Origin of the sequence: Aeromonas sp. 61P, assembly GCF_051919545.1 — a bacterium.
GTDB classification, from domain to species: domain Bacteria; phylum Pseudomonadota; class Gammaproteobacteria; order Enterobacterales; family Aeromonadaceae; genus Aeromonas; species Aeromonas veronii.
This window is the reverse complement of record NZ_JBQBEL010000001.1, coordinates 1,517,605-1,574,963: the sequence shown is the minus strand read 5'-3', so window position 1 is coordinate 1,574,963 and position 57,359 is coordinate 1,517,605. Positions and strand designations below refer to the sequence as shown.

Genomic DNA, 57,359 nt, shown 5'->3' with positions numbered 1-57,359 from the left:
GGTTTCACCTACATGGAGTTCATCGTGCCCGGCCTCATCATGATGTCGGTGATCACCAACTCCTACTCCAACGTCGCCTCCTCCTTCTTCAGCGCCAAGTTCCAGCGCAATATCGAGGAGATGCTGGTCGCGCCGGTACCCAACTACGTCATCATCGCCGGTTACGTGGGCGGTGGCGTGGCGCGCGGCCTCTGCGTCGGCCTTATCGTCACCCTGGTGTCGCTGTTCTTCGTGCCGCTGCAGATCCACCATCTGTTCAGCGTCTGCTTCACCGTGCTGCTCACCGCCATCCTCTTCTCGCTGGGTGGCCTCATCAACGCGGTGTTTGCCAAGACCTTCGACGACATCAGCATCATCCCTACCTTCGTGCTGACACCCCTCACCTATCTGGGCGGCGTGTTCTACTCCATCAGCCTGCTGCCCCCGTTCTGGCAGAGTGTCTCCCAGGTGAACCCCATCATCTACATGGTGAACGCGTTCCGTTACGGCTTCCTCGGTATCTCCGACGTGCCACTCGGCACCGCCTACCTCATCATCATCGGCTTTATCGTGGCCCTCTACGGTATCGCCTGGTGGCTCATCTCCCGCGGCACCGGCCTGCGCCACTGATTGCCAAAACGGGCACCTCGCGGTGCCCGTTTTCATTGTCCGGCCCACCTCGGGATGACCTAGACCCGGATGGCGTGATCCTTTAGCAGCCGGGCGGTGAGCTCAAGCTTCTCGTTGCGCTCGGCGGCCCGTTCGGGAACCGTGACGCCCCCCAGCTCATCGACCCGCACCTGACCGAAGGCATCGTCGATAGCCTGCGCCATGGCGGTTCGACCAGCAGCGAGCTCGGGATCGATCAGGCTCTCCTGCATCCGGATCCGGTTCTCGCTGGCCGCCAGCTGCAGTTCCTCCAACTGGGTGGCGAGAGTGACAATCCGGTTATCGACCCGCTGGGCCAGTTCGAAGAGACGGTTTTCATTCCCTGCCACCATCGCCAGTCCATCTAGCTGCTCCCCTTTGCGCTGATCAAAGTTGCTTACCGCACGAGCGGCCAGCTCCAGTGCATAAGCCTTGGTGGCCATGGCGTTGACTCCGCCCTCCCAACCGACATCTGACCCCACCCCCAGTGTCACGCCAAGGGTAGTATGAAACTTGGCTCCCTGTGGCCCGAAAGCCGCAGTGGCACCGGCCGATGCACCGATACCCAGATTGGCGGAGGCGCGTACTTTGGCCGAAAGGCTATAGGCATCCGCATACTGACTCTTGAGCAGATTGAGCTGGGCACTCCCCTCTGCTTTCATACCAGCAAAGGCCGAGGCGTTGGCCGTCACGCTGACCACTGGCCCATTGGGCGTCATGATAGCCGCTGCACCGGCCTCCAGCTTGGCATTGGCTACCACCTCGGCCGAGCCTGCCAGCTTGGCGTTAAGCAGGTTGCCGATAGTCCAGCTCCCCTCAACCGACAGCCCCAGCCTGCTCACCAGCTCGGCACTGGCCCCGATGCGCAGCAGACTAAGGTCATGGGGCCCCGGTGTGTAACGCGATCCGTCGGTATCATTGACGATCTTGTTCACCGGATTGAACACCAATGAGCCCTCCGCCTTGCCAATCACCAGCTCGGCCTTGGCACTCGCCTTGTTCTCCTGGGTCAGAGCCACCTTGCCGGCAAACTCTCCTACCGGTGTGTCGCGACGCCCCTCCCACTTGCCAATCTCGATCTTGGCGAAAGCCTCCACCAGCGCACTGGCACTGACCAGCCCGAGCCCGCCAAAAGCCTTCTGGCTCACGGGCTCACCCGGTTTCAGCTCCTTGCTGGCAGCAGAGAGAGGGCTCTTGAGCTCGGCCCGGACACCACTCTGATAGTGCTTGCCTGATGCGCCCTCTCCCTGCCAGAGCGCCTTCTCCTGCGCCTCGCGCTCAAGCCAGGGCTCATTCAGTCCATCCACCAGCGCGGTCAGCAGCTCGGTCCTGAGCAGGCCAATCTCCCCCTGCTTGCTCACCTGCTGCTGAATGCTGAGATCCAGAACCTCCTTGAGGTGGCCCAGCTCCAGCAACTGACTGTGGGTAAGCAGGATATCGCGACCATTCTCCTCGGCAGTGGCTTGGGGCTTGAGCTCACCCAGTGCGGGCAGAGCCTGACGCAAGGTCCCGCAAAACAGCTGCCACTCGTGACTTGTAGCGACCTCTTCACGGGTCGGCGCCCGCTCCAGCCGCCGCGCCATCATCCCCTCACTCACCCCGAACATCAGATCGAGCCCTCCTTGCAGCTCCCGCTTGAACAAGTCGTTGGCCCCCTCCTGTTGCAGGCGAGCCAACTCGCTGCACCACTGGCGGATCTGCTGGTTACTCTCGATAGGCTGATTGACCCTCCCCTGCTCGTTGCAGACCCACGCCAGCTGAAATGAGGGAGGCTTGCCACCCTGCGCCAACGCCTGACGGCGGACAGCGATGTCATCAACCAGTTTTTGCAACACGGGATCCTGCTGACGGGAGCGGTTCTTGCCCGAGTCGATCCAGAACTGCAGCGCCTGTTCGATCTTCGCCAACCCGGCCAGTGAAGGCGTTAGCTGGGCCTGGTAGTGCCGCACGGCCTGCTTGACCGCCTTGAGTTCCGGGCTCTGCCGATGGCCAATACCACGGCGGATCCCCCTATCGAACTCCCGGCTACCGGCATCCAGCAGCCGTAGTCTGGCGTTGCCAAGGCGAGCAGTAGCAGGAGGTGTAGCATCAGGAGTTGTCTGCTGATGACGACTTACATCGATATCCGGGGAGGTAATTTTCATGGCAAGAAACCTGCGTTGATGAGAGAGAAGATCCTCAGCGTACGCCGCCCCCCCTTGTCACCCTGTCAGCGATGGTCCCGCTTTTTTAGGATTCGGACTGACCCGTAAAAGATGTCTGTCAGCTCACAATTTCGGCACAACCACTCGCCCCTCCGACCGAAAACAATAAAAAAATGACGACAAGTGATAAGCAGCCACCGATCAGCCGCATAGGGTGTCACTCTTCCCCTGCCAGAGGTTTGGCCATGTATCACGCTCTCATCACAGCCCTGTACACACAACTTGGACTTCCGCTTCCGGTGGCCGGACAGACAGCCACCACCCTGACCATCAACGACGAGCTGGTACTGACGCTGGCAGAGGATGAGGGCCATCTGGTGATCTATCTGCTGCTACCGGGCCACGCTATGCCCAACACGCCCCTGCTCAACCACCTTGGCGACGAGCCGGTGTTTCTGCTGGATCAGACCGAGCGGGGAGAGACCCTGATCTGGGCCCGCGAGTGGCTCGATCATCTGACGGTCGACAGCCTGCTGCTACTGCTCGAGCGGGCCATCGAGCTGGCTGCCGAACTGCTGACCCACCAGCACGACAGGGAGCAATCGACACAGCCACAACATCCCGCCTCCACAACCACCACCATCAGGGTCTAGCGCCCCCATTCTGGTCACTGCCCCGCAAAATCGAGATTTATCTTGTCCGGCATGGGTTTAGTCATTGCGGCTCAATCGGGAATTGTTAGAATTCACTCCTCTCTATAAAGAGGTATAACATGCCTGCGTTGTTGCGCATGCTGGCCAATCTGGCGCTGGGGGGATTCTTTCTCGCCTCCGCCGGGTTCAAGCTGGTATCCCCCGACCTGTTCATCGAGCAGATCGGCGCCTTTGGCCTGATCTGGCCGCCGCTGATCCCGTTCGTGGCCTGGGGGCTGATTGCCCTTGAGCTCTGCGCAGGGCTTGCGGTCATCGCCAACCGGCGCTGGGGACTCTGGCTGGTGATCGGGCTGCTCACCCTGTTTATTCCGGTGTTGGGCTATGGCGTTGCCATCGGGCTCGACATCTCTTGCGGCTGTCTGGGCAGGGCTGATCTCGGCTCGTTGCCGGAGGCCATTGTGCGGGATCTGCTGCTACTGACGCTTGCGGGCGCCCTGCTGCGAACTTCCCGCCCCGTTTTTCCCGTTCTAAAGGAGTAGTGACATGATGACATTGCGATCCCGCACTCTGCTGGCCTCGCTGATCGCCGCCAGCTTTGCCCTCGCGGGCTGTGGCGACAACCAGTTCGAGCAGGAGGTGAAGCTTGAGCAATCGGCGGTGCAGTTGGCACAGGAGGCGCAGCAGGGAGGCTATCAGCTGCTGACCGTGGCCGAGCTGAAGACCCGGATGGACAAGGGCGAGGAGCTGGTGATCATCGACACCATGCCCTATGAGGACTCCTACAAGAAGGAGCACATTCCGGGCGCCAAGAACTTTGTCTTCGTGAAAGAGGCCAAGGCCGGTGACAACTGGAGCGAGATCGTCGAGGGAAGCGGCACGGCGGAGCAGTTCCAGGCGCTGCTGGGTGAAGACAAGTCCCGCCCGGTGGTGATCTACTGCGGCTTCGTCAAGTGCGGCCGCAGCCACAACGCAGCCGCCTGGGCGGTGACTCAGGGCTATCAGCAAGTCTATCGGGTACCGGGCGGCATCTTCGCCTGGAAAGGAGCCGGTTACCCCGTATCTGCCGAGTAACCGCGTCTGCCCGCAAGGCAACACAGCCGATATGAAAGAAGCCCGCAACTGCGGGCTTCTTTCATATTGGACAACTCTCGGAGTTAACTGGCGGCCTGCGTCTGCACCGTCTCCACGTTGGCCAGTTGCTGCTTGCCCAGCAAACGCTTGGTGATCATCGCCGCCATAATGGAGCCGTTGACGTTGAGAGCTGTGCGGCCCATATCCACCAGCGGCTCGATGGCGATCATCACTCCCACCAGCGCGATGGGGAAATTGAGGGTGGAGAGCACGATAAGCGCAGCGAAGGTGCCGCCACCGCCGACGCCAGCCACCCCGATGGAGCCCAGCGCAATCACTGGCAGCAGAGTCAGCAGAAACAGGGGATCAAACGGGTTGATGCCGAGCATGGGGGCAATCATCGCCACCATCATGGCCGGATAGATACCGGCGCAGCCGTTCTGGCCGAGGTTGGCACCGAACGAGGCGGCAAAGTTGGCGATGCTGGCGGGCACACCAAGACGTTGCTGGGTCTCGATACTGAGCGGAATGGAGGCGGCGCTGCTGCGGGAGATAAAGGCGAAGGTGAGCACGCCCCACACTTCCCGCAGATAGTGCAGCGGGTTCTGGCCGATCAGCAGCAGGATCACCATGTGCACCGCAAACATCGCCAGAATGGCGACGTAGCAGACCAGAATAAAGCCGAGCAGGCTGAGGATCTCGCTCAGGGGATAGTGGGCCACCACCCGGGCGATCAGCGCCATCACGCCATAGGGGGTGAGCGCAATCACCACCCGCACCACCTTCATCACCCACAGTTGCAGGGTGTCGATGGCGACGGCGGCGCGGGCACCGGCCTCTGGATGCTCCGCCTTCAACTGCAGCAGAGCAACCCCGGCCAGCACGGTGAAGATCACCACGCCGATCACCGAGAGACCGCGGCTACCCGCCATATCGGCGGCAAAGTTGGTGGGCACCAGCGAGAGCAGCAGGGCAGGCAGGGTCTGGGCACTGTCGATGGTGCTCATGCTCTGTTGCAGCGCAGCCGTGTCGCTGCCGTGGCTCAGCAACCCTTCTGCGGTGAGGCCACTCAGATGGGTCACCGTCATCCCCACCACACCGGCGATCATCACCAGGGTCAGCATGGAGCCGATCAACACTGCGCTGATCTTGCCGAGGGACTGGGCCTGCTCCAGCTTGTTGATGGCGGAGAGGATGGAGGTGAACACCAGCGGCATCATCACCACCTTGAGCAGGCTGACATAGCCACCGCCGATGATATTGACCCACTCCAGGGTCTGCTGGACACCGGCATCATCGGCACCCCAGCCCAGTTGCAGCGCCAGCCCGAACAGGGCGCCAAACAGCAGACCCGCAAGCACCTTGCGCGAGAGCGGCACCGAAGCGGGTAGCCGGGTCAGGGCAAAACAGAGCAGACAAAAGAGCAACGAAGCAAACAAGGTAAACATAAATAAACACCTGTTGCGGCCATCAGGGCCGATTGTGGAGAGAGAAAACAGCGTGTGCGAGCAGAGTCGCGAGGGAAAACGCCAAATGGCAGGCGTGAAAAAGCAGCGGACGCCCGGGAAGGCGTCCGCTGACAATCGGGGGAATTACTTCTTTACGGTGACGACGCGGTTGTCGATAAGACGGGCCTTGCCAAGATAAGCGGCCATCAGGATCACCAGCTGCGCGCTCTCGTCAGTGGCGGATTCGAGGGTGGCGGCATCGACAATGTCGATGGCATCGGTACGAAAACCGGCATTGTCGAGACGCTGGCTGGCCTGCGCCACCAAGGAGGGCAGGTGGTGGTCACCCGCTTCAATCTGCTCGGCGATCCAGTTCATGGTGCGCGCCAGCTCGGGGGCAATGGCCCGCTCGGCCGCAGTCAGGTAGCCGTTGCGGGAAGAGAGTGCCAGCCCGTCTTCGGCCCGCACGGTGGGCACGCCGACGATCTCTATGGGCATCGCCATGTCGGCCACCATCTTGCGAATGAGCGCCAGCTGCTGGTAATCCTTCTGGCCAAAACAGGCCACATCCGGCTGTACCAGATTGAACAGCTTGGTAACGACAGTGCTGACCCCGCGGAAGTGACCCGGGCGCAGTGCCCCCTCCAGCAGATTGGAGAGACCCGGCACCTCGACGAAGGTCTGGCTGGCCAGCCCCTGCGGATACATGATCTCCGGAGTCGGGGTGAACACCATGTCGACGCCGGCCGCTTCCAGCGCAGCGCAATCCTGCTCAAGGGTGCGCGGGTAGTTGGCGAGATCCTCGGCCTTGTCGAACTGCATCGGGTTGACGAAGATGCTGACCACCACCTTCTCGGCGTGGCTGTGCGCCTCTTTCACCAGCGTCAGGTGGCCCTGATGCAGATTACCCATGGTGGGCACGAATGCGATGGCACGCCCTTCACGGCGCCATTGGCTTATCTGCTCACGCAGAACGACGGGATTATTTACGACCAACATCAGCAGTTCACCTTCCGATAAATCAAAAAGAGAGACGGGTTGCATCTACCGGTAGCGCTCGGGCGGGATGGGGCACGAACATGGCTATCAGCAGTTCACCTTTAGATGAATCAATAAGATACGGATTAGCTATACGGATTAACTGTGCAAGGCTGACAAGCAGAGACGGGGGCCGCAGCCCCCATCATGCAACTGCCAGGATCAGTTGAAGCAGTGCTCCGGGCCGGGGAAGCTCCCCTCGCTCACCTGCTGGACATAGAGGCGGATGGCGGCACGCACATCGCCGGTCTCGGCCAGGAAGTTCTTGGTGAACTTGGGCACATAGCCGGAGGTGACGCCAAAGGCATCGTGCATCACCAAAATCTGACCGTCGGTCGCGGGGCCGGCACCAATGCCGATCACCGGGATGCGAAGCGCCTTGGTGATGCGCTCGGCCAGCGCAGTGGGCACACACTCGAGCACCAGCAGCTGGATACCGGCCGCTTGCAGTTCGAGGGCCTGACGGTAGATCTCCTGGGCTTGAAACTCATCGCGCCCCTGCACCTTGAAGCCGCCAAAGACATGAACGGATTGCGGAGTGAGGCCGAGGTGACCGCACACCGGCACCCCGTTGCGGGTGAGGTGGCGGATGGAGTCACACAGCCAGTCGCCCCCTTCCATCTTCACCATGCGGGCACCGGCCGCCATCAGGCGGGCAGCGTTCTGGTAAGTCTGCTCGGGAGTGGCGTAGCTCATGAACGGCATGTCGGCGACCACCAGTGCCTTGCTGGCACCGCGCGCCACACAGCGGGTGTGATAGACCATCTCATCCATGTTGACCGCCAAGGTATCCTGACCCCCTTGCAGCACCATGCCCAGCGAATCGCCGATGAGCAGCACGTGGGCCCCCTCGTCGTCGAACAGCTTGGCAAAGGTGGCATCATAGGCGGTGATGGCGGTGAACTTTTGACCTTCCTGCTTCATCTTCAGCAGGCTGGCGGTGGTGATCTTGCTCATAGAGGCTCCTGTACGTCTGCACGCGGGGCAATGATGGCCAAATCATTGTGCGGGCAGCGGGCAACCAGTCGGGCGAGCGGGGTGCCGCAGGGCAGCACCAGAGCAGGCGCAATTTCGGCAAGGGGCAGCAGCACGAACTCCCGCTCCTTCATGCCGTAGTGGGGTACGATCAGGCGCTCATGGTTGATCACCTGATCCCCATAGAGCAGCAGATCGAGATCCAGAGTTCTCGGCCCCCACCGCTCATCTTTGCGCACACGTCCCTGTTCCAGCTCGATTTTTTGTAATTGATCCAGCAGCGCAAGGGGCGCGAGCCGGGTATTGAGCCGGGCCACGGCATTGACGTAGTCCGGTTGGTCAGCAGGCCCCATGGGGCGGCTGCTGTAAAACGACGAGGCCTCCACCAGCACAGATTCCGGCAACCTTGCCAACGCGGCAACGGCGCGACGAGCCTGACCCAGCGGATCAGACAGGTTGGAACCAATGGCGATGAAGACCTCGGTCATCACGTCTGTTGTCACTCGGCCACTTTCGGTTTGCGGCGACGGGGGCGACGGCGGTTGCGGCTGTTGCTGCTGCGTTTCTCGCCATCGTGGCTGCGAGCCTCGCCGCGCTCACCGCTGGCCGGGCGACGGGTCGCTTCACGCTGCAGTTGCGGACGCACATCCGGATTGGAGGCAACATACCGCTCCCACCAGCTGGCCAGCTCGCCGAGACCGCGCTCGACCCGGTTGCGCAGCAACAGGAAGTCGAACGCCGCGCGGAACTTGGGATGCTCCATGGCGCGCTCGGGGTGTTTGCCCTGACGACGGGTCAGCCGCTGTTGCAGTGCCCAGATGTCGCGGACATCTGTGGTGAAACGGCGGGGAACGGCGATGATCCGCACCTGATTGTCCAGCACCTCGTTGATCGCCAGCATGAAGGCGTCATACCAGGGCAGGCCGCTCTCGTTCTCCAGCACCCGACCACGGGCCTCGACGCAGCCCCACAGCAGGGTGGCGTAGAGGAAGGCGGGAGTGACGCGCTTGTCTTCGCGGACGCGGGTGTCGGTATCGATCAGCGCCTGCTCGATAAACTGCTCGTAGGGCGAGTTGCCGTGCGGGGTAAACAGCGCAGCCACTTGCGGGAACAGCTGCTGGAACAGGCCATACTCGCGCAGCAGTTTGTAGGTCGCCAGACCGTCGCCAGCCAGGAACAGCTTGAGGGTCTCCTCAAACAGGCGGGCAGCAGGGATGTCTTGCAGCAGTGGCGCCAGCTCCTTGATGGGGGCGGCGGTACGCGGGCTGATGGTCATATCCAGCTTGGCGGCAAAGCGCACGGCGCGCAGCATCCGCACCGGATCTTCACGATAACGGGTCTCGGGATCGCCGATCAGCTCAAGCTTGCGCTCGGCCAGATCTTCCAGACCCCCCTCGAAATCGTGCAGGGTGAAATCTTTGGCGCTGTAGTAGAGGGCGTTGACGGTAAAGTCGCGGCGCTCGGCATCCTCTTCGATGGTGCCGTAGACGTTGTCGCGCAGCAGCATGCCTTCATCAGACTGGGCCGACACATGTTTGCTGGTATTGACCTGATGGTGGTGACCCCGGAAGGTGGCCACTTCGATCACGTCACGACCAAAGACAATGTGGGCCAGGCGGAAACGACGGCCAATCAGGCGGCAGTTGCTGAACAGCGCCTTGATCTGCTCCGGCGTCGCATCGGTTGCGATGTCGAAATCCTTGGGCGTCTTCCCGAGCAGCAGATCCCGGACTCCGCCGCCGACCAGGTAGGCTTCGTAGCCGCCCTTGTTCAGGCGATAGAGCACCTTGAGTGCATTATCGCTGATCTCTTTGCGCGAAATAGGGTGCTGATCACGGCTTAAGGTACGACGTTGACCGGCGACACGGGCTGGAATGGGGGATTCCACCGACTGCTCGCCGTCTTCCTTGCCGAGCACCTTGCGGCAAAAGTTTGCGATCTGGGAAAAAATGGTACACCTCTTCATGACTTCTAAATTGACGGGAGGCCAAAAAATAGCGGCCTATCATAGCTCACGCCTAACCAAATGAAAAACCGTGCAGACAATTGATCCCGCATGAAACCGTCTGCCAGCGAAAATAGCGGTCAATCTGCACATAGCTCACACCTGACCAAATGAAAAACCGTGCTGACAATTGATCCCGCATGAAACCGTCTGTCAGCGAAAATAGCGGTCTATCAGCGCCCAGCTCACGCCTTATTACACGAAAACCGGCTCTTTTTACTCAAGGTCCAGCGGGATTTTCTCGCTGGCGGGCACCCGTTCTAGCTGCCAGTTGGCGATGCCCCAGCCGATGATCTCGTCGATCCGGCTTGCCATCAGCTCGGGCGGCGGGCACTGGCCGAGGAAGTGCAGCGCCTGCCACAGGGCCGGTCGCACTTCATCGAGCGCCAGGGCCGGCGCATGGTTCTGCTTGGAGAGCTTGTTGCCATCTGCCAGCACCGCCAGCGGTAGATGCACCCAGTCGGGCACCGGTGCCCCCAGGGTCTGGTAGAGGGCAATCTGGCGCACCGTGGGCTCCAGAAGATCGGCGCCGCGCACTATCTCGGTGATGCCGCTGTCCATGTCATCCACCACCACCGCCAGGTTGTAGGCATAGAGCCCGTCGCGGCGACGGATAATGAAATCCTCCTCGGCGAGCGCCGCCGGTACCGCGATATGGCCCTGCAACCGATCGTCGAAGTGGTAGATCGGATGGTGCTGGCGCAGCCGGGCAGCGCAACCTTCGGCCGCAAGCCCGAGGGTGCGGCAGTGGCCGCTGTAGAGACCGCCCGCGGCCATGATTTCGCGCCGGGTGCAACGGCACCAGTAGAGGTCCCCCGCCCGATAGAGCTGGTCGATGATCTCGTCATAACGGCCGTGGCGCGCGCTCTGGAACATCACCTCCCCATCCCACTCGAGGCCATATGCCTCAAGGGTCTTGAGGATCAGGGCCGCAGCCCCCGCCATCTCCCGCGGCGGATCGATATCTTCGATGCGTACCAACCAACGTCCCTGCTGCGCTCTGGCCTGCAAAAAGCTGCCGAGGGCGGCGATCAGCGAACCGAAATGAAGCGGGCCTGAGGGTGAGGGGGCAAAGCGGCCGACATAGGGGCGCACAAGGGGTGAGGATGGGGAATTCACTGGCATGACTGTTCGGGTAAGCGATTCATTGAGGCTGCATTCTGGGGCGCGACCGCCAAAAGCTCAATAAAAAAGGGAGCCCGCGAGCTCCCTTTTTCATATACCAGAGGGTCGGGATCAACCGGCCATCTGTTTTTCCTTGATCTCGGCCAGCGTCTTGCAATCGACACAGAGGTCGGCAGTCGGACGGGCTTCCAGACGACGGATACCGATCTCGATACCGCAGTGTTCGCAGTAACCGAAATCATCGTCTTCAAGCAGCTGCAAGGTCTTCTCGATCTTCTTGATCAGCTTGCGTTCACGGTCGCGGGTACGCAGTTCAAGAGCGAACTCTTCTTCTTGCGCGGCACGATCCACGGGATCCGGGAAGTTGGCAGCTTCGTCTTTCATATGGTCGACGGTACGATCAACTTCCTGCATCAGTTGGTTGCGCCAGGCACCCAGGATCTTGCGAAAATGCGCCTTTTGTTGGTCATTCATGTACTCCTCACCCGGCTTTTCCTGGTAAGGCGCGACACCCGCAATGGCCAGGGGGCCCAGAGATTTCCTGTTTTCGCCTGTTGGCATGCCCTGTCTCCTAATTCAGCACGCTACCCGTGCCATCCATAAATTGAGGGCGACATCTATAGCAGAAGGGTAACGGGTAAGCAAACGAGCCGTACCAATAATGTTACCCACTCCAATATTTATGCACTCCCCTCGGGTAACAGGTGACCAGATTCAAACGGGATAAACCCTTGAGCCACCATGCCTTGCACCCCAACATGGGGCCGATAGCATAAAATTTCAACCCCCGCCGCGATTGCCTGCTCAATTAGCAGACTATAGTGCGGATCTATATGGGTTGCAGGGCGCATCCGGCTTATTCCGGAGTGCAACACCATAAAGAGCAGCACGGCCCTGTGGCCCGCCGCTTTCATCGCCATCAACTCGCGCAAGTGCTTGGCACCACGGGCGGTGACCGCATCGGGGAAGTAACCCATCCCCGGATGTTCACGTTCGTCGAGCAGGGTGACCGATTTTACCTCGATGTAACAATTGCCCTTCTCGTCATCTTCCAGCAACAGATCGATGCGACTGTTCTCTTCGCCATACTTCACCTCGGTGCGCAACCGGCTGTATCCCGCCAGCGGAGCAATGGCCTCCTGCTCGATCAGCTCCCGGGCAATCTGGTTGGCGCGCGCCGTGTTGACGCAGATAAAGTGGCCCGCCGGGCTCTCGGCGATCTCCCAGCTGTAGGGCAGCTTGCGCTTGGGGTTATCGGAGGTGGAGTACCAGACCCGGGTGCCCGGATCGGCACAACCGGTCATGGCACCGGTATTGGCGCAGTGGATAGTGATGACCTCGCCGTTATCGAGTTGCACATCGGTCAGAAAGCGCTTGTAGCGGGCCACCAGCCGGCCCGATTGCAGGGGGGATCAAAGATCACGGGTTAGCCCTCCGCGCATCTTCTTTTACCCGGGCACGCAGCGGCCAGCAGGCAAGCGGCTCATAGCGCACCCCGTCCGGAGTCGAGATGGATTGATAGAGGCAGAACTCATCGGCCTGCAGCAGAAAATTTGGGGCAGGCAGGATGGCAGGGGCCTCGACCGCCTTGCGCGACAGGGTGACGTGGGGGCGATAACCCTGCTCGCCATTGCCAAGACGCAACTTCTCGCCGTGGCGGCGCAGCGCCTTCGCCAGCACGGTCAGCTCGTTGGGCCACTCCTTCGGGCCAATCCAGGCAGCCTTGGCCCGGCTGAACCAGCCGGTCTCATCCAGCCTGATGGAGAGCGGCGGACAGTGCTGGCGCTCTACGGCGGCGATCAGGCGGCGGGTGGTCAACTCGTCCGCCTCACCCAGAAATGCCAGGGTCAGGTGGAGGTTGGCTTGCGGCACCGGCTGACCGGGCCAGGGCAGCTGATCGCGCCAGGCGATGAGCTCGGGAGCGAGCTCCTTGACGGGCAGGGCAAAGAAGAGTTTGGCCATGTGGTGATAATGCCTTTTTCACGCTCATTGGATGGGCCCATTCTATGGCAGCTATCCGGCCATGTCTCGCCAGCCTCCCGCCCGAGTGGCCATACCGTCACATCCACTCACGGTGGCGCGGGTGGCTGTGGCAGAATAGGCGCCGTTTTACCGGTTGCTACAGAAGGTGCTCATCGCTTTGTCCCAGCTCCCCATCGTTTCGGTATTGCCCGAACTCTTTGCCGCCCTCGACAGCCACACCCGCGTGATCCTGCAGGCGCCGCCCGGCGCGGGCAAATCGACCCTGCTGCCGCTGGAGCTGGTGCGCCAGAACCGGCTGTCCGGCCGTATCATCATGCTGGAGCCAAGGCGGCTGGCGGCGCGCAATATCGCCAGCTTTCTGGCGCGCCAACTGGGGGAGAAGGTGGGCGAGCGCATCGGCCTGCGAGTGCGTGGCGAGAGCCGCACCAGCTCAGCGACCCGGCTAGAGATCGTCACCGAAGGGGTGCTGACCCGGATGTTGCAGCAAGACCCTGAGCTGAATGGCGTCTCGCTGGTCATCTTCGATGAGTTCCACGAACGCAGCCTGCACGCCGATACCGCGCTGGCCTTCGCCATCGAGAGCCAGCAGGGATTACGCGATGACCTCAAGCTCCTGGTGATGTCCGCTACCCTGGATGGCATGGCACTCGAGACCTTGCTGCCGGATGCCCCTGTGGTTCGCTCCGAGGGGCGTGGTTTTCCCATCGACTATCACTACCGCCCCGCCAATCGCCAGCAGTGGCTGGAGCCGCAGGTCGGCGCAGTGGTACTCGAAGCGCTGGCCGAGCAAGATGGCAGCCTGCTGGTCTTTCTGCCGGGACAGGGTGAGATCGAGCGGTTGGCGCAGTGGTTGGCAGACAAACTGCCGGACGACGTGACCCTCGCCCCCCTCTACGGCCGCCTCGACATGGCGGCACAGCAAGCGGCCATCGAACCGGCGCCTGCCGGCCGCCGTAAGCTGGTGCTCACCACCAATGTGGCGGAGACCTCCCTCACCATCGAGGGGGTCTCTGTCGTTATCGACAGCGGGCTGGAACGACGGGCCTCCTATGATCTGAAAAGCGGCGTCACCCGGCTGGAGACACGCCAGATAGCCAAATCCTCCGCCACCCAGCGGGCAGGCCGTGCTGGCCGTCTCGGCCCCGGCGTCTGCTACCGGCTCTGGAGCAGCGAGGTGCAGGAGCGGCTCGCCGAGCAGAGCCCGCCAGACATCCTCACTCAGGAGCTGACCGGCCTGCTGATAGATGCCGCCCAGTGGGGCGCCAAGGTAGAAGATCTGCCGCTTCTCGATATGCCTCCCGCCGCCGCGGTGGCCAGCGCCCAGCGGCTGCTGGTGGCCCTTGGCGCCATGAAGCCGGAGGGTGAGCAACAACTCACTCCCGCTGGCCGCGCCATGGCCGCCTTCGGTACTCACCCTCGCCTCGCTCGCATGCTGCTGCGCGCCCGCGAGCTGGAGTCCGAGGGTCTGACAGGGATTGTCGCCGATGCCGCATATCTGGTGGCGTTGCAGGAAGAAGATCTGCGAGGATCGGAGCGCCTCTCTGTGCTGTTCCACCGCCGTCAAAACGCCCTGCGTCAGGGGGCGGCCCGCTGGTTTGAGCGGCTTGGCGCACGCCCTGCCAATGCACAGGGTCAGTGGCTGGGGCTGCTCTGTGCCCTCGCCTGGCCGGATCGCATCGGCAAGCTGCGCAGCGGCAGCCGCTATCAACTCAGTGGTGGGGTGAGCTGCGATCTGGTAGAAGGTCATCCATGTCAGGGACAAGGGGCCCTGATCGCCATCGAGATGGGGCAGAACGATCGCGGCAGCCGCATCTTTATCGCCGAACCGGTCGATCTGGACGAGCTGGTACGCCTGCTGCCGGAGCTGGTGAGCGAACGGCAGTGGTTCGACTGGGATGAGCGGGAAGAGCGGGTGCGCGCCGAGCGCCAGCAGGTGATCGGCGAGCTGGTGCTGAGCCAGCGACCGCTGACCGAACTCTCTGACGAGCAGAAAGGGCGCTGCCTGCTGCAAGGCATTCGCCGCAAGGGGCTGCATGTACTGCCTTGGGACGAGAGCAGCGAAGGGCTGCTGGCCCGCCTGCGCTGCGCCCGCGACTGGCTGCCTGATGAGGGGTGGCCCACGATGGATGACGACAGCCTGCTGGCCACGCTGGAACAGTGGCTGCTGCCAGCGGTGAGCGGTATGACCCGGCTGGAGCAGCTGAAGAGGCTCAATATGAGCGACATCCTGCGCCAATCCCTGCCCTGGCCACTGCCCAAACGGCTGGACGAGGCACTGCCGAGCCACTTTGCTGCGCCCACCGGCAGCCGGGTGCGGATCCGCTATCAGCCGGGGCAGGCACCGGTGATCCCGGTACGCATTCAGGAGATGTTCGGGCAAGGCTCGACCCCCTGCGTGGCCGATGGCCGGGTGCCGCTGGTGGTGGAGCTGCTCTCCCCCGCCCAGCGACCGCTGCAGATCACCGCCGATCTGGCCGCCTTCTGGGCTGGCTCTTACGAGCAGGTGAAGAAAGAGATGAAGGGGCGCTATCCCCGCCACTACTGGCCGGATAATCCGCTGGAGGCAATGCCGACCAAGGTCACCAAAAAGAAGATGGGCATCTAGGTTCGATGGGTTAATCCCGCTCGGACGTTCGCGAATGCGACATAACAAGTAGAAAGGAAAGCAAAGAGGATTTATGGCAACCCAACGACGCAAGCGTGCCCCCAAGAAGGCAGCGCCCAAACGCACCATCTGGCGCAAGCTGTTCTGGCTTGGCTTCAAGCTCTCCCTGGTGGTGGCGGCCTTTATGGTGGTGTTTGGCATCTACCTCGATACCAAGGTGCGCGAGCGCTTCGATGGCGAGAAGTGGCAGCTGCCGGTGATGGTCTACAGCCGTCCGCTGGAGCTCTACCCCAGCCAGCGCCTGTCGCGGGACCAGATGCTGCGCGAGCTCAACATGCTGAGCTACAAGCAGGTGCGCCAGCCTCACACGCCGGGTGAATACACCATCAATGGCAACCGCATCGAGCTTATTCGCCGTCCGTTCGAGTTCTATGATGGCGCCGATGGAGCCCGTGGCCTGCGCCTCACCTTCAACGGCCCGCGCCTTGAGGGGATCCAGTCGCTGGAGAACCAGCGCCAGCTCGGTTACGCCCAGATGGACCCGGTGCTGCTCGATCGCCTCAATACCGAGGATCGGGAAGATCGCCTGCTGGTGCGTATCGCCGAAGTGCCCGACAGCCTGCTGGTGACCCTGCTCACCACCGAAGATCGCGACTTCTACCAGCATGGCGGCGTCTCGCCGGTCGCCATCATGCGGGCCATGTTCGCCAACCTGATCGCGGGTCGTACCGTGCAGGGGGGCAGTACCCTGACCCAGCAGCTGGCCAAGAACTTCTTCCTGACCCGTGAGCGCAGCCTGTGGCGCAAACTGCAGGAAGCCTATATGGCGGTGCTGATTGACTATCGCTACAGCAAGGACGAGATCCTGGAGTCCTACCTCAACGAGGTCTATCTGGGGCAAAACTTCTCGCAAGGGGTCTATGGTTTCGGCCTCGCCTCCTACTTCTACTTCGGCATTCCGGTCAACGAGCTGGATATCGATCAGGTCGCCCTGCTGGTCGGTCTGGTGAAAGGCCCCTCCTATTACGACCCATGGCGCTTCCCGGAGCGAGCCAAGACCCGCCGTGATCTGGTGCTGAAGCTGCTGATGGATCACGGCAGCCTGACCCAGGCCGAGTATGAACTGGCCAGCCGCCAACCCCTCGGCATCATCGCCCGTGGCCAGATGAGCTATGGCCGCACCCCGGCCTTTATGGGACTGCTCAAGCGGGAGATCCAGAGCCGCTTCGGCGCCGATCTGCTCAAGCAGTCCGGCCTCAAGATCTTCACCAGCCTCGATCCCATCGCCCAGCACGCGGCCGAGCGAGCGGTCGAATCGGGCCTCGCCGATATCGAGAAACTGCGCGGCAAGAAGAAGCTGGAGGCGGCCATGGTGGTCTCCGACTGGCACAAGGGCGAAGTGGTGGCGCTGGTGGGTGGCCGCGATCCCCGCTACGCAGGGTTCAACCGGGCGCTGGATGCCCGCCGCCAGATCGGCTCGCTGGTGAAACCGGCGGTCTACCTGACCGGTCTATCCAACGGCCTGACCCTGGCGACCCCGCTCAAAGATCAGCCGATCCGCATTCGCGGTCAGGATGGTCAGGTCTGGACGCCGCAAAACTACGATCGCAAGTTCCGCCAGAGCGTGCCGCTGATGGATGCATTGGCCAGCTCCCTCAACGTACCGACCGTCAATCTGGGTCTGCAGGTGGGGCTGGAAAAAGTGGTCGACACCCTGCACAAGCTGGGAGTCCAGCAGGAGATCCAGCCCTATCCGTCGCTGGTGCTGGGGGCGGTGGCCCTCTCCCCGCTGGAGGTGAACCAGATGTATCTGCCCATCGCCAATCAGGGACTGACCCAGCCGCTGTCGGCCATTCGCGCCGTAGTCAACGGTGATGGCAGCCTGCTCTATCAGCATGATCAGACCGCCAAGCGGGTCACCGACCAGCAGGCAAGCTGGCTGACCCTGTTCGCCATGACCAAGACGGTGAGTCAGGGCACGGCCCGCGCGCTCAGTGCCAAGTTCCCCGGCGCCACCATGGCGGCCAAGACAGGCACCACCAACGAGCTGCGCGACTCCTGGTTTGCCGGGATGGACAACAACGAACTGGTCAGTATCTGGGTCGGTCGCGACGACAACACCCCGGCGGGCTTGACCGGTGCCAGCGGTGCTCTGCAGCTATTTAGCGGCTACATGAGCCAACGCGGCGTCAACAGTCTGGGGCTGAAGATGCCGGAAGGGGTCACCTGGGCCAACTTCTCCCGCGCCAGCGGCACCCGCGTCACCAGCGACTGCCCGGGCAGCCTGCAGGTGCCGGCCAAAGCCTCCACCATGGGCTCCCCGGCCGGCTGCGCCAGCAGCGCGACGCCGCGCAGTGCGCTGGATGACTGGTTCGGCGGTTTCTTCAACTAGATCAACGACACGGGCAGCGCAGGCTGCCCGTTCACTATGCTGCTGACAAGGAAACACCATGACCTTTCCGCTGTTTGACTCCATCCACCATGTGGCCATCATCGCCAGCGATTACCCACGCTCGCGCCACTTCTACCACGAGGTGCTGGGGCTACCCATTATCGCCGAGACCCTGCGCGAGGCGCGCCAGTCGTGGAAACTGGATCTGGCCCTGCCGGACGGCAGCCAGCTGGAGCTGTTCAGCTTCCCCTCGCCTCCCGAGCGCCCCTCCCGCCCCGAGGCGTGCGGCCTGCGCCATCTCGCCTTTCGGGTCAGCGATCTTGACCGGGTCATCGCCCACCTGCTGGCCCATCGGGTCGAGGTAGAGCCGGTGCGGGTGGACGAGCTGACCGGCAAGCGCTTTACCTTCTTCGCCGACCCCGACGGCCTGCCGCTGGAGCTCTACGAAGCGCCGCGCTGAGCCTGCATCGACCAAGCAATCAGCCAAACAAAAGCCGCCCGGTTGCTACCGAGCGGCTTTTGTTATTGCTTCAGGTTATCAGGCGGTAGTCAGCATAACGACAGCCTGCGCCATCACCATCATGCCAGCCCAGCCGATGGGCTTGAGCCGCTCACCGAAGAAGAGCAAACCGCCCAGCGCCGTGCCGACGATGCCGATAGCCCCCCAGGTGGCGTAGGCAACAGCCAGGTCAATCTGGCCGCCACTTACCGCTTCCGAGAGCAGGGTAAAGGCGCCGAGTACCAGCATGATCCCCAGGAATCCCCACCCCTTGTAACGAAAACCCTTGGAGCGGTTGATGGCCATGTTGGCGCCGATATCGATCAGTGCGGCACCCAATACAATCACAAACGGACTCATGCTGTGGCCTCCGCGTCTACTGACTTGTCTGCAGGCTCATCATGGGTCTCCCCCATGGTCACCATAACAATCCCCACTATCGCGAGAGCCAGGCCAATCAGCTCCTGAACGGTCACATCGTAACCAAGGAACATGACCGACACTATGGTGATCAGGGTGATCCCGAGCCCCTCCCAGAGCGCAAACGCAATACCAATGGAGATTGTTTTGGCGGCTTTCGCCAGCAACCAGTACGAGAAACCGATCAACAGCCACATCGGGATGTAATTCATCCAGCCAGCCCCCTGCTCGGGGATCATGGCCATGCTGGAGGTACCGGCGACCTCGGTCACGATGGCGCCGGTCAAAAACAGCCGGGCCAGAAACATACGACTTAATAACATATAAGATGCCTTTGTTGCTTCGACGGGAGAGATGGTAAACGGGGAGCAGCAACTCGCAACAATCGCTCAGCGTCGATTATTCCGACGCCACAGGTTTGCCTTGCCTTGGTTCGGCACGCTAAGGTGATGGTGAAAAAATCCGTCATGGCCTGTAAAAGATGAAGCTATATCAGATAGAACTCTTTGTAGAGTCCGCCAATAGTGGCTCTATTGCCAACACTGCCCGTCGTCTCGGCAAAAGCCGCAGCGCCGTCAGCACCTCCATCGCGGCGCTGGAAGTTGAGCTTGGCGTCGAACTTTTTGAACGAGGTGCCAATCAGAGTCGTCTGACCGAGATCGGCGAGCTGGTGCTGGATGATTGCACTCGCCTGCTGCAGGCAGCCAATAGCCTGCAGCAGAAGTGCAAACATTACGCCTCGGGGGCCGAAGTGGCGCTGCGGGTTGCCCGCGATGACGCCATTCCCGAACCGGTGTGGCGCGAGATGCTGGCCAGCCTGCACAACCAGTTTCCCGGCACCAGTATCTCGCTGGTGCTCGCCTCCCCACCCGAACTGCCGGCGCTGGTGGAAGAGGGATTCGTCGATGCCGCTTTTGGCCTTATTACCGAAGATCAGGAGCGCAGCGGCCTCAATATCGACGTGCTCAACCCGATCCGCACCCTGATGGTGGTGGCACCCAGCCATCCGCTGGCCGGACTGAAGCGGGTCAAACAGCAGGATCTGACCGATCACACCCAGGTTACCCTCTCGTATGTAGATGAATTTTCAGTAAAAAGCCTGCTACCTGTGGGAGGCCAGCATATCGGTCTCTCCAGCTTCGAGTTGATGCGCAATGCGGTGCTGGACGGATTGGGCTGGGCGGTGCTCCCCTCGCCGCTGATCCAGAGTCAGCTGCGACAAGGCTCCCTGCTGACCCTGAAACACAAGTTCAGCCTGCAGTGGCGGGATTACGGGGTCTATCTGGCGGAAAACGCCTATCACGGCAAGGTGTTGGCCTGGTTGAAGAAGTCGATCCAGGGGTATCTGGAACCTTTCGAGTAGCGATAAAGAGGCGGAGCCAGCTCACGATATCTACTTATCCTGATGATCCGAGCGGATGTGATCGTGCATACTGTTCACATACTCATTGAGCGCCGGAGGCGTAACCGATATGAGCAGTGCCCAAGACAAGGACGATATCTTGCTGGACGACGACATCATCGAACTCGATGATGAGGAGGTCGTGGTCCCCAAGGCACTCAACCCATGGCAAGTGCTGATCGTGGATGATGAGCCGGATATCCATCATGCCACCCGCCTGGCCCTCTCCAATATTCACTACAAATCCCGTCCGCTGGAACTGCTCAATGCCTACAGCGGCGCCGAAGCTGGCCGCATGCTGGAGGCCAATCCCAGGATTGCGCTGATCCTGCTCGATGTGGTGATGGAGACCGAAGATGCAGGTCTGCGGCTGGTGCACCAGATCCGCAACGAAATGCACAACTCGCTGGTGCGGATCGTGCTGCGTACCGGCCAACCCGGCCAAGCCCCCGAGCAGCGGGTGATCCTCGATTACGACATCAATGACTACAAGACCAAGACCGAACTTACGGTACAAAAGCTCTACACCACCGTCATCGCATCCCTGCGTTCATACGAAACCCTCAGTGCCATCGACAAGAGCCGGCAGGGGCTCGGCAAAATTCTGGAAGGGGCGGGCGATCTCTACCATCTTCATTCACTCAAGGAGTTTGCCTCCGGCGTGCTGAAACAGATCAGCGCCATTCTCGATGTGGGCACCGAAGGGGCTATCTGCGCCGAGCGCCGTCCCGGCGAACAGGGGCTGGAGATCCTCGCCGCCACCGGCGACTACGAGACTCTGCTGGATGATGGCAAGATCACCGACTTCCCCCCCTCAATGACTCGGTCATGAAGGCACTGGCAGCGCGCTGCAACCGCTTTGAACACCCACAGGACTCCCTCTATATCGCCGCCCAGAATGGTCGCGAGTTCGTGCTGAGTTTTACCCCGACCCAGCCCCTCGATCCCCTCGAATGCGATCTGCTGGATGTCTTCTGTCAGCGCATCTCGGCGGCCTATGACAATCTCTATCTCTACAACCAGTTGCTGCGCGCCCAGGAGGCCACCGTGGTGGCGTTGGCGGCGCTGGCGGAGTTTCGCGACTCCGACACCGGCGAGCATGTCTTGCGGGTGCAGAAACTCTCGGATGCCATCGTGGCCGAATTGAAGCAGATGACAGCCTATCCCGAGCAGCTGACCCCGGAGTTTGTCGAGATGATCGGCATGGCCTCCATCCTGCACGATGTGGGCAAGGTGGGCACCCCGGATCATATCCTGCACAAGCCCGGCCGTTTCGACCCGGAAGAGCGGGCCATCATGGAGCAGCATGCCGGCATCGGCGCCAATATCCTGCACAAGGCGGGCGAAATGGTGGAGGGAACCAGCTACCTCTCTCTCGGCGCCGAAATCGCCCGGGGCCACCACGAGCACTTCGATGGCAAGGGCTATCCGCAGCAGCTGGCTGGTCAGCAGATCCCGCTGTCGGCGAGGATTGTGGCGGTGGTCGATGTATTCGATGCCCTGCTCAGCAAGCGCCCCTACAAGGAGCCCTGGACGCTGGCGCAGACCATGGAGTATATCCAGTCCCGCTCCGGTACCCAGTTTGACCCTCATGTCGTAACAGCCCTGTCGCGACTGGTCAACGAGTCGAGACTCCCCTACTCGCTCTGACCCTCTTTACTCGCAACTCCACATGCCCTGCCGGTGACCAAGGTCAGCGGCAGGGCATCAAAACAGCCATTTTGTTGCATCCCGTACACATCAAAGCGCCGCAAACCGGAAACATCCCCCTTCTTTGTTAGCGATATCCGCTGAAATATGGTCATTTAACATCACATCGCTATAATATCGGCCTGCAAACCTGATACTAACAACGAAGGAATTATCATGAGCCTGAACCTGGTACCGGCTGGCAAGAGCCTGCCCGACGATATCTATGTCATCATCGAAATCCCGCAGAATGCCGACCCGATCAAATACGAAGTCGACAAGGACAGCGGTGCTATTTTCGTCGATCGCTTCATGTCTACCCCGATGTTCTATCCGTGCAACTACGGCTACGTGAACGCGACTCTCTCTCTGGATGGTGACCCCGTCGACGTACTGGTTCCGACCCCCTACCCGCTGCTGGCCGGTTCCGTCATTCGCTGCCGTCCGGTTGGCGTGCTGAAGATGACCGACGAATCTGGCGAAGATGCCAAGATCGTTGCTGTACCGCACTCCAAGCTGACCAAACAGTACGACCACATCCAGGATGTGAACGATCTGCCGGAACTGCTGAAAGCCCAGATCCAACACTTCTTCGAGCGCTACAAAGAGCTGGAAGCGGGCAAATGGGTCAAGGTGGAAGGCTGGGGCGACAAGGCTGCTGCCGAAGCCGAGATCAAAACCTCTGCCGAGCGTTACGCTGCCAAGTAAGCGTCACTTCGCTTGTAAAAAAGGCGCCTTATGGCGCCTTTTTTGTCGGTGTTTGCGGCAGCTGACCGGCCGCATCTTCGGCAGGATTGCCCTGAATGTATATTTCACGGCCATCTTTCTGGTAAGGCCGATAGTAATCACCGCCACAGCGATAGCCGCCGCCCGGCTGGCTCATCAGCTCGCAGTTGACCGGCAACACCTCCAGCCACTTGATGGCCTGCTGGTAGCGCAGCCACTCCTGCCATTCGTGCTCGCGTGCCAGCTGATCGCGCAGGGCAAAGGTATCCGCAATGGACATCCCCTTGTTGACGATCACCTGACCCGCCATGGCTGGCAGGCTGAGCAGCCCAAACAGCACTATGATCCAAGGCTTCATAACCCCTCCAGAGTGACTTAATTTCACAATTAAATTAAAAGTCACATCAATCTGTTATCCAGATCACAAAACGAAACATCACCAAAGTGGTGCCGGCTCACCTAGTTGTTAATTATCGTCCACGGCAGGAAGCACCACCATGAAGCTGACCCCCGCGCTGTTGCTCAGCCTCACTCTCTGCACCACTCTTGGTGCTACAAGCAACGCCAGCGAAATCAACATGAGCTGGCAGTGGCAATCCACCGATGGCCAGCGCAAGCACTTCCAGCTGACCACCGACGATCAGGTGATGGCCGCCAGTCGCCACGAGATGAGCCTGCTGAAGGCTTCCCTCACCAATCCGCTGGAGACCCTTTACGCCTACATCAGCCCGCGGCTCTACAACAGCATCAACCTGATCAACCAGAGCAGCCCGGAGACAGCAACCAAGTTTCGCAATCTGGAGCAGGCCTTCACCCTGCGGGACGACAGCATGGAGTCGCTGCTGTTCTGGCAAGCCTACCAGCAGTATCAGGAGGATGCCTTCTACCAGATGAGGGTGATCCCCTGCGTCCATCCGGCCAATCGCAAACTGCCTTGCGTGCGACCCGATTACTCCCAGCTCTTCTACCACTTCAAAGGGCACCTCAAGCCACTGGCGCAGCAGTTTGCGGCCAAGGATCTCGCCACCAGCGTCAGCCTGCTGCAGGAGTGGCTGAACGCCATCCCCACCCAACCGGAGCAGCTGGATCACTTCGCGCCGCCGCTGCAAGCGTTGCAAGATAACAAGGCCGACAGCGACGAGAAGGCGCTCTTGATGGCCAGCCTGCTGGCGGAGCTGGCGCCGCAATATGTGCTCAGCATCATCTATCCGGATATCAGCATCGGCAGCGTCTCCCCAGCCTGGTTGGCCATTACGGCAGACAGTGGCGTACCCGGAGATGTGGTGGTGATCAACAATCAGCGCCATGTGCTGCTGACCGGCTCGTCCCTGCTGGCCCAGCAGATGACCATGGCCAAGATCCCCCTCATCAGCGAATCGCTCTACTGACGCAGACAGCTCAGACCAGCAGCCAATTCATTGATTTTTATCGATGTCATGCCATCCTAGCCGCCCTTGCCAGCCAACCACCTGACTGGCGGGGCGCCGACGCTTCTGAATTGCGATCTTATTTAACACTTTTTAAACAGATCCGATCAGTTTAGGATGAAGCTCGCCCATTCCCTCAATCCGAAACTCGTTATAACATAACAAATGGAGTGTCATCAGGATGAAACATCTCGTACTTACTTTGGCGCTGCTGCCATCTCTGGTCTTTGCTCACAACTTCAAGGATGGCAACCCGGTGCCGCTGGTCAATGTCAGCGACAAGGGTGAGCTGGTACTGAACGGCAAGGATATCGGTTACCAGCCGTGGCAGAGCACCTCGCTCACCGGCAAGGTGTTCCTGATCCAGCATATTGCCGGTCGCTCCAGTGCCAAGGAGCTGAACGCCCCGATGATCGAGGCGATCAAGGCCGCCAAGCTGCCGCAAGACAAGTACCAGACCGTTACCGTCATCAACAGCAATGACGCCATCTGGGGCACCTCCGGCTTCGTGAAGAGCAGTGCCGAGGACAGCAAGAAAGAGTTCCCCTGGTCCGCCATGGTGCTGGATGCCAAGGGCATGGCGCGCAACGCCTGGGATCTGACGCCGGAAAGCTCGGCGATCATCCTGCTGGATAAAGAGGGCAAGGTGCTGTTTGCCAAAGATGGCCAGCTCGATGCCAACAACATTGCTACCGTGATGGGGCTCATCAAGTCCCATCTCTAAGTCAGAGAGAAAGGGCGCTGATGGCGCCCTTTCCATAAGGGTCTATGGGTCGTATCAAGCTGAAAATCTGGATCTTGCTGCTGGGCTGGTTATGGCTGCAGCCTGCCCTTGCCCGGCACCAGTTTGAATCTGCCCTGCCCGGCCACGACGACCATCACTGCCTGGTTTGCGCCCTCCATCTGGATGGCAAACAGGTCATCACCGCTACCCCCTATTGTTTCCCCGGTTCGACCTCTGTTCTGCCCGTCGTTGCAACCATGCAGCGCTCGGCGGATACCGCCACGCTTCACAGCTATGCCATCCGTGCGCCGCCAGCCTCTGCTTTTCTCTATCCCTTTGCTTAATTTCGCTATTTGTTTTGAAAAAGGATTAAAGATGAAAGCAGTTACTCTGTTGCTGGCCGCAGCGGCCTTTGGCGCACACGCAAATCACGACGAACACGAGAGCCACAGCCACGGCGCCCACGAGCATGGCCACGGCCACCTCAATCTGGTGGTCGATGGCGACCAATTGATGATCGAGCTGCAGGCACCCGCAGCCGATCTGGTGGGCTTCGAGCACGCCGCCAAGAGCGATGAAGAGAAGGCGCAGTATGCCAAGGCGGTCGCCCGCCTCCAGCAGCCTGACGCCCTGTTCCGCTTCGACCCGGCCGCTGGCTGCAAACTGACCCAGCAGGAGCTGCAGGCCGCCAAAGAAGAGCATGATCACGACCACGACCATGACCATGACAAGGCTGCCAGCGAAAAACATGAAGACCACCATGATCATGACGAAGCGGGTCACGCCGATATGGGCGCCATGTACACCTACACCTGCGCCACGCCGGCCAAACTGACCGGCCTTGAGGCGACCCTGTTCAGCGTCTATCCGAGCCTTGAGAAGCTGAGCGTGCAGGGCATTCTGCCTACCGGCCAGACCGCTGGCGAGCTGACCCCGTCCGCCAACAAGCTGAGCTGGTAACGCCATGAAAAAAGCCGTGGTTGAGATCCGCGATCTGGCCTTTGCCTGGCCAGGTGGCGACGCTGTACTCGATCTGCCCGCCCTCACCATCCGCGAGGGTGAGCGGGTCTTTATCAAGGGCCCGTCGGGCTCCGGCAAGTCGACCCTGCTCGGGTTGCTGGCCGGGATCCAGACCGCCAACCACGGCACCCTGGAGGTGCTGGGCCAACCATTGGCCCGGCTCTCTGGCCGTGCCCGTGACCACTTCCGGGCGGCCAATCTGGGTTATATCTTCCAGCAGTTCAATCTGCTGCCCTTTCTCTCGGTGCAGGACAACGTGACCGCAGCCCTCACCTTTTCGCCCGCCAAACGGGCCCGCCTGCAAGGGAGTCCGGAGCAGGAGGCGCACCGTCTGCTGGCGGAGCTGCAACTGCCGGACGAGGCGCTGCATCGCCCCGTCCACGCCCTCAGCATTGGCCAGCAGCAGCGGGTTGCCGCCGCACGGGCGCTGATCGGCTCGCCGCCACTGGTGATCGCCGACGAGCCCACCTCGGCACTCGACACCGACAACCGGGCGGCCTTTATCAAGCTGTTGTTCGAGGAGTGCGACAAGCAGGGCTCGACCCTGATCTTCGTCAGTCACGATCCTTACCTCGAACCCCTGTTCCCACGGGTGGAAAACCTGCAACAACTTAACCGGAGGGCTACGTGCTAAAGCTCGCCCTGCAAAGTCTCTGGGCCCGTCGCCTCACCGCCGGGCTCACCCTGCTGGCCGTTGCCATCAGCGTCACCCTGTTGCTCGGGGTGGAACGGGTGCGCACCCAGGCCCGTGAAAGCTTCTCCAACACCGTCTCGGGTACCGATCTCATCGTCGGCGCCCGCTCCGGTCAGGTGAACCTGCTGCTCTACTCGGTGTTTCGCATCGGCAACCCCACCAACAACGTGGGGTGGGACTCCTATCAGGCCATCAAACAGAAACCGGGCGTCGCCTGGACCATCCCGCTTTCGCTTGGTGACTCCCACAAGGGATTTAGGGTGCTCGGCACCAATGGCGACTACTTCACCCACCTGAAGTACGGTCAGCAGCAGTCGCTGCAACTGCAGGAAGGGCGGCCGTTCGAGACGCCGTTTGAAGCTGTACTCGGCGCTCAGGTGGCCGAGAAGCTCGGCTATCACCTCGACCAATCCATCGTCATCGCCCACGGTGCTGGCAACACCTCGTTCAGCCAGCACGACAACCTGCCGTTCAAGGTGGTGGGCATTCTGGCGCCGACCGGCACGCCCATCGATCGCACCATCCATGTGCCGCTGGCGGGGATAGAGGCGATCCATCTGGGCTGGGATACCGGCCGTCACAGCAAAAACGTGACGCCAGAGCAGGCACTGGCGCAGGATCTCACCCCGAAAACCATCACCGCCTTTATGGTGGGGCTGAGCAACCGGATCCTGGCGTTCCAGCTGCAACGCAGCGTCAACACCTATCCCAAAGAGCCGCTGATGGCGATCCTGCCGGGGGCCGCCCTGCAGGAGCTGTGGAGCCTGATGAGCGTGGCGGAAACGGCCCTGTCGGTGATCGCCGGTTTCGTGGTGGTGGCGGGCCTGATCGGCATGCTGACTACCCTGCTGGCAGGGCTTAACGAGCGACGCCGGGAGCTCGCCATTTTGAGATCCCTCGGTGCGGGCCCTGCCCATCTGTTCCTGCTGCTGGCGCTGGAGGCCATGGCGCTGACCACGGTCGGCATCGCTCTCGGGGTCGCCGTACTCTATCTGGGGCAGGGGCTTGCCTCGCCCTGGCTGCTCAGCCACTATGGCCTGCAACTGAGTTTGGGGCTGCCGAGCACCTACGAGTGGCAGTTGCTGGGGGTGGTGTGGCTGGCAGGCATGATGATCGGCCTGCTCCCTGCTGCCCGCGCTTACCGCTACAGCCTGAGCGATGGCATGAGCATTCGCGTCTAGCGAGACGCCCAAAAATAGAAACAGAAGGACAGATGATGAAGTGGAAAATTGTGGCGCTGCTCGCCAGCCTGCTGGTGCTGCCCGCCCTGGCCGCCGATTACAAGACCATCGACTGGGATGTGCTCATCCCGGAAGGGGAGAAACTGCTGCCACCGCCCCAGGTCAATCACGAAGATCCCATGTCGGTACCGCAACCGGTGGGCGGGGTAAACAAGAAGCTGGACAACCAGGATGTGCGCATTCCGGGCTTCGTAGTGCCGCTGGAAGGGGATGCCAAGAAGATCACCGCCTTCCTGCTGGTGCCCTACTTCGGCGCCTGCATCCATGTGCCTCCGCCCCCCACCAATCAGGTGATCTATGTGAGCTACCCCAAGGGTGCGCCGGTGGATGATCTGTGGGATGCCATCTGGGTGAAGGGCAAGATGCGCACGGTCAGCTCCAGCCACGAGATGGCCACCGCCTCCTATTCGATGGAAGCGGTCGAGGTGAGTGTCTACGAGGAGTAATCCTCCCGTTGCAAAAAAAGCGGCCTCCACAGAGGCCGCTTTGTTATCTTGGCATCCCGGTTGGAGTAACATTCAGCTCCAGAACCTGTGCGAATGGAGTCAGCATGGCAGACCTCCCCCCCCCGAAAAAAGAGAGTTCGATCCTGAGCAGCCAGGAGCAGACACTGCGTCTGGCCCGCAGTCGCGGCATCGACGGCATGCTCACCCGCAATACCGACAGCACCTTCGAACAGCGCGCCACCTTTCGCCATCTGGCGGATCAGGCCGCCCGTCAGCGCAATCTGGAAGCCATCATGGTGATGGCCTCCCGCCACTGCGAAGAGACCGCGGCCGGTGGCGAGATGGACAGCGACTGGCTGACCCGCTTCCTGCAACTGGCGGAAGATATCAGCATGGTGCCGATGCAGCAGCTGTGGGGGCGGATCTTCGCGCTGGAAATCGCCACGCCGGGCCGCTTCTCCATCCGGGCGCTCGCCACCCTCAAAGAGATGACCCAACGCGAAGCCCAGCTGTTTCAGCGCATCTGTTCACTGACCTGCCACTACACCGGCAGCGACGAACAGCGACTGCTGCTGGGGCTGCACAAGGGGGCCACCCTGCTGAGTCGCGCCAAAGCAACCCGCCTTGGCCTTGGCAAATACCGACTGCCCTACAACGCCCTGCTGCAACTGTTCGAGCTGGGGCTGCTGCATCGCGCCGAGCTGGAGTCCGGCCCGCTGCCCGCCGATGGGGTCGAGCTGGAGTTCGGCAACCAGCGCTGGCGGCTGCAGTGCAAGCAGAACAACGTCACCCTGCTCTACTACCGCCTCACCCCGGTGGGCAACGAGCTCGCCCAGCTGCTGCAAGAATCGCCGCTGGAGGAGTACCTGCAGGATCTGAAAACCGTGCTGGTGCAGGGGATCCAGATTGAAGTGATACAGCTCGTCAGCGCCCCCTCCTCACCCGCTCCCGACCCTCTCCCCTGATCTCTGGCGGGGCAGCGGATGCCCCGTCGGTTCGTGGTTCCTTCGCATCCAGCTGCTGGCTCCAAGCTTATGGGCTTGACCAGAATAGGTTGCAAATTGCAGATGCCGCAGAGGCACACCCGTCTGCTCCGTTGCATATTGCAAACAGCAACGTTCTTTTCCTGCCAAAACAGCACTAATAACATATCAATCATTAGCTTTTGCCAACTGGCCCACCCCTTGCACATGTCTTGATGTAGATCAAAATTTAACCATCGCAGCTCGGGAGCAAGGCCATGAGAATCAATCAACCGGTTACCCAAAGAGAACGTCTCTATCCAGACCACCAGAGCCTGATCTCCACCACGGATCTGGAGAGCCGCATCACCTACGCCAACGAGGAGTTCTGCGAGATTGCAGGCTTCCAGCTCGACGAGCTGGTGGGGGAACACCACAATCTGGTGCGTCATCCTGACATGCCGAAACAGGCCTTTGCCGATCTGTGGAACCATATCCGCGAAGGCAAGAGCTGGATGGGGCCGGTGAAAAATCGCAGCAAGAGTGGCGATCACTACTGGGTCAGCGCCTTTGTCACCCCCATCAAGGATGCCAGCGGCCGGGTGGTGGAGTATCAGTCGGTGCGCACCGCCCCGAGCGAGGAGATCAAACAGCGGGCCGAGAAGGTCTATGCCGACCTTCGCAACAACAAGCTGCCGCTGGCGCTCAAGTTGCCCACCTTCTCCCATACTCTGACCATCAACCTCTGCCTGCTGCTGAGCCTGTTTGCCATGTTTGCGCTGGGTTACAGCCACGATATGAACTGGCAACTGGCGCTGGTCGCCCTGCCGCTGGCGATAGCGGCCATCACCTTGAATGCCCTCTCCCGCCGCCTCGGCAAGCTCAACAAGATGGCCCGCAGCCGCTTTGACAACCCGCTGATGCAGCTGCTCTACACCAACAAGGTGGACAACATCGCCGCCATCGAACTCTCGATGCTGATGAATCAGGCCGAGTTCAACGCCGTGCTGGCCCGCACCCAGCAGACCTGCAGCAAGATCCTGCAGGCCGCCGAGGGGGATCTGCGCAACGCCGAATCCATCACCGACAACCTGCAACAGCAGCAGGCCGAAACCAATCAGGTAGCGACCGCCGTGACCGAGATGTCGGAATCCATTCGCGAGGTTTCACAGAGCTCCAGCGAATCCTCCAGCCTGCTGGACGAGACCGCCGACCTGTTCAAGAGCGGCAACCACAGCGTGGCCGAAACCGTGGCTGCCGTGGCGGGTATGAACAGCGAGCTGACCACCTCCAAGAGCGTGATCAGTGCGCTGGTCGGCCACTGCCGCGATATCGATGGCATCCTTGATGTGATCAACAACATCGCCAACCAGACCAACCTGCTGGCCCTCAATGCCGCCATCGAAGCGGCCCGTGCTGGCGAAGCGGGTCGCGGCTTCTCGGTGGTGGCCGACGAGATCCGCACCCTCGCCATCAAGACCCAATCCTCGACCAGCGAAATCCAGAAGATGATCACCGAGCTGCAAACCAGCGCCGGGGATGCAGAACAGGCGATGGAGAAGGGCTGCCAACTCTCCGAAAGCTGCCAGCAAAAAGCCTCGGCGACCGGCACCATACTCCAGCAGATCAACGATATGCTGCAGCAGGTGGCCTCTGGCAGCGGCCAGATTGCCCAGGCGGTACAGGAGCAGTTCCACGTCACCGCCGAGATCAACCGCAACGTACTCAGCATCAAGACCCTGGCCGATGACTCCAGCGTCGGCAGCCAGCACGCCGTGCACGGCATCACCCAGCTGGTCAACCAGTTGAGCGATCTCGACCGGCTGGTACGCCAGTTCCAGAAAGGGGCTCCGGCAACCCAGAGCCGCTACGAAGTGGCCACCACCCGCGCCGTGCCGGTACGCCAAGCCAGATAAAGACAAGCAATCACAGCAGAAAAACCACATGGGCCCTTGGGCCCATGTGGTTTTTTAATGTCTGCCGACAAGCTGGCGATACTCCCGCTTTCCCCTTCCGATTTCCCCCAGCGCTGATAGGCAGCTACGGTGGAACGGTTATATCACCGTCCGTTATTTATTAATTTATTGATCTTGCTCAGAAAACCACCCACTTCCACTTTCCACCCCAGTCCCGTTCGGTAGCATATCCGCTTGGCAACCCTCTTGTCGGAGTCAGCCATGAGCCAGACCAGCACCATATCGCAGATAAGAAGCAGCAGACTGGAAGCTGAAATTCAGGGGCGGTAGCGTGGTTTTTGCTGGTTGGCGCAGCGCGGAGCCCAACAGACAAGCATTATCGCGTCAACCAGAGCGGGATAAACATGTATTGGCCCAAACGGTAAAACAAATGTGCAGATACGTTTCGCGGTAAACGTTGGGCTTTAGTTCGTTCAGTATCAACCTACGATTTTTAGCCCAACATACGAGATAAAATTAGTTACGGCCACAAAAGATGTGGCCGTAATGCTCACCGTTTTAGCATGCGTTAGTGTACAAGGAGATATATGGCAACTAGTTACATTAGTGAACACAGCGCTGAGTATTATTTAGTCCCTACACTAAAGGAAATATTACAGGAACAATATAGTCATGTTGCTCCATTGTTTCCGTGGATATCTCGAGAGCTTAGTAAACTCTCAAGGCTTCTCCATAAAGATGATCAGTTTCATGTGCTTGTTATGTTTCCTCGCAGGCCAAAGCTTCACGATCCAAAAGTAGTGAAATATATGTCACCATTAATTTGGAGTTAGAAGCCTATAATGAGGTCTGGAAAAATAGCAGCGTTCCAGTGATAGCTGGCTGCCCTCTAGCATTAGATATATGGGAATTATCTAATTGTCAGAATTACGCATGGTTAGATCTTACAAAAAACACCCCTTATAAATATTTAAACACAATAAGCGAGCTGAAAGAGCATGGTTTTTTGCTTGAAAAATCGGACATTTTAACACTAGTAAGAAATAGCGCAGTGTTTAATTTAGAGTCTTTTGAGAAGCTATTCCGAGATGCAAAAAAACTCAACCTTATAGAATGTATGGCAGTCAATACAAGCCCGTATATTTTCTAATTAGAGCACACTAACAAATCGTTCAGTGCGACCGCTATCCGCAGCACCTTAACACGGCATTAAGTAACCAGGAGATATTATGGAAGACAATAACCCAATATCATTCGGTAACTCTGATATTGAAAAAATCAGAGATGAATTGAACCAACTATCTCCAACATTGAAAAAGAGAGCGTTAGAAAAATTTGGTTTAGCCGCGCTAGGTAGCATTCCATGGATCGGAGGATTCATCAGTGCAGCTGCAAATATCAAAACCGAAGAAGGTACACTTAAAACAGATGCATTGCAAACACGTTGGTTAGAAGAGCACGAGAATAAGATCGATAAGTTATATTCTGCTTTATTAGAAATTAGTCAACGATTCGAGCAGCTAAATGATGCAATTGATGATAGGATTCAAGATGAAAGCTATTTAGATTTAGTACGGAAATCATTCCGCGCTTGGGATACAGCTGACACAGATGAAAAACGAATGTACATCTGCAATCTTATCACTAATGCTGCTGGAACTAGAATTTGCTCAGATGATGTTGTCCGATTATTTATTGACTGGTTGAATTTATACCACGAAGCTCACTTCGCAGTTATAAAACAAATATATTCCCTACCTGGCATTTCTCGTTATGAAATTTGGAGCAATTTATACGGAGAAACACCACGCGAAGACTCCGCTGAGGCAGACTTATATAAGTTATTAATTAGAGACTTAAGTACTGGCGGTGTTATTAGGCAAGCAAGAGATACTAACGAAGATGGTCAATTTCTGAAAGCTCGCCGTCCTGCTCCACGAACTAACTCATCAACCAAAACTCTCGAAACTGCATTTGAACAAACAAAACCCTATGTTTTGACAGAGCTTGGTAAGCAATTTGTTCATTACACAATGAATAATGTTGTCACAAGACTTTCAGGTGAATAATTGGCAAACAACAAGGGGGAAGATTTCCCCTTGTTTATCTATCTTCAGCCCAGACAATACGCCTTAATCGATCCCCCCCCGCAGCCTTAACGCAGTCAGCAACTCCTCCACCAACACTTCCACCGGTTTACCAGCATTAAGCAGATGGATCTCCGGCTGCTCCGGTGCCTCATAGGCGGAGTCGATACCGGTAAAGTTGCGGATTTCCCCTGCCCGAGCCTTTTTATAGAGCCCCTTGGGGTCGCGCTCTTCACAGATGGCGAGCGGCGCATCCACAAACACTTCGATAAACTCACCTTCGCCCAAGAGATTGCGCACCAGTTCCCGCTCGGCACGGAATGGCGAGATAAAGGCGGTAAGCACGATAAGGCCCGCATCCACCATCAGTTTTGCCACCTCGCCAACCCGGCGGATATTCTCCTGCCGCGCGGCATCATCGAAACCGAGATCGCTGCAGAGGCCGTGGCGCACATTGTCGCCATCCAGCAGATAGGTGTGCTTGCCTTGTGCCGCCAGCGCCTGTTCCAGCGCCCCCGCCAGGGTCGATTTGCCCGCCCCGGAGAGTCCGGTAAACCAGATCACCAGCGGCTTTTGTCCTTTCAATTTGGCCCGGCTCTGTTTGTCGACGGCATGCTTGTGCCACACGATATTGCTCATCCAACACTCCTTGATTGGCACTTATGCCTTAAAACGGAAACAGCAGGGGCACCATCACAATCACCCCGAGGCTATAGGCCAGCGAGACCGGCAGGGCCAGCTTGAGGTAGTCCGGCATCTTGTAGTTGCCCGCGGCATAGACCATCAGGTTGGTCTGGTAGCCGTAGGGCAGGATAAAGCTGGAGCTCGCCCCAAACAGCACCGCCAGAATAAACGGCATGGTCGAGACATCCATGCTGAGCGCCAGCTGGTAACCCATGGGGAAGGCCAGCGCGGCCGCCGCGTTGTTGCTCATCAGCTCGGTTAGCACCAGCGTAAACACATAAATACCGATAAAGGCGATGATGGGGCTGGCACCGTTGAACTCCCCCATCAGCCAGTCGGCGATAAGCTTGGCCAGCCCGCTCTTTTCGAGCTGATCGGCGATGGCGAGCGCCCCGCCCACCACCAGCCAGATATCCAGCGGGAAGCGGCGGCGGATCTCGTCCAGGGTCAGAATGCGGGTGAGCAGCAACGCCACCAGCATCAGCAGCAAGCCCTTGAACAGCGGCACCAGATCAAACACCGAGAGCGCCAACACCCCGAGAAAACCCAGCACCACGGCGGCGCTACGCTTGCCATCGAGACGGGTGGAGGCTTCCAGCCCGCTCACCACCACAAACTCCCGCCCCAGCGACTTGTTGCGGGCAAACTGGGGGCCGGGGGCCAGTAGCAGAGTGTCCCCTGCGTGCAGCTCAATCTGGCCGAGGCCACCGGTGAGCTGGGTTTCGCCGCGGCGCACCGCCAGTACCACCGCATCGAAGTGGGTACGAAACTCTGCATCCTTGATGGTCTGACCCACCAGCCGCGAGCTGTGGCTGACGATCACCTCCACCAGATGCTGGCCGTTGAGGCGGTGCTGGCCGTAGAGATCCAGCCCTTTCATCTCCTGCAACACGCCGACGCTCTCCACATCGCCGCAAAACAGCAGCACGTCCCCTTCGTGCAGCTCGTGTTCCGGCTGCATCGGGCAGATCACCTGATCGCCGCGAATGATCTCCGCCAGATAGAGGCTTTTCAGGCTGCGCAGGCCGTTCTCCTTGACGCTGCGCCCCGCCAGCGGCGAACCGGCGCCCACCTTGGCTTCGAGAAAGTAGCCGGATTCGCGGCTCATCTCGGTATCCTGCTCCGGCAGGTGACGGGCAAACAGCAGCACGGCCACCAGACCGGTCAGCAGGGTACCCGCCCCCACCATAAAGAAGTCAAACATGCCGAGCGGCGGTGCCCCCATCTTGATGAGGAAGCTGTTGACGATAAGGTTGGTGGAGGTGCCGATCAGAGTCAGCACCCCGCCAAAGGTGGCCGCGAAGCACATGGGCAGCAGCAGCCGCGATGGCGCATGGTTGGGGTTGCGTTTGACCGCTCCCAGCATGGAGGCCACCACGGCAGTGTTGTTGACGAAGGCTGACAGGAAGGCGGTGGAGAACCACACCTTCACCAGCACCTTGTTGAATGAACCCGTGCCCACCAGATTGGCGAACCAGCTCATGATGCGGGTCTTCTCCACCGCCAGCGACACCAGCAGCAACAACACCAGCGTCAGCAGGGCACTGTTGGTGTAGCCCGCCACCACGGCGTTGATATCCGCCAGCCCGCTCAGGTAGGTGATGAGCACGGCGCCCGAGAAGAGCAGCGCCGGGCGGAGTTTGCCCTGGATCAGCAGGGCCACGAGAGCAGCCAGCAGACCCAGCACCAGGAATTGTTGCCAGGTCATGGGCTTACTCCTTGCTTGTGTCGTTACCGATGGCAAGGGCTTGCCAGTGCGGGAAGTGCTTGCGCACCAGGGCGTTGAGCTCGATTTCGAACTCGCTGTAGTGCCCTTTTACCGCTTTGGCGGCCAAGCCTTCCACTATCATGCCGGCGCCGACGGTGACGTTGGTCAGCCGGTCGATCAGGATAAAGCTGCCGGTATCACGGATCTCCTGATACGGGTCGAACGCCACCGGGTCGGTGAGGCTCAGCTCGCACAGGCCGATCTCGTTGAGCTTGAGCTCGGAGGCGGGCAACTCGTCAAGCTTGTTGATCTCGATGCGGTGGCGGATGGCCTCCACCTGACCGCGACTCTTCTTGGTGGCCAGCTTGACGTCGTAGACCCGGCCCGGTTGCAGGGACTCCTCCCCCATCCAGACGATATGGGCCAGCACATTCTGGGTCACTTGCGGCTGCTTGGCGGCATCCACCAGCAAGTCGCCGCGGCTGATGTCGATCTCGTCGGCGAAGGTGACTGTGATGGCCTGACCCGGCAGGGCGTACTCCAGATCCCCGTCGAAGGTGACGATGCGAGTCACCGTGCTCTCCTTGCCCGACGGCAGTACAGCAAGCCTGTCGCCCACCCGCAGGATGCCGGAGGCGAGCGTTCCCGCGAAGCCGCGAAAATCGAGATTGGGGCGGTTCACATACTGCACCGGCAGGCGCACCGGATGGCGCTCCAGCTCGCGCTCCACTTCCGCAGACTCCAGCAGAGCAAGCAGGGTATCGCCTTCGTACCAAGCCAGCTTGTCGCTCTGGTTGACCACGTTGTCACCGTCAAGCGCCGAAACCGGCACGATATGGATGGTGTCGACACTGAGCTTCTTGGCGAACTTGCGGTAATCGACACTGATGCGCTCGAACACCTCCTGGCTGAACTCCACCAGATCCATCTTGTTGACCGCCACCACGAACTGCTTGATGCCTAGCAGGCTCGCGATAAAGCTGTGGCGGCGGGTCTGATCCAGCACCCCTTTGCGGGCGTCGATCAGAATGATGGCCAGATCGCAGGTGGAGGCACCGGTCGCCATGTTGCGGGTGTACTGCTCATGGCCCGGGGTATCCGAAATGATAAATTTGCGCTTGGCGGTGGAGAAATAGCGGTAGGCCACGTCGATGGTGATGCCCTGCTCGCGCTCCGCCTGCAGGCCATCCACCAGCAGCGCCAGGTCCAGCTTCTCGCCGGTGGTGCCGAGCTTCTGGCTGTCGGACTCCAGCGCTTTTAGCTGATCTTCATAAATCTGCTGGGAGTCGTGCAGCAGGCGACCGATAAGGGTGCTCTTGCCGTCATCCACGCTGCCGCAGGTGAGAAAACGCAGCAGACTCTTGTGCTGCTGGGCGTGCAGATAGGCTTCGATGCCCTGTTCGGTGATGGCGGTCTGAATATGGCTGTTCATGCTGACGACTCCTTAGAAATATCCCTGACGCTTCTTCTGCTCCATGGAGCCGGCCTGATCGTGGTCAATCAGCCGCCCTTGCCGCTCGCTCGAGGTGGTGAGCAGCATCTCTTCAATAATTTCCGGCAAGGTGGTGGCATCGGATTCGATGGCCCCGGTCAGCGGGTAGCAGCCGAGGGTGCGGAAACGCACCAGCTCCTGCTTTACCTCATCCTCGGCAGTCAGCGGCATACGCTCGTCATCCACCATGATCTTGATGCCGTTGCGCTCCACCACCGGACGGTAAGCGGCGAAGTAGAGCGGCACTATGTCGATGTTCTCGAGATAGATGTATTGCCAGATATCCAGCTCGGTCCAGTTGGAGAGCGGGAACACCCGGATGCTCTCCCCCTTGTTGACCTGGCTGTTGTAGACCCGCCACAGCTCCGGGCGCTGGTTCTTCGGATCCCAGCGGTGGGACTTGTCACGGAAGGAGTAGACCCGCTCCTTGGCGCGGGACTTCTCTTCGTCGCGGCGTGCGCCACCGAAAGCAGCATCGAAGCCGTATTTGTTGAGCGCCTGCTTGAGCCCCTCGGTCTTCATGATGTCGGTGTGCTTGCCGCTGCCGTGCACAAAGGGGTTGATGCCCATGGCGAGGCCATCCGGGTTCTTGTGGACGATGAGATCCAACCCGTACTTTTTGGCGGTCTCGTCGCGGAACTTGATCATCTCCTTGAACTTCCAGTCGGTGTCGACGTGGAGCAAGGGGAACGGGATCTTGCCCGGATAGAAGGCCTTGCGGGCCAGATGCAGCATGACGGAGGAGTCCTTGCCGATGGAGTACATCATCACCGGGTTTTCAAATTCGGCAGCCACCTCGCGGATGATATGGATGCTCTCGGCTTCCAGCTGCTGCAAGTGTGTCAATCTTTCACGGTCCATGTTGGTCCTCGGGTCATTGCTTATGCGCCTGCTCGGGGCGCTGGGTGGTTCAGTGCGCGGCCGCACCAGCAGCCGCATCAAATATCTCTTTCCGGGTCAGGCCAGCTGCACCAGCTTAAGGTCGCAGCCATCGAGATCCGGGTTAGCGCGCTGCTGCTCGCCGCTTTTTTCTCCGCTCTTTTCTCCAAACCAGGCGAGCCGCTCACGCAGGGCAACCACTTCGCCGATGACGATAAGCGACGGGCTCACCGCCTGTTTGGCCAGCTCGGCCAAGTCGGCCAGCGTGCCGGTCAGCACCCGCTGACGGGATGTGGTGCCGCGCTCGATGATGGCGATGGGGGTGGCTTGGCTTCGGCCGTGTTCCACCAGCTGCTGCTGGATATGCTCGGAGCGCATCAGCCCCATGTAGATGACCAGGGTCTGACTGGTGGCGGCGAGCTGCTGCCAGTCGGGCTCCTTGCCCTCTTTTTGGCAGTGGCCGGTAATAAAGACGGCGCTCTGGGCGTAATCACGGTGAGTCAGCGGAATACCGGCATAGGCGGTGGCACCGGCAGCAGCCGTGATGCCGGGCACTACCGAGAAGGGGATGCCTTCGTCGGCCAGCACTTCCAGCTCCTCGCCACCCCGGCCAAACATAAAGGGATCGCCCCCTTTCAGCCGCACCACCCGGTTGCCCGCCTTGGCGTACTCCACCAGCAGGCGATTGGTCTCCTCCTGCGGCACGCTGTGGGCGCCCGCCTTCTTGCCAACCGACACCAGAGTGGCATCGCGGCGCACCAGATCGAGGATCTCGGCGGAGACCAGTTGGTCGTAGAGCACCACTTCGGCCTGTTGAATCTGTTGCAGCGCCTTGAGGGTCAAGAGGCCCGGATCGCCAGGGCCCGCGCCGACCAAGACCACCTCGCCCACTTCGCTTTTCGCCTGATCGAGGCCATCACTCAGCCACTGCTCGGCACCTTGCCAATCCTCTTTTTCAATCAGGCTGGCGAGGGTGTTGGAGGCAAAGGCGCGCTCCCAGAAGCGGCGACGGTCGGATATGGAAGAGAGCACCCGCTTGGCCTTGTCACGGACCCGGCCGGAGAGCTCGGTAAGCCCGCCAAGATGGCGCGGCAGCAGGCTCTCCAGCCGTTCGCGCAGCAGGCGCACCAGCACCGGCGCCTTGCCGCCGCTGGAGACCGCCACCATCAGCGGCGAGCGATCAATGATCGAGGGGAAGATAAAGCTGGAGCGTTTGGGGTCATCCACCACGTTGACGAACAGACCCAGCTGATTGGCACTTTGATAAACCAGTGCGTTGACTTCGAGATTGTCGGTCGCCGCTACCACCAAAATCTGGCCTGCGAGATGGGCCGGAGTGAAGCGCTCGGCAAGATGGCTGAAACGCCCGGTGAATTCCGCAAATTCCGGTTCAAGCTTCGGGGAGACCAGGGTCAGCCGGGCACCGGCCGCCAGCAGCAGGCGCGCCTTGCGCAGGGCAACCTCGCCCCCGCCCACCAGCAGTACCGGGCGGCCTTCCAACTTGGCAAACATAGGTAAATAATCCATTTCGGCCCATCCCTCGGAACACGACTAATATGGGGCGACTATAGGCAGGGCAGCTTATCCCTCAAAATAATAAAAAATGCTTTTTAATGCGTTTTGGTAATTAGCAAAGCCGATTCATGACAAAGGCGTACAAAGTCACTTGTGGTACCTGACGCCAGACCATAGGCTAGGGACTGTGTTTCATAAGGAGCTAAATGATGAATGAATCATTGATTGTGCTAGGGATTTTTGTGTTCCTGGTGCTCGCCACTCTGAGCGCGGGTATCAAGATCGTGCCCCAAGGCTACAACTGGACGGTGGAGCGCTTCGGCCGCTACACCCGCACCCTGACCCCGGGTCTTAACCTGTTGATCCCCTACGTGGATCGGGTCGGCCACAAGATCATCATGATGGAGCAGGTGCTGGACATCCCGGCACAAGAGGTGATCTCCCGCGACAACGCCAACGTCACCATCGACGCCATCAGCTTTGTGCAGGTGGTGGATGCCCGCAAAGCGGGTTATGAGGTCAACGATCTCACCAGCGCCATCCGCAACCTCACCATGACCAATATGCGCACCGTGCTCGGCGCCATGGAGCTGGACGAGATGCTCTCCCAGCGCGACACCATCAACGAGAAGCTGCTGCGCACCATGGATGCCGCCACAGCCCCCTGGGGCATCAAGGTGACCCGCATCGAGATTAAAGATGTGCGCCCGCCGCTGGCGCTGGTCGAAGCGATGAACGCCCAGATGAAGGCCGAGCGCCAGAAACGGGCCGAGGTACTGGAAGCCGAAGGGGTGCGCCAGTCCAAAATCCTGAAAGCGGAAGGCGAAAAGCAGTCCCAGATCCTCAAAGCCGAAGGTGAGCGTCAGGCCGCCTTCCTCGCAGCCGAAGCGCGGGAGCGGGCTGCCGAGGCAGAAGCCAAGGCGACTCATATGGTCTCCCAGGCAATTGCGGAAGGAGACCTGCAGGCCATCAACTACTTCGTGGCTCAGAAATATACCGAGGCACTCGCCCGCATCGGTGAAGGCCCCAACAGCAAGATCATCATGATGCCGCTGGAAGCGGGCAGCCTGATTGGCTCGGTGGCTGGTATGGCCGAGCTGTTCAACAAAGATGGCAAGGGCAGCAAGTCATGACAGCCCTGTTAGAGGGGCTGACCCACTGGCACTGGCTGGGGCTCGGCTTCATTCTGCTGGCCATCGAGGTGCTCGGCTCGGTGGGCTTTTTGCTCTGGACCGGCATCGCCGCGCTGGAAGTGGGCCTGCTGCTGCTGATCTGGCCCTTTGGCTGGCAGGCGCAGTTGCTGCTGTTTGCGGTGCAATCCCTGCTCACCACCTGGGCCTGGTGGCGCTGGCAGCACCAGCGCGACAACTCGGGTCAGGATGCCGCCAGCACCATCAACGAGCGGATGCAGAGCTATATGGGCCGCGAGCTGACCCTGCTGGATGATGTCACCCAGGGCACCAGCCGGGTGCATCTGGACGACACGGTCTGGACGGTGCGCTGCGACGAGTCGCTACCTGCGGGCAGCAAGGTCAGGGTAGTGGGGGCCGACTCCCACATCCTGCTGGTTGAACCCCGCAACTGACGCAACTCTACCATCGAGTCATAAGAAAGCCCGCGATCGCTCGCGGGCTTTTGTCTCTCTGGTTGCCACTCAGGTACGCAGCCGATCGAGCTGACTGGCCAGCGCCGTGGCCGCTTGCTCCAGCGCTTCGCTCAGCTGATGGCTGGAGCTGGCCTCCTGCCCGATCACGTTGGCGGTATCGCCGATCCGCATCAAATTCTTGTTGATATCGTCACTGACGGCGCTCTGCTGCTCGGCGGCGGTGGCCACCTGACTGATGTGGTCGTGGATCTGCTGGATCTGGGCCACCACCCGATTGAGTGCCTCGAACGCCTGCTCGGTGCCCTGCACCGTGGTGGTGGAGCGCTCGATGCCGGTATTCATCAGACGCTGACTGCTGCTCACCTCGGTCTGCAGGCTACCAATCAGCTGGCCGATCTCGTCGGTCGATTCACGGGTCTTGGTAGCCAGCGCCCGTACCTCATCCGCCACCACCGCAAAGCCACGGCCCATATCACCCGCTCGTGCCGCTTCGATGGCGGCGTTGAGGGCCAGCAGATTGGTCTGCTCGGCAATGGCGCGGATCACATCGAGGATCCGGCTGATATTGGTGCTGCGCTGGGCCACCAGCGCCACCGCCTTGTCCGCCTCATGCATATCGCCGACCAGAGTATGGATCTCGTTGCGGGCATTGCTGAGGGTCTGCTGGGCGGTATTGATGTGGTGGGTCGCCGCTTCCGACTCCTGCGCCGCCTGCTCGGCATAACCCGCCACGCTGACTGCCGTGGTGCTCATCTGATGCATGGCGCTCACCACGCTCTCCAGCTCCAGATTCTGCTCGTCCAGACTACTGCGCATGGTGTCGGCGGTATGTTTCATCTCCCGCGCCTGCTGGTAGACCTGCTGACCGATCCCCTTGCTCATTTGCACCATGCCCCGCAGCTTGCCGAGGAAGGCATTGAGCTGGGCCCCCAGATCGATCAGCTCCTGATGGGTGTCGATCTCCATCTGCTGGGTCAGGTCCCCCTCGTTGCTGGAGAGATGGCCCACATGACGGCTGATAAGAGAAAGTGGCGCTGTGATGGTCTGGATAAACCAGACCAGCAAGCCCAGCACCAACAGGGTGATACCGCCCATGGCGATGATCTGCTGCCGCTGGGCATCCACCAGCAGGGCGCCGAGCTCGCTGCTGATGGTGTGCGCCTTGCTTAGGGCCAGCGCCTTGGGCACCTTGATCATCAACCACCACTGGGTATTGGCTGCCTCAACCCGGATGGGCTGATGAAGAATGAAGTCACTGTCGCTGCTGACCGGCTGACCGTCAGGCAGGGTCAGGCCCACCTCCTTGAGTGGACGGCCCAGCTTGTCGGCATAGCGGTTGCTGCCCACAATCAGCCCCATCTTGCTGACCAGGGTCACATCCGCCTTGTTGTCATAGAGGCTCTTGCCAAGGTTTTCAGCCAGTTGCTGGAAGATGGGCAGGTTCATATCCACCCCGGCCAGCCCGACAAACTTGCCGTCACGCAGCACGGGCACCGTCAGACTGGTCATCAGCATCTTGTTGCCCGGGCTGATTTCGTAGAGGTAGGGCTCCATCAGGCAGGGCTGGCGGGTATCGCGACCACAGAGATACCACTCGCTGTTGCGAATGCCGAACTCGTTGAGGGAGGTATCAAACTTGGCCTCGCTGGCGGCGGCGTCCACCGCTTGCTGAGCGACGGCCCCTCCCTGATCCTTGGTGAAATAGACCTCCAGACTCCCCTTGCCTGCCACCGAGTGGCTGGCCCCGCCCAGCCAGTTGCCATCCTCGCCATCATAGCCATCCGGTTCAAACTGGGCATAAATGGAGCTGATCCCGCTCGCTTGCTGCAGGCTGCTGCCGAGTAGAGACTCAACTTGGGGCCGCGACAAGCGCAGTTCCGGTTTGGCCATCCCGGCTTCAATCTGGGCGGTCACGGTCAGGGGGATCTGATAGGAGTTCTGCATCAGCGAGGCAATCTGGATGGCATAACGCTCTGCCTGATACTGCAGGCTGCGGGAGACCTCCTCTTCCAATGCATCGCTGGTCTGGGTCATCACCATGTTGCGAAGGGAGCTGAAAGAAGCCGATTGCAACAGGGTCATGGCCAGCCCGGTCAGCAGAAACAGCCCCATGGTAAGGCACAACAACTTGAACTTGAGGGAACGTTGCTTCATGCGACAACTCCTTATGGCAGAATAACAACGAATTACTTGAGTATATTCGCCCACTTGCGCTTCACCCGATTTGTTGATGGGTTTGTGGCAGGCTTCTGGTTATAATTTTTGCCTTCCCGAGCGTTGATGGAACAGTCGCAATGAGCAATGCACTGAGCAGTGTCCCGCCGGTAGTCGCAATGGACTACCCCTTTCCGGCCAAACCTCTTCCCCTGAGTGCCGAGCAGAGAATGACCTTGACCACAGAAATCAAGGCGCTGCTCAAGGAGCGCAAGGCGGTACTGGTTGCCCACTACTACACGGATCCCGAGATCCAGGCGCTGGCCGAAGCCACCGGCGGTTTCGTCGGTGACTCACTGGAGATGGCCCGCTTTGGCCGCGATCACGAGGCGCAAACCCTGATCGTCGCCGGGGTGCGCTTTATGGGGGAAACCTCCAAGATCCTGAGCCCCCACAAGCGGGTGCTGATGCCGACTCTGGAGGCCGAATGCTCCCTCGATCTGGGCTGTCCCATCGAACAGTTCTCCGCCTTCTGCGATGCCAATCCCGACCACACCGTGGTGGTCTATGCCAATACCTCGGCCGCAGTCAAAGCACGGGCTGACTGGGTGGTGACCTCCAGCATTGCGCTGGAAATCGTCGAGCACCTCGACAGTCTGGGTCACAAGATCATCTGGGGCCCGGATCGCCATCTGGGTGCCTATATCGAGAAGAAGACCGGGGCGCAGATGCTGCGCTGGCAGGGCCACTGCATCGTCCACGACGAGTTCAAGGCCCGCGCCCTGCGCGAGCTGAAAGAGCAGAATCCTGACGCCGCCGTGCTGGTTCATCCGGAATCCCCCGCCTCGGTGATCGAGCTGGCCGATGCGGTGGGCTCCACCAGTCAGCTGATCAAGGCGGCCAAAGAGCTGCCCCAGCAGAAGCTGATCGTGGCGACCGATCGGGGCATCTTCTACAAGATGCAGCAGGCCTGTCCGGAGAAAGAGATGGTGGAAGCACCGACCGGTGGCGATGGCGCCACCTGCCGCAGTTGCGCCCACTGCCCTTGGATGGCGATGAACGGTCTGGTGGCGATCAAGGAGGCCCTCACCGATGGTGCCGAGCGCCACGAGATCCATGTCGACGAAGATCTGCGGGTCAAAGCCTTGATCCCCCTCGACCGGATGCTCAATTTCGCCGCCGAACTCAAGCTCAAGACTCAGGGCAACGCCTGATTGCCGCCATCACGAGATGCAAAGAGGGCTCCCGCGGGAGCCCTCTTTATTTATCTGAACCTCATCCAACTCAGATGATTACGGTGGAGAGACTGTGCTCTTCATCCGGCGCAACGGTCACACCCGCCTCACCGGCGATGGCCGCTTCGACGCAGAGCATGGTGCGATAGCCATCGTCGCTCATGTCGGCCATGGCGGTAGCCCCTTCCAGCCAGGGGGTCCAGACCACCACGCTGTCGTGGTTGCCACTGACAACCCGGGTCTCGCGCTCACCATCCTGCACGCTCACCAACGCCTCTGGCTGCCAGTAGACCCGATCCAGCGGCCCGCTCAGGGTCAATGTACCCTGCTGCTTGGCATCCTGTCCGGTCAGCTTGTCGGCATAGGGCTCGCCCAGACCGCTCACGCTCACCGCCTCCGGTGCGCTGATCTGCAAATAGGTGTGCAGCGCACCGCTATAAGTCAGCGGCTGGCTACCGGTGTTGCGAGTGGTCAGCACCAGCGAGAGCTCTTTGCCAACCAGCACATCCAGCTCCAGCTCGAAGGTGTGATCCCACAGGGCGCGGGTTGCGTCGCTGTCGCGCAGGGAAAGATGAACGAGCGTGCCATCGGCGTGATCGGAGACCCCGTCCAGCATCCAGAGGGTGGTGCGGGCAAAACCGTGGGAGGGCTTGCCGCTACCAACGCGGGCGGGCGCCGGGCCAAACCAGGGCCAGCAGATCGGGATACCACCGCGAACAGGCTTGCTGCCATCCAGCACCGCCTTGTCACTCAGCCAGATGGAGGCCGGCTCGCCATGACGCTGATAGTTCAGCACATGGGCGCCAAATAGGCTGATCTCGGCCTTGGCATAGCCGTTGTTGATGGTGAGAACCGGCAGACCGGCGGCATTGTTGGCAAGCTTACAATTGGCTGTCAGGGGACGAATGGATTGCATGTGGACTCCTGTCATCAGGGGAAACCGAAAAACAAAAAGGCGGCCAATGGCCGCCTTTTTCAAGCTACGCGATTGCGCATCCCAAATTACTTGGAGATGTGAGCGATCAGGTCCAGAACTTTGCTGGAGTAGCCCATTTCGTTGTCGTACCAGGATACAACTTTAACGAATTTGTCGTTCAGCTGGATACCAGCCTTGGCGTCGAATACGGAGGTCTGACGCTCACCCAGGAAGTCGGTAGATACAACTTCGTCTTCGGTGTAGCCCAGAACGCCTTTCATAGCGCCTTCGGAAGCAGCTTTCATCGCTTCGCAGATTTCTGCGTAGGTGGCAGCTTTCTTCAGGTTAACGGTCAGGTCAACAACAGACACGTCCGGAGTCGGAACACGGAAAGCCATACCGGTCAGCAGGCCTTTCAGTTCCGGGATAACTACGCCAACAGCCTTGGCAGCACCGGTAGAGGACGGGATGATGTTCTGAGCCGCACCGCGGCCACCGCGCCAGTCTTTGGCAGACGGACCATCAACGGTCTTCTGGGTAGCAGTGGTAGCGTGAACGGTGGTCATCAGGCCAGACTCGATACCGAAGGTATCGTTCAGAACCTTGGCGATCGGTGCCAGGCAGTTGGTGGTGCAGGAAGCGTTGGAAACGATGTCCTGGCCAGCGTAGGTAGAGTCGTTAACACCCATTACGAACATCGGGGTAGCGTCTTTGGACGGGCCAGTCAGAACAACTTTCTTGGCACCAGCAGCGATGTGCTTACGAGCAGTCTCGTCGGTCAGGAACAGACCGGTAGCTTCAGCAACAACGTCAACACCGATTTCGCCCCACTTCAGGTTGGCCGGGTCACGCTCAGCGGTAACACGTACGGTTTTGCCGTTTACAACCAGGTTGCCGTCTTTAACTTCAACGGTACCGTTGAAACGACCGTGAGTTGAATCGTACTTCAGCATGTAAGCCATGTAGTCAACATCGATCAGGTCGTTGATACCAACAACTTCGATGTCTGCACGCTCGCAAGCCAGACGGAATACGAAACGACCGATACGGCCAAAACCGTTAATACCTACTTTGATAGTCATATTTAGTTACCTAACTGTTCAGTAGTCAAAGAAAATTCCGCTTGTAAATTTACTAGAACTCTCCGGTGAGTCAACCAACATTCTGTCTGAAATTGCGCTATATCATGAAAAACTGTGAAATTAATTTTCTGTTTATGTAACTGATTACCACGTTTTGACGAAAAAAGTGCCAGATCGTGGCATCGCGCAGATATCAACAATAGTGCCTACTCGGTCACACAACCATTCACAGAGATATGTAAAAATGTGCGCGGTTTAGCATGGCCCATAGAGCCACTGTTCAAGTACCACCCCATAAAAATCAAACAAAATAGTATAGATAGAATCCACAGCGGGAATTCTCAAACTATGACCACCCTGATTGAACAGCTGGCTGCCGCAAAAGGTATCGCCAGCGAGTATGTCGATGCCTGGGGCCACCCGGCCCAGGTATCAGAAGAGAGCAAGGCCGCCATGCTGGGCGCCATGGGCTACCGCGTCGATGACGAGGCCGCACTGGTGCAGCAGCTGGAAGAGGAGCATCGCCAGCACTGGCTGCGGGCGCTGGATCCTGTGATGGTGGTTCGCACCGGCGACGCCGTTACCCTTGAGGTTCGCCTCCCCATCGAATTCGTCAACGACGCCCTCACTTGGCAGCTCCAGCAGGAGCAGGGTGCAGTGCTGTCCGGTCAATTCACCCCCATCGAGGGTGAGCTGGTCGGCGTGGCCGAATTTGAAGAGATGGAGTGCCAGGCCTATCGTGTCACTCTGGATATGGCCCCGGAGCTGGGTTATCACCAGCTGGTGCTGCTGGAAGAGGGCAATGACGAACCGCTGGCCGCCATGCGCCTCATCGTCGCCCCCAAGGCCTGCTACAAACAGGCGCCGATCGCCGATGGCCGCAAGGTATGGGGCCCGAGCGTGCAGCTCTACTGCCTGCGCAGCCGCCACAACTGGGGTATCGGTGATTTCAGCGATCTGGGCCAGCTGGTTGAGAAAGCCGCCGCCTGGGGTGCCCACTTCGTCGGCCTCAACCCTATCCACGCCCTCTATCCGGCCAATCCGGAGAGCGCCAGTCCCTACAGCCCCTCTTCCCGTCGCTGGCTCAACGTGGCCTATATCAATGTGGAAGCGGTGCCCGAATTCCAGCAGAGCGATCGCCTGAAGGCGGAAGTGGCAAGTCCTGCCTTCCAGCAACATCTGGCCGATCTGCGCGCCAAAGAGAATGTCGATTACACCGGCGTGATCCAGACCAAACTCGGCATGCTGCGTCAGGTGTTCGATGAAGCCCCCCTGAGCGCCGAGCGTCAGGCCGCCTTTGATGCCTTCGTGGCCGCCGGTGGCGACAGCCTGCAACAGCAGGCTGCATTTGATGCCCTGCAGGCCCACTTCTATGCCAAAGGCGAAAATGCCTGGGGCTGGCCGGTATGGCCGCAGGAGCTGCGCGATTACCACAATCCTGCCGTTGCCGCCTGGATGGCCGCGCACCCGCAAGATGTCAACTTCTACCTCTATCTGCAGTTCCTGGCCGACGAGCAGCTGGCGCAAGCCGATGCCCGTGCCAAGGCTGCCGGCATGGTGATGGGTATCTACCGGGATCTGGCGGTGGGCGTCTCCGAAGGCTCCACCGAGATCTGGGCCAACCAGGATCTCTACTGCCCGAAAGCTTCGGTCGGTGCGCCGCCCGATATCCTCGGCCCGCTCGGTCAGAACTGGGGCCTGCCCCCGATGAACCCGAACAAGCTGTTTGACGCGGCCTATCAGCCGATGGTGGACTTGTTCCGTGCCAACATGCGCTCCTGTGGCGCACTGCGCATCGACCACGTGATGGCCTTGCTGCGCCTGTGGTGGGTACCGCCCGGAGCGTCCGCCGCCAAGGGCGCCTACATCTATTATCCGGTCAACGATCTGCTGGGCATTCTGGCCCTCGAATCCCACCGCAATCAGTGCCTGCTGATCGGCGAGGATCTGGGCACCGTGCCGGAGGGGATCGACGTGACCCTGAAAGAGAACGGCGTCCACTCCTACAAGGTGTTCTTCTTCGAGCGCTCCAAGGAAGATGGCGGCTTTATCTCTCCGGCGCACTACACCGAGCAAGCTATGTCGGCCCTGACCACCCACGACATGCCAACCCTCAAGGGCTTCTGGCACTGCGATGATCTGGCACTCGGCCGTCAACTGGGTCTGTATCCGGATGAAGATGTGTTGAAGACTCTGTATGCTGATCGTCACCAGGCCAAACAGCGGATCCTCGACAGCCTGCATGCCCACAAGGTCATCTCTGACAACATCAGTCATGACGTGAACTGGGTCGGCATGAACACCGAACTCAACCACGGTCTGCAGATCCACATGTCCCGCGGCAGCTGCGCCCTGTTCAGTACCCAGCTGGAAGACTGGCTGGAGATGGACAAGCCGGTCAACGTACCGGGTACCAGTTACGAATACCCCAACTGGCGCCGCAAGCTCTCCGCTGATCTGGAAGATATTTTTGCCAATGAGGCACTCAAGGCACTGGCTGGCAAGATGAGCCAAGCCCGTGATGAGGCCAGTCGTTGAGACGCTGTCTCCCACAGCGCTCTCACCTAAATCCACTCCGGCTTCGGCCGGAGTGGATGCTCTGTCATGAAAGGAAATCTCGATGCTCGTTGAACGTTTGGTTGCTGCCCGCTGTTCCGATCCCTTCTCTCACTTAGGCCTGCAGGCCAATCCGGATGGGCTCGGCCTCAAACTGACCGCCTGGTTGCCTGATGCCCTCGAAGTCCGCGTCAAGGATCTCAAGTCGGGCAAAGTCGTTGCCACCCTGGCGCCCACCGATGAATCGGGTCTTTTTGAAACTGTTTTCACCCGCCGCAAAAACTCCTTCCCCTATCAGCTGATCGCCAGCTACCAAGATGCCACCACCGAGGTCATCGACCCCTATCAGTTTCAGGATGCCGCCTGGGCAGGCCTGGCCGAACTGACCGCCCAGCCGGAAAACCTCTACCACACCCTTGGCGCCCAGCTGCGCACCGTGGAGCATCTTGGCCAGCTGGTGGAAGGGGTGCGTTTTGCGGTCTATGCGCCGAGCGCCACCGCCGTGAGCCTCATCGGCGATTTCAACTTCTGGGATGGCCGCCGCCATCCGATGCAGCGCAGCCTCTGCGGTCACTGGGTGCTGTTTGTGCCGGGCCTCAAGGCCGGGGATCGCTACAAGTTCGAGCTCAAGGACCCCATGGGCAACCGGCTGCCCCACAAGAGCGATCCGGTCGGTTTCTACTGCGAGCAGTATCCGTCGTTCGCCTCCGTGGTCTATGACCACGCCCAGTACCAGTGGCAGGATGCCGAGTGGATTGCCAGCCAGTACAACGACAAACGCGAGCAGCCGCTCTCCATCTATGAGCTGCACGTCGGCTCCTGGAAGCGCCACCCCAACGGCGACAGCCTGAGCTGGCGCGAGCTGGCAGTGGAGCTGGTCGCCTACGTCAAGGAGATGGAGTACACCCACATCGAGCTGCTGCCGGTCTCCGAGCACCCCTTCAGCGGCTCCTGGGGCTACCAGCCGGTGGGCATGTTCTCCCCCACCAGCCGCTACGGCACCGCCGATGATTTCAAATACTTCGTCGACCAGTGCCACCAGGCCGGCATCGGTATCATTCTGGACTGGGTACCCGCCCACTTCCCGTCCGATGCCCACGGCCTGGCCCGCTTCGATGGCACCCCGCTCTACGAGTACGAGGATCCGCGCCGTGGCTGGCACCCGGACTGGAACTCCTACATCTACGACTTTGGCCGCGACACAGTGCGCCAGTTCCTGGTGGCGAGCGCCCTGTTCTGGCTCGACAAGTTCCATATCGACGGCCTGCGGGTGGATGCGGTCGCCTCCATGCTCTATCTGGATTACTCCCGCAACGCCGGTGAGTGGGTACCGAACGTCGATGGCGGCAACCACAACTACGAGGCGATCAGCCTGCTCAAGTGGACCAACGAGGAGGTCTACGGCAAGTATCCCCACGCCATGACCATAGCCGAAGAGTCCACCGCCTTTGCCGGTGTCTCCCGCCCCACCTTCCTCGGCGGCCTCGGCTTTGGCTTCAAGTGGAATATGGGCTGGATGCACGACACCCTCACCTATATGCAGAAAGAGCCGATCCACCGTCGCTACCACCACAACGACATGACCTTCTCCATGGTTTACCACTATGACGAGAACTTCATCCTGTCGCTCTCCCACGACGAGGTGGTGCACGGCAAACACTCCATGCTCTACAAGATGCCGGGCGACGAGTGGCAGCAGGCTGCCAACCTGCGCGCCTACATGGGCTTCATGTACGCCCACCCGGGCAAGAAGCTCAACTTCATGGGCACCGAAATCGCCCAGAGCAACGAGTGGAACCACGATGCCCAGCTGCCATGGCATCTGCTGCAATATCCCAAGCATGCCGGTCAGCAGCGGCTGATCCACGATCTCAACCACCTCTACCGTCATGAGCCTGCCTTGTATCAGGCCGATTATGAGCAGACCGGCTTCCGCTGGCTGGATCACAACGATGCCGACAACAGCATCTTTGCCTGGCTGCGGGCGGACAAAGAGGGCAAGCAGGCTATTGTGGTGGCTTGCAACTTCACCCCGGTGCCCCGTATCGAATATCGGATCGGCGTCCCTGCGGCGGGCCACTATCGGGTGGTGCTCAACACCGACAGCGAGTATTACTGGGGCAGTAACTATGATGTAGGTCTGGTGTTCGCTGCCGAGCCGACCCCCTGGCAGGGGATGGCACACAGCATAGTGCTGGATCTGCCGCCGCTGGCGACCTTGTTTATCAAACAGGAGTCTTGATGCTTGTAATGGAAAAAGGGGTGGGCTACCCGCTGGGGGCCCGCCTTGACGAGAATGGTTGCCACTTCTGCATCTGGGCCCCCCAGTCGGACAAGGTGGAGATCTGCCTGTACGACGAGCAGGAGCAGGAGCTGATGCGGCTGGAGTTGCCCGGCCGCCGTGGCCAGTATCGCTTTGGCTACGTGCGCGGCGTAAAGGCCGGTCAGCGCTACGGCTATCGGGTCTATGGCACCCCGCAGGAGGGGATGCTGTTCGATCCGCAAAAACTGCTGATTGACCCCTACGCCAAGGCGCTCAGTCGTCCCACCTACTGGGATGAAGCCCTCTATCAGGGTGACAGTGCCGGGATGATTGCCAAGTCGGTGGTAGTGGATGACAGTTTTGACTGGCAAGGGGTTGGCAAACCCGGGATCAGTCCGGCCCGCACCATTATCTACGAGGCCCACGTCAAGGGCTTTACCAAGCAGCACCCGGGGATCCCCAAAGCGCTGCAGGGCACCTACCTTGGCATCAGTCACCCGCTGGTTATCGAACATATGAAGAGCCTCGGCATCACCTCGGTGCAGCTGATGCCGGTGGCCGCCTTCATGTCGGAACCGCGACTGGAGCAGCTGGGACTGACCAACTACTGGGGCTACAACCCCATCGCCTTCTTCGCCCCCGAGCCGCGCTACAGCACCAGGGCGGACGAGGCGGTGACCGAGTTCAAGACCATGGTGCGCGAGCTGCACCGTGCCGGGTTCGAGGTGATCCTAGATGTGGTCTACAACCACACTGCCGCCTCTGGCTTCGACGGCCCTACCCTCTCGTTCAAGGGCTTTGACAACGCCGGTTACTACGCCTTCGAAGCGGGCCCCCACGGCCCGGACTACACCCGTCACGCCAACGTGACCGGTTGTGGCAACAGCGTCAATCTGGATCACCCCAACACCCTGCGGCTGGTGCTCGATGCCCTGCGTTACTGGGTCACCGAGATGCAGGTGGATGGCTTCCGTTTCGATCTGGCGGTGACGCTGGCGCGGGAAGCGGGGGAGTTCGAGCCCATGGGCGCCTTCTTCAAAGCCGTGATGGCCGATCCTGTGCTGTCACAGGTCAAGCTCATCGCCGAACCCTGGGACATAGGCCCCTTCGGCTACCGGCTGGGTCAATTCCCGAGCCAGTGGCAGGAGATCAATGACCGCTACCGCGACACGGTGCGCGCCTTCTGGCGCGGTGATGCGGGCAAGATGGGGGACTTTGCCACCCGGCTGGTGGGGTCGCGGGATATCTTCCCGAAGAACTGGCGCTCCCCCCACACCAGCGTCAACTACCTCTGCTATCACGACGGTTTCACCCTGGAGGATCTGGTCTCCTACAACCAGCGCCACAATCAGGCCAACGGTGAAGACAATCGCGATGGCCACGGCAACAACCTCTCCTATAACCACGGGGTAGAGGGACCAACCCTGGATCCGCGGGTCAACAGCCTGCGCCAGCAGCAGAAACGCAATCTGATTGCCACCCTGCTGCTCTCCCAAGGCACTCCCCACTTCCTCGCCGGGGACGAGATGGGCCGCAGCCAGCTTGGCAACAACAACGCCTACTGTCAGGACAACCAGATCAGCTGGGTCAACTGGCAGTGGCGACCGGAGGATGAACGGCTGTTCGCCTTCACCCAGCAGATGATGGCGCTGCGGGCGGAGTCGTGTGTCTTCTCCAACCTGCAACTGAGCGACGACAGCTGGAATGGCACCCCGTCCAGCTGCCATCAGGTCAACTGGTATCACCCGGACGGCCACCAGCTCACCGATCAGGATTGGCACGCCCCCATGGGGCAGGCGTTCGCCATGGATATCGGCATGATCAACTGTGTCGGCGAGCGCTGGTACGTGCTGTTCAACGCCAGCGATTATGACATCCAGTTCCGCCTGCCGCCGCCGGGGGAAGGGCTGGAGTGGATCCAGACCATCGACACCGCCACCAACGATGGGCTGCCCTTCCTGCCCGATGACATCAAACGGCAGGTGGCAGTCGGCCGGGCCCACTCCCTCAAACTGCTGGAGCGGGTGGCATTGTCCAGCACGGCGGAGGATGCCCAGCCACCGCAGCAGGAAATTCTCCCTGCATCCGGTGAGGAGATGGTTGCCACCTCGATCACAGATACAGGCAAAGCATAAGAGGCATGCTGGAGTCAGCTTTACGGAGCCGCTATGCTGGGCTCCGGTATGGATGGCAAGGAGTCGGTATGAGCAGTAACAATCCGGAACAGTGGCGCAGCAAACTGACCCCCGAGCAGTTTCACGTCTGCTGGGAGAAGGGCACCGAACGCCCCTACAGCGGCGCCCTGCTCCACAATCGCAAGAGCGGCGACTACCTCTGTGTCTGCTGCAAGAGCGTGCTGTTTCACTCAGGAGCCAAGTTTGATTCCGGCTGCGGCTGGCCCTCGTTCGACAAGGCCATCGAGGGGACGGTGGAGTACACCGAGGACAACAGCCACGGCATGAGGCGAGTGGAGATCACCTGCCGCCAGTGCGGCTCTCACCTCGGTCACGTCTTCCCCGACGGACCGACCGAGACAGGCCAGCGCTACTGCGTCAACAGCCTGAGTCTGGATTTCGATCCCGACGCTTAAGCGGCTGACCCATTGCAATAAAAACGGCGCCTCCATCACGGAGGCGCCGTTTTTTATCGGGATTTCACCGCATTCACGCCAGCAGGATGGCGGCCATCACCAGCAGGGCCGCAATGGCCGGTATCGGCAGCTTCACCACCCGCAGCAGATAAAAGCCGATGGCCGCCAGCGCCAGATCGGTCGGCGCCAGCACCGCGCTCTGCCACACCGGCTGATAGAGCGCCGCCAGCAACAAGCCCACCACGGCGGCGTTGATTCCGGTGACGGCCCCCGCCAGACGGGCCCGGGCCAGCCACTGTTGCCAGCAGGGGCCCACCGCCCAGAGCAGCAGAAAGCCCGGAGCAAAGAGCGCCAGGGTCGCCGACAAGGCCCCGATCAGCGGCATCTCGGGCTGCAGCTGGGCGCCAAGATAGGTGGCAAGGGTAAACATGGGGCCCGGCACCAACTGGGCCAGGCTGTAACCGGTCAGAAACTGCTGCTCGTTGAGAGTGTGGCCCACGCTCTCTTGCAGCAGCGGCAGCACCACATGTCCACCGCCAAACACCAGACTGCCGGCGCGATAGAAGTCGGCAGCCAGCTGGCCAAGCGGGCTGCCGAGCAGCGGCAGGCCGATAAAAAGGATGCCAAACAGCAGCAGGGTCGGCCAATGAGGCTGACTGCTGGCGGCAGAAGGCTGCTCGGCGGAGGCTGGCACACTAGCCTCCCCGCGCTGGCTGCGGGCGCAGATCAACGCCGCTCCCGCCAGCATCAACAGTTGAGTCAGCAGACCGGGCTGCCACCAGAGTGCAGCAGCGGTCACCACCATAATCCCTTGGGTCATTCCCGTGGCACAAAACTGACGACTCATGGTGAGCACTGCATCGGCCACCACGATGAGCGCCAGCAGCTTGAGGCCATGCAGCGCCGCATCGAGCCACAGATTGCTGCCCAGCTGGCCGATGCCGATCGCGGCCGCCAGTAGCAGCAGAAATGAGGGCAGCGTGAAGCCAAGAAAAGCTGAGAGCGCCCCGCCCAGACCGGCACGATGACGACCGATGGCGAAACCAAGCTGGCTGGAGGCGGGCCCCGGCAGCAGTTGGCACAGCGCCAGCAAGCGGGCAAATTCGGCCTGTGTCAGCCAGCCGAGCCGCTGGACGAAGGTACGCTGGAAATAGCCGATATGAGCGGCCGGACCACCAAAGCTGATGCATCCCAGCCATAAAAACTGAATAAATACCTGCCCCACGATCTTCCCCCTCATCCCTCTTCTCCCGATGGAGAGGAGATATTATGACAGCGCGATGATCGTTTTATGACAATCAGACTGATTCGGCAGACACCATTGGCACATCACCCGGCAGATAGCAGCGTCCCGCCAGCCAGCAGGCGATGGACTGACGGCTGGCGTCGAAATGGGGCTCGGGCAACGCGCGCGGATCGCACCAGACCCAGCCTTCGCACTTCTCCGGCTCCAGCAGTTGCGGCTCACCATCGGCCTTAGCGTGCAGCGTCACCGAGATATAGTGCAACCCGCTCTCGCGCCAGGTCTCCAGATTGTTGGTCACCGCCACCACCTCGGGCCCGTGGATCTCAAGTCCCGCCTCCTCGGCCACCTCGCGGATCGCCGCCGACTCGAAGCTCTCCCCCAACTCCAGATGACCACCCGGGATCGACCAGTAGGGGGCATGGCTCCCTTTGCGTTTGCCAAGCAGCACCTGGCCTTGGGCGTTAGTCAGGATGACGCCGACCCCGACGCGGGGATAGAGAGTGGACATGAAAACGCTCCTTCAATAAGGCAGTAAAACGGCCCCACCTTAGGCCCAAGGAGAGTACAGGGCAAGCCCCGGCTGCACGGCACCTGCGCCTGTCGGTAGCCCCTCCCCTTGCCCCTTAACCGGTTATCACTGATGCTGGGGAGTGAAGCCCGGATGGAGAGGTCATCCCCACCCTCTCAGTCCCCCATCATCCCGAGGAGTCCGCCATGAAAAAATTGCTCCCCCTGTGCGCCCTGCTGCTCACGGCTTGCCAAACCTCGCCGTCCCCCAACTCGCTCGCCATCGATGATGCCGACGCCTGGCAGGCCATTTGCAAAGATGGCACCCGGGTTCGCGCCGTGGTCGCAGAGGGGATCTGTGGGGATCATCGCGGTGTAGCCATGTGGACGAATAAGCCAAGAGCTGAACGGATGGCAGAAGAAGCCGCCAAATAGTGTGATCCAGACACCATAAAATGACACTGCCGGCCAATTGGCCGGATTTTTTCGCGATCTCGCCAGCACTTTGCCACCTTGTTCATGGTGCGCTCAGTTTTCTGTTCCCATACTGGCCCTACAGTTCCAAAAGAGGAGAGACAAGATGCAAACATCCATCGTCGGGCTCTCCATTCTGTGGGGGCTAGCCAGTTTTGGTGTTCAGGGGGATTTCATCGAGAGCCGTGATTCCGTTGCGCCATCCTGGCAAGCCGAGTCCAGAGTGGAGATGGAAGGTTATCTGATTGAATCGCTTGGCGAAGATCGCTGGCTGTTCGACAACGGCAGCGAGAGCCTGCTGGTCTCCCTGCCCGAGGGGCAGTGGGTGCCGACCGGCGAGCGGCTGCGGGTCAGCGGCGAACCGCAGCAGGAGCAGAGCGGCTGGCTGCTGCAGGTGGAAGACATCAGCCAGGTCAGTGTCTGACCACGGCAGTCGCCCCGTCACCGCGACAGCTAATCCAGACCCGATAACCACTACCGAATAACCAAGAGCGAATAGCAAAAGAGGAGGCCAGTGGCCTCCTCTTTCTGTGTCTATAAGCGGCTTGCGCGAGCTCAACCCAGATGGTTGAGCGGCAGCGCCGTCTTGTGCTTGATGCGGCGCAGCACGAAGCTGGAGCGCACTCCGGTCACCCCCGGAATATGGGTCAGCTTGTCCAGCAGGAAGTGCTGGTAGTGCTCCATGTCGCGCACCACCACCTTGAGCTGGTAGTCGGCATCATTGCCGGTGATGAGGTCACACTCCAGCACTTCGGGCAGTTCGCTGATGGCGCGATCGAAATTCTCGAACCGCTCGGGCGTATGTCTGTCCATGGAAATGTGAATGTAGGCGGTGAGGGTGAGGCCAAGCTGGCGGGCGTTGAGCAGAGTAACGTGGGTGTCGATGAGGCCAGCATCCTCCAGCGCCTTGACCCGGCGGGAGCAGGGGACGGCGAGAGCCCCACCAGCTCGGCCAGTTCCAGATTGCTGATGCGGCCATTCTCCTGCATCAGCTCGAGAATATGTCTGTCTATGCGATCAAGTTTCAGCATTTACCCTTCCTCGTTGCAATGACTAATCCACTTTTCCTAGATTAAGGGTGAACTATTGCAAAAACAACCGAAATAAGTGGTTACTTTGCAACCACTCACCGG

General features: G+C 60.2%; 50 protein-coding genes and 3 pseudogenes (1 of these 53 running past the window's edge). 29 read left to right on the top strand and 24 right to left on the bottom strand.

From position 1 onward, the window contains the following. Positions 1 to 609: the 3' portion of an ABC transporter permease gene (locus ACTG2O_RS07705; protein ID WP_005335622.1), read on the top strand. The gene continues 165 nt to the left of window position 1, outside the view; 609 of the gene's 774 nt are visible here — the last part of the coding sequence; its start codon lies beyond the left edge, outside the window; it ends in the stop codon at positions 607 to 609. Between the two features lie 59 nt (positions 610 to 668). Here ACTG2O_RS07705 and ACTG2O_RS07700 read toward each other — a convergent pair whose 3' ends face one another. Further along, positions 669 to 2,771, bottom strand: a complete 2,103-nt coding sequence (locus ACTG2O_RS07700) for a hypothetical protein (RefSeq protein WP_439975556.1) — start codon at positions 2,769 to 2,771, stop codon at positions 669 to 671. 299 nt (positions 2,772 to 3,070) lie between these two features. Between ACTG2O_RS07700 and ACTG2O_RS07695 the strand changes: the two genes are divergently transcribed. From ACTG2O_RS07695 to ACTG2O_RS07685, 3 genes are all read left to right on the top strand, one after another. Then, on the top strand, positions 3,071 to 3,424 hold the full coding sequence (locus tag ACTG2O_RS07695; protein ID WP_439975555.1) for a hypothetical protein: 354 nt from the start codon (positions 3,071 to 3,073) through the stop codon (positions 3,422 to 3,424). Positions 3,425 to 3,543: 119 nt separating this feature from the next. Further along, positions 3,544 to 3,963 (top strand): MauE/DoxX family redox-associated membrane protein, encoded by a 420-nt coding sequence (locus ACTG2O_RS07690; protein WP_439975554.1) that lies wholly within the window; start codon positions 3,544 to 3,546, stop codon positions 3,961 to 3,963. A 4-nt stretch (positions 3,964 to 3,967) separates the two neighbouring features. Then, on the top strand, positions 3,968 to 4,495 hold the full coding sequence (locus ACTG2O_RS07685; RefSeq protein ID WP_058056622.1) for a rhodanese-like domain-containing protein: 528 nt from the start codon (positions 3,968 to 3,970) through the stop codon (positions 4,493 to 4,495). Positions 4,496 to 4,578: 83 nt separating this feature from the next. Here the strand turns inward: ACTG2O_RS07685 and ACTG2O_RS07680 are convergent, their stop codons facing one another. From ACTG2O_RS07680 to thpR, 9 genes and pseudogenes are all read right to left on the bottom strand, one after another. Next, a complete protein-coding gene (locus tag ACTG2O_RS07680) occupies positions 4,579 to 5,943 on the bottom strand; it encodes a cation:dicarboxylate symporter family transporter (protein ID WP_439975553.1) in 1,365 nt (454 codons plus the stop codon). Positions 5,944 to 6,087: 144 nt separating this feature from the next. Beyond that, the gene (panC, locus tag ACTG2O_RS07675) at positions 6,088 to 6,942 is read right to left on the bottom strand and encodes a pantoate--beta-alanine ligase (protein ID WP_019445357.1); all 855 of its coding nucleotides are present in this window, start codon (positions 6,940 to 6,942) and stop codon (positions 6,088 to 6,090) included. A 201-nt stretch (positions 6,943 to 7,143) separates the two neighbouring features. Next, positions 7,144 to 7,938, bottom strand: coding sequence for a 3-methyl-2-oxobutanoate hydroxymethyltransferase (panB, locus tag ACTG2O_RS07670; protein WP_005335640.1), 795 nt, complete (start codon positions 7,936 to 7,938; stop codon positions 7,144 to 7,146). Continuing rightward, positions 7,935 to 8,444, bottom strand: a complete 510-nt coding sequence (gene folK / locus ACTG2O_RS07665) for a 2-amino-4-hydroxy-6-hydroxymethyldihydropteridine diphosphokinase (RefSeq protein WP_005354659.1) — start codon at positions 8,442 to 8,444, stop codon at positions 7,935 to 7,937. Before folK ends, panB begins: the two co-directional genes overlap by 4 nt. A gap of 11 nt (positions 8,445 to 8,455) precedes the next feature. Further along, entirely contained in the window at positions 8,456 to 9,922 is a 1,467-nt protein-coding gene (gene pcnB / locus ACTG2O_RS07660) for a polynucleotide adenylyltransferase PcnB (protein WP_439975552.1), read from the bottom strand. Positions 9,923 to 10,177: 255 nt separating this feature from the next. Continuing rightward, entirely contained in the window at positions 10,178 to 11,086 is a 909-nt protein-coding gene (gene gluQRS, locus ACTG2O_RS07655) for a tRNA glutamyl-Q(34) synthetase GluQRS (RefSeq protein WP_439975551.1), read from the bottom strand. Positions 11,087 to 11,197: 111 nt separating this feature from the next. Continuing rightward, positions 11,198 to 11,647, bottom strand: a complete 450-nt coding sequence (gene dksA, locus ACTG2O_RS07650; protein WP_005335644.1) for an RNA polymerase-binding protein DksA — start codon at positions 11,645 to 11,647, stop codon at positions 11,198 to 11,200. 119 nt (positions 11,648 to 11,766) lie between these two features. Further along, positions 11,767 to 12,509: pseudogene (gene sfsA / locus ACTG2O_RS07645) on the bottom strand (DNA/RNA nuclease SfsA). Next, the gene (gene thpR / locus ACTG2O_RS07640; protein ID WP_139436865.1) at positions 12,506 to 13,048 is read right to left on the bottom strand and encodes an RNA 2',3'-cyclic phosphodiesterase; all 543 of its coding nucleotides are present in this window, start codon (positions 13,046 to 13,048) and stop codon (positions 12,506 to 12,508) included. Before thpR ends, sfsA begins: the two are co-directional and overlap by 4 nt. 178 nt (positions 13,049 to 13,226) lie before the next feature. On the opposite strand from thpR, the gene hrpB reads away from it, so the two are divergent. The 3 genes from hrpB to gloA2 all read left to right on the top strand — a co-directional run bounded on the left by hrpB (position 13,227) and on the right by gloA2 (position 18,526). After that, positions 13,227 to 15,674, top strand: coding sequence for an ATP-dependent helicase HrpB (gene hrpB, locus ACTG2O_RS07635; RefSeq protein WP_439975550.1), 2,448 nt, complete (start codon positions 13,227 to 13,229; stop codon positions 15,672 to 15,674). Between the two features lie 73 nt (positions 15,675 to 15,747). Further along, complete coding sequence (mrcB, locus tag ACTG2O_RS07630) at positions 15,748 to 18,066, top strand: penicillin-binding protein 1B (RefSeq protein WP_042052390.1); 2,319 nt, start codon at positions 15,748 to 15,750, stop codon at positions 18,064 to 18,066. A 58-nt stretch (positions 18,067 to 18,124) separates the two neighbouring features. Continuing rightward, complete coding sequence (gene gloA2, locus ACTG2O_RS07625; protein WP_005335657.1) at positions 18,125 to 18,526, top strand: SMU1112c/YaeR family gloxylase I-like metalloprotein; 402 nt, start codon at positions 18,125 to 18,127, stop codon at positions 18,524 to 18,526. A gap of 78 nt (positions 18,527 to 18,604) precedes the next feature. On the opposite strand, the gene ACTG2O_RS07620 is transcribed toward gloA2, so the two are convergent. Then, positions 18,605 to 18,925 (bottom strand): SMR family transporter, encoded by a 321-nt coding sequence (locus ACTG2O_RS07620; RefSeq protein ID WP_110303533.1) that lies wholly within the window; start codon positions 18,923 to 18,925, stop codon positions 18,605 to 18,607. After that, positions 18,922 to 19,308: a DMT family transporter gene (locus ACTG2O_RS07615; RefSeq protein WP_021229559.1), complete on the bottom strand. Its 387-nt coding sequence runs from the start codon at positions 19,306 to 19,308 to the stop codon at positions 18,922 to 18,924. Before ACTG2O_RS07615 ends, ACTG2O_RS07620 begins: the two co-directional genes overlap by 4 nt. Before the next feature lie 158 nt (positions 19,309 to 19,466). Here ACTG2O_RS07615 and ACTG2O_RS07610 point away from each other — a divergent pair, with 158 nt between their 5' ends. The 3 genes and pseudogenes from ACTG2O_RS07610 to ppa all read left to right on the top strand — a co-directional run bounded on the left by ACTG2O_RS07610 (position 19,467) and on the right by ppa (position 22,784). Beyond that, positions 19,467 to 20,348 carry a LysR family transcriptional regulator gene (locus ACTG2O_RS07610; RefSeq protein ID WP_021229560.1) on the top strand — a complete coding sequence of 294 codons (882 nt, stop codon included), beginning with the start codon at positions 19,467 to 19,469 and terminating at the stop codon, positions 20,346 to 20,348. 109 nt (positions 20,349 to 20,457) lie between these two features. Next, a pseudogene (locus ACTG2O_RS07605) lies at positions 20,458 to 22,037 on the top strand (DUF3369 domain-containing protein). Positions 22,038 to 22,253: 216 nt separating this feature from the next. Further along, complete coding sequence (gene ppa / locus ACTG2O_RS07600; RefSeq protein ID WP_005335667.1) at positions 22,254 to 22,784, top strand: inorganic diphosphatase; 531 nt, start codon at positions 22,254 to 22,256, stop codon at positions 22,782 to 22,784. A 28-nt stretch (positions 22,785 to 22,812) separates the two neighbouring features. Here ppa and ACTG2O_RS07595 read toward each other — a convergent pair whose 3' ends face one another. After that, entirely contained in the window at positions 22,813 to 23,160 is a 348-nt protein-coding gene (locus ACTG2O_RS07595) for a hypothetical protein (protein ID WP_005335669.1), read from the bottom strand. A 139-nt stretch (positions 23,161 to 23,299) separates the two neighbouring features. Here ACTG2O_RS07595 and ACTG2O_RS07590 point away from each other — a divergent pair, with 139 nt between their 5' ends. From ACTG2O_RS07590 to ACTG2O_RS07545, 10 genes are all read left to right on the top strand, one after another. After that, positions 23,300 to 24,190, top strand: a complete 891-nt coding sequence (locus tag ACTG2O_RS07590; protein WP_005335678.1) for a hypothetical protein — start codon at positions 23,300 to 23,302, stop codon at positions 24,188 to 24,190. A 220-nt stretch (positions 24,191 to 24,410) separates the two neighbouring features. Then, positions 24,411 to 24,953, top strand: coding sequence for a YtfJ family protein (locus ACTG2O_RS07585; RefSeq protein ID WP_005343253.1), 543 nt, complete (start codon positions 24,411 to 24,413; stop codon positions 24,951 to 24,953). A 44-nt stretch (positions 24,954 to 24,997) separates the two neighbouring features. Next, the gene (locus ACTG2O_RS07580) at positions 24,998 to 25,297 is read left to right on the top strand and encodes a DUF2607 family protein (RefSeq protein ID WP_111900195.1); all 300 of its coding nucleotides are present in this window, start codon (positions 24,998 to 25,000) and stop codon (positions 25,295 to 25,297) included. 31 nt (positions 25,298 to 25,328) lie between these two features. Further along, positions 25,329 to 25,913 (top strand): DUF2796 domain-containing protein, encoded by a 585-nt coding sequence (locus ACTG2O_RS07575; protein ID WP_439975549.1) that lies wholly within the window; start codon positions 25,329 to 25,331, stop codon positions 25,911 to 25,913. Positions 25,914 to 25,917: 4 nt separating this feature from the next. Beyond that, on the top strand, positions 25,918 to 26,607 hold the full coding sequence (locus ACTG2O_RS07570) for an ABC transporter ATP-binding protein (RefSeq protein ID WP_439975548.1): 690 nt from the start codon (positions 25,918 to 25,920) through the stop codon (positions 26,605 to 26,607). Beyond that, positions 26,601 to 27,848 (top strand): ABC transporter permease, encoded by a 1,248-nt coding sequence (locus tag ACTG2O_RS07565; protein WP_236317165.1) that lies wholly within the window; start codon positions 26,601 to 26,603, stop codon positions 27,846 to 27,848. The genes ACTG2O_RS07570 and ACTG2O_RS07565 overlap by 7 nt, the downstream gene beginning before the upstream one ends. A 32-nt stretch (positions 27,849 to 27,880) precedes the next feature. Continuing rightward, positions 27,881 to 28,354: a DUF3299 domain-containing protein gene (locus tag ACTG2O_RS07560; protein WP_026034852.1), complete on the top strand. Its 474-nt coding sequence runs from the start codon at positions 27,881 to 27,883 to the stop codon at positions 28,352 to 28,354. 104 nt (positions 28,355 to 28,458) lie between these two features. Then, the gene (locus ACTG2O_RS07555) at positions 28,459 to 29,319 is read left to right on the top strand and encodes a TIGR03899 family protein (protein WP_439975547.1); all 861 of its coding nucleotides are present in this window, start codon (positions 28,459 to 28,461) and stop codon (positions 29,317 to 29,319) included. 275 nt (positions 29,320 to 29,594) lie between these two features. After that, positions 29,595 to 31,232, top strand: a complete 1,638-nt coding sequence (locus ACTG2O_RS07550; RefSeq protein ID WP_227274305.1) for a methyl-accepting chemotaxis protein — start codon at positions 29,595 to 29,597, stop codon at positions 31,230 to 31,232. A 1,229-nt stretch (positions 31,233 to 32,461) separates the two neighbouring features. After that, entirely contained in the window at positions 32,462 to 33,301 is an 840-nt protein-coding gene (locus ACTG2O_RS07545; protein WP_421313119.1) for a hypothetical protein, read from the top strand. 63 nt (positions 33,302 to 33,364) lie between these two features. Here the strand turns inward: ACTG2O_RS07545 and cysC are convergent, their stop codons facing one another. From cysC to cysG, 5 genes are all read right to left on the bottom strand, one after another. Then, positions 33,365 to 33,958 carry an adenylyl-sulfate kinase gene (gene cysC, locus ACTG2O_RS07540; RefSeq protein ID WP_439975546.1) on the bottom strand — a complete coding sequence of 198 codons (594 nt, stop codon included), beginning with the start codon at positions 33,956 to 33,958 and terminating at the stop codon, positions 33,365 to 33,367. A 28-nt stretch (positions 33,959 to 33,986) separates the two neighbouring features. Next, positions 33,987 to 35,711 carry an SLC13 family permease gene (locus ACTG2O_RS07535; protein WP_439975545.1) on the bottom strand — a complete coding sequence of 575 codons (1,725 nt, stop codon included), beginning with the start codon at positions 35,709 to 35,711 and terminating at the stop codon, positions 33,987 to 33,989. A gap of 4 nt (positions 35,712 to 35,715) precedes the next feature. Next, positions 35,716 to 37,143 (bottom strand): sulfate adenylyltransferase subunit CysN, encoded by a 1,428-nt coding sequence (cysN, locus tag ACTG2O_RS07530; protein ID WP_439975544.1) that lies wholly within the window; start codon positions 37,141 to 37,143, stop codon positions 35,716 to 35,718. Between the two features lie 12 nt (positions 37,144 to 37,155). Further along, positions 37,156 to 38,088 (bottom strand): sulfate adenylyltransferase subunit CysD, encoded by a 933-nt coding sequence (cysD, locus tag ACTG2O_RS07525; protein WP_332306478.1) that lies wholly within the window; start codon positions 38,086 to 38,088, stop codon positions 37,156 to 37,158. Positions 38,089 to 38,160: 72 nt separating this feature from the next. Next, positions 38,161 to 39,609 (bottom strand): siroheme synthase CysG, encoded by a 1,449-nt coding sequence (cysG, locus tag ACTG2O_RS07520; RefSeq protein WP_439975543.1) that lies wholly within the window; start codon positions 39,607 to 39,609, stop codon positions 38,161 to 38,163. A gap of 197 nt (positions 39,610 to 39,806) precedes the next feature. Here cysG and ACTG2O_RS07515 point away from each other — a divergent pair, with 197 nt between their 5' ends. Further along, on the top strand, positions 39,807 to 40,730 hold the full coding sequence (locus ACTG2O_RS07515) for an SPFH domain-containing protein (RefSeq protein WP_005335703.1): 924 nt from the start codon (positions 39,807 to 39,809) through the stop codon (positions 40,728 to 40,730). Continuing rightward, positions 40,727 to 41,182 (top strand): NfeD family protein, encoded by a 456-nt coding sequence (locus tag ACTG2O_RS07510; RefSeq protein ID WP_005335704.1) that lies wholly within the window; start codon positions 40,727 to 40,729, stop codon positions 41,180 to 41,182. Before ACTG2O_RS07515 ends, ACTG2O_RS07510 begins: the two co-directional genes overlap by 4 nt. A 69-nt stretch (positions 41,183 to 41,251) precedes the next feature. Here the strand turns inward: ACTG2O_RS07510 and ACTG2O_RS07505 are convergent, their stop codons facing one another. Beyond that, entirely contained in the window at positions 41,252 to 43,357 is a 2,106-nt protein-coding gene (locus ACTG2O_RS07505; RefSeq protein ID WP_439975542.1) for a methyl-accepting chemotaxis protein, read from the bottom strand. A gap of 140 nt (positions 43,358 to 43,497) precedes the next feature. On the opposite strand from ACTG2O_RS07505, the gene nadA reads away from it, so the two are divergent. Then, positions 43,498 to 44,571: a quinolinate synthase NadA gene (gene nadA / locus ACTG2O_RS07500; RefSeq protein ID WP_005362945.1), complete on the top strand. Its 1,074-nt coding sequence runs from the start codon at positions 43,498 to 43,500 to the stop codon at positions 44,569 to 44,571. 70 nt (positions 44,572 to 44,641) lie between these two features. Here the strand turns inward: nadA and ACTG2O_RS07495 are convergent, their stop codons facing one another. Both ACTG2O_RS07495 and gap read right to left on the bottom strand, forming a co-directional pair. After that, positions 44,642 to 45,508, bottom strand: coding sequence for a D-hexose-6-phosphate mutarotase (locus ACTG2O_RS07495; protein WP_236361875.1), 867 nt, complete (start codon positions 45,506 to 45,508; stop codon positions 44,642 to 44,644). An 86-nt stretch (positions 45,509 to 45,594) separates the two neighbouring features. Further along, positions 45,595 to 46,590 carry a type I glyceraldehyde-3-phosphate dehydrogenase gene (gene gap, locus ACTG2O_RS07490; protein ID WP_005335708.1) on the bottom strand — a complete coding sequence of 332 codons (996 nt, stop codon included), beginning with the start codon at positions 46,588 to 46,590 and terminating at the stop codon, positions 45,595 to 45,597. A gap of 348 nt (positions 46,591 to 46,938) precedes the next feature. Between gap and malQ the strand changes: the two genes are divergently transcribed. From malQ to msrB, 4 genes are all read left to right on the top strand, one after another. After that, positions 46,939 to 49,128 (top strand): 4-alpha-glucanotransferase, encoded by a 2,190-nt coding sequence (gene malQ / locus ACTG2O_RS07485; protein ID WP_236361872.1) that lies wholly within the window; start codon positions 46,939 to 46,941, stop codon positions 49,126 to 49,128. Between the two features lie 82 nt (positions 49,129 to 49,210). Further along, positions 49,211 to 51,388: a 1,4-alpha-glucan branching protein GlgB gene (gene glgB, locus ACTG2O_RS07480; protein ID WP_439975541.1), complete on the top strand. Its 2,178-nt coding sequence runs from the start codon at positions 49,211 to 49,213 to the stop codon at positions 51,386 to 51,388. Further along, positions 51,388 to 53,544, top strand: a complete 2,157-nt coding sequence (gene glgX / locus ACTG2O_RS07475; protein WP_439975540.1) for a glycogen debranching protein GlgX — start codon at positions 51,388 to 51,390, stop codon at positions 53,542 to 53,544. The genes glgB and glgX overlap by 1 nt, the downstream gene beginning before the upstream one ends. A gap of 68 nt (positions 53,545 to 53,612) precedes the next feature. Next, a complete protein-coding gene (gene msrB / locus ACTG2O_RS07470; protein WP_439975539.1) occupies positions 53,613 to 53,999 on the top strand; it encodes a peptide-methionine (R)-S-oxide reductase MsrB in 387 nt (128 codons plus the stop codon). A 73-nt stretch (positions 54,000 to 54,072) separates the two neighbouring features. Here the strand turns inward: msrB and chrA are convergent, their stop codons facing one another. Continuing rightward, a complete protein-coding gene (gene chrA, locus ACTG2O_RS07465) occupies positions 54,073 to 55,239 on the bottom strand; it encodes a chromate efflux transporter (protein WP_439975538.1) in 1,167 nt (388 codons plus the stop codon). Positions 55,240 to 55,297: 58 nt separating this feature from the next. Beyond that, positions 55,298 to 55,753 (bottom strand): nucleotide triphosphate diphosphatase NUDT15, encoded by a 456-nt coding sequence (locus tag ACTG2O_RS07460; RefSeq protein ID WP_439975537.1) that lies wholly within the window; start codon positions 55,751 to 55,753, stop codon positions 55,298 to 55,300. Positions 55,754 to 55,959: 206 nt separating this feature from the next. On the opposite strand from ACTG2O_RS07460, the gene ACTG2O_RS07455 reads away from it, so the two are divergent. Further along, on the top strand, positions 55,960 to 56,187 hold the full coding sequence (locus tag ACTG2O_RS07455; protein ID WP_236285211.1) for a hypothetical protein: 228 nt from the start codon (positions 55,960 to 55,962) through the stop codon (positions 56,185 to 56,187). Between the two features lie 145 nt (positions 56,188 to 56,332). Further along, positions 56,333 to 56,650, top strand: coding sequence for a hypothetical protein (locus ACTG2O_RS07450; RefSeq protein ID WP_005343224.1), 318 nt, complete (start codon positions 56,333 to 56,335; stop codon positions 56,648 to 56,650). A 131-nt stretch (positions 56,651 to 56,781) separates the two neighbouring features. On the opposite strand, the pseudogene ACTG2O_RS07445 reads toward ACTG2O_RS07450, so the two are convergent. Then, positions 56,782 to 57,257 (bottom strand): annotated as a pseudogene (locus tag ACTG2O_RS07445) (Lrp/AsnC family transcriptional regulator). Between the last annotated feature and the right edge of the window lie 102 nt (positions 57,258 to 57,359).

Coding starts and splice junctions, on each gene's coding strand:
- chrA (WP_439975538.1), bottom strand. CDS start 55,239: ATGAGGGGGAAGATCGTGGGGCAGGTATTTATTCAGTTTTTATGGCTG.
- glgB (WP_439975541.1), top strand. CDS start 49,211: ATGCTCGTTGAACGTTTGGTTGCTGCCCGCTGTTCCGATCCCTTCTCT.
- cysC (WP_439975546.1), bottom strand. CDS start 33,958: ATGAGCAATATCGTGTGGCACAAGCATGCCGTCGACAAACAGAGCCGG.
- malQ (WP_236361872.1), top strand. CDS start 46,939: ATGACCACCCTGATTGAACAGCTGGCTGCCGCAAAAGGTATCGCCAGC.
- gap (WP_005335708.1), bottom strand. CDS start 46,590: ATGACTATCAAAGTAGGTATTAACGGTTTTGGCCGTATCGGTCGTTTC.
- gluQRS (WP_439975551.1), bottom strand. CDS start 11,086: ATGCCAGTGAATTCCCCATCCTCACCCCTTGTGCGCCCCTATGTCGGC.
- ACTG2O_RS07580 (WP_111900195.1), top strand. CDS start 24,998: ATGGGTCGTATCAAGCTGAAAATCTGGATCTTGCTGCTGGGCTGGTTA.
- ACTG2O_RS07685 (WP_058056622.1), top strand. CDS start 3,968: ATGATGACATTGCGATCCCGCACTCTGCTGGCCTCGCTGATCGCCGCC.
- pcnB (WP_439975552.1), bottom strand. CDS start 9,922: ATGAAGAGGTGTACCATTTTTTCCCAGATCGCAAACTTTTGCCGCAAG.
- cysG (WP_439975543.1), bottom strand. CDS start 39,609: ATGGATTATTTACCTATGTTTGCCAAGTTGGAAGGCCGCCCGGTACTG.
- ACTG2O_RS07690 (WP_439975554.1), top strand. CDS start 3,544: ATGCCTGCGTTGTTGCGCATGCTGGCCAATCTGGCGCTGGGGGGATTC.
- cysN (WP_439975544.1), bottom strand. CDS start 37,143: ATGAACAGCCATATTCAGACCGCCATCACCGAACAGGGCATCGAAGCC.
- ACTG2O_RS07560 (WP_026034852.1), top strand. CDS start 27,881: ATGATGAAGTGGAAAATTGTGGCGCTGCTCGCCAGCCTGCTGGTGCTG.
- folK (WP_005354659.1), bottom strand. CDS start 8,444: ATGACCGAGGTCTTCATCGCCATTGGTTCCAACCTGTCTGATCCGCTG.
- mrcB (WP_042052390.1), top strand. CDS start 15,748: ATGGCAACCCAACGACGCAAGCGTGCCCCCAAGAAGGCAGCGCCCAAA.
- ACTG2O_RS07510 (WP_005335704.1), top strand. CDS start 40,727: ATGACAGCCCTGTTAGAGGGGCTGACCCACTGGCACTGGCTGGGGCTC.
- ACTG2O_RS07495 (WP_236361875.1), bottom strand. CDS start 45,508: ATGCAATCCATTCGTCCCCTGACAGCCAATTGTAAGCTTGCCAACAAT.
- msrB (WP_439975539.1), top strand. CDS start 53,613: ATGAGCAGTAACAATCCGGAACAGTGGCGCAGCAAACTGACCCCCGAG.
- ACTG2O_RS07555 (WP_439975547.1), top strand. CDS start 28,459: ATGGCAGACCTCCCCCCCCCGAAAAAAGAGAGTTCGATCCTGAGCAGC.
- panB (WP_005335640.1), bottom strand. CDS start 7,938: ATGAGCAAGATCACCACCGCCAGCCTGCTGAAGATGAAGCAGGAAGGT.
- nadA (WP_005362945.1), top strand. CDS start 43,498: ATGAGCAATGCACTGAGCAGTGTCCCGCCGGTAGTCGCAATGGACTAC.
- ACTG2O_RS07535 (WP_439975545.1), bottom strand. CDS start 35,711: ATGACCTGGCAACAATTCCTGGTGCTGGGTCTGCTGGCTGCTCTCGTG.
- thpR (WP_139436865.1), bottom strand. CDS start 13,048: ATGGCCAAACTCTTCTTTGCCCTGCCCGTCAAGGAGCTCGCTCCCGAG.
- glgX (WP_439975540.1), top strand. CDS start 51,388: ATGCTTGTAATGGAAAAAGGGGTGGGCTACCCGCTGGGGGCCCGCCTT.
- ACTG2O_RS07460 (WP_439975537.1), bottom strand. CDS start 55,753: ATGTCCACTCTCTATCCCCGCGTCGGGGTCGGCGTCATCCTGACTAAC.
- ACTG2O_RS07575 (WP_439975549.1), top strand. CDS start 25,329: ATGAAAGCAGTTACTCTGTTGCTGGCCGCAGCGGCCTTTGGCGCACAC.
- ACTG2O_RS07545 (WP_421313119.1), top strand. CDS start 32,462: ATGGAAGACAATAACCCAATATCATTCGGTAACTCTGATATTGAAAAA.
- gloA2 (WP_005335657.1), top strand. CDS start 18,125: ATGACCTTTCCGCTGTTTGACTCCATCCACCATGTGGCCATCATCGCC.
- dksA (WP_005335644.1), bottom strand. CDS start 11,647: ATGCCAACAGGCGAAAACAGGAAATCTCTGGGCCCCCTGGCCATTGCG.
- ACTG2O_RS07550 (WP_227274305.1), top strand. CDS start 29,595: ATGAGAATCAATCAACCGGTTACCCAAAGAGAACGTCTCTATCCAGAC.
- ACTG2O_RS07450 (WP_005343224.1), top strand. CDS start 56,333: ATGCAAACATCCATCGTCGGGCTCTCCATTCTGTGGGGGCTAGCCAGT.
- ACTG2O_RS07515 (WP_005335703.1), top strand. CDS start 39,807: ATGAATGAATCATTGATTGTGCTAGGGATTTTTGTGTTCCTGGTGCTC.
- ACTG2O_RS07615 (WP_021229559.1), bottom strand. CDS start 19,308: ATGTTATTAAGTCGTATGTTTCTGGCCCGGCTGTTTTTGACCGGCGCC.
- ACTG2O_RS07505 (WP_439975542.1), bottom strand. CDS start 43,357: ATGAAGCAACGTTCCCTCAAGTTCAAGTTGTTGTGCCTTACCATGGGG.
- ppa (WP_005335667.1), top strand. CDS start 22,254: ATGAGCCTGAACCTGGTACCGGCTGGCAAGAGCCTGCCCGACGATATC.
- ACTG2O_RS07700 (WP_439975556.1), bottom strand. CDS start 2,771: ATGAAAATTACCTCCCCGGATATCGATGTAAGTCGTCATCAGCAGACA.
- panC (WP_019445357.1), bottom strand. CDS start 6,942: ATGTTGGTCGTAAATAATCCCGTCGTTCTGCGTGAGCAGATAAGCCAA.
- ACTG2O_RS07620 (WP_110303533.1), bottom strand. CDS start 18,925: ATGAGTCCGTTTGTGATTGTATTGGGTGCCGCACTGATCGATATCGGC.
- ACTG2O_RS07585 (WP_005343253.1), top strand. CDS start 24,411: ATGAAACATCTCGTACTTACTTTGGCGCTGCTGCCATCTCTGGTCTTT.
- ACTG2O_RS07680 (WP_439975553.1), bottom strand. CDS start 5,943: ATGTTTACCTTGTTTGCTTCGTTGCTCTTTTGTCTGCTCTGTTTTGCC.
- ACTG2O_RS07590 (WP_005335678.1), top strand. CDS start 23,300: ATGAAGCTGACCCCCGCGCTGTTGCTCAGCCTCACTCTCTGCACCACT.
- ACTG2O_RS07595 (WP_005335669.1), bottom strand. CDS start 23,160: ATGAAGCCTTGGATCATAGTGCTGTTTGGGCTGCTCAGCCTGCCAGCC.
- ACTG2O_RS07570 (WP_439975548.1), top strand. CDS start 25,918: ATGAAAAAAGCCGTGGTTGAGATCCGCGATCTGGCCTTTGCCTGGCCA.
- ACTG2O_RS07610 (WP_021229560.1), top strand. CDS start 19,467: ATGAAGCTATATCAGATAGAACTCTTTGTAGAGTCCGCCAATAGTGGC.
- ACTG2O_RS07455 (WP_236285211.1), top strand. CDS start 55,960: ATGAAAAAATTGCTCCCCCTGTGCGCCCTGCTGCTCACGGCTTGCCAA.